The sequence below is a fragment of the Mycobacterium intracellulare ATCC 13950 genome, from assembly GCF_000277125.1.
GTDB classification, from domain to species: Bacteria; Actinomycetota; Actinomycetes; order Mycobacteriales; family Mycobacteriaceae; genus Mycobacterium; species Mycobacterium intracellulare.
In genome coordinates this window covers 5301398-5357991 of record NC_016946.1, presented here as the reverse complement: position 1 = coordinate 5357991, position 56594 = coordinate 5301398, and the positions used below count along the sequence as shown (strand labels likewise).

The 56594-nt window shown below is 68.8% G+C and carries 57 protein-coding genes (2 of these 57 running past the window's edge); 25 read left to right on the top strand and 32 right to left on the bottom strand.

The window, feature by feature from the left end; all coding sequences use genetic code 11:
• The 3 genes from OCU_RS49775 to OCU_RS49765 all read right to left on the bottom strand — a co-directional run.
• Positions 1-1702, bottom strand: partial view of an N-acyl-D-amino-acid deacylase family protein gene (locus OCU_RS49775; RefSeq protein WP_009953130.1) — the 5' portion only. The gene continues 59 nt to the left of window position 1, outside the view; only the first 1702 of its 1761 coding nucleotides appear in the window; its start codon is at positions 1700-1702; its stop codon lies beyond the left edge, outside the window.
• 126 nt (positions 1703-1828) lie between these two features.
• Positions 1829-2965 (bottom strand): phosphotransferase, encoded by a 1137-nt coding sequence (locus OCU_RS49770; protein ID WP_029384297.1) that lies wholly within the window; start codon positions 2963-2965, stop codon positions 1829-1831.
• A 102-nt stretch (positions 2966-3067) separates the two neighbouring features.
• Positions 3068-3688 carry a TetR/AcrR family transcriptional regulator gene (locus tag OCU_RS49765; protein WP_008262421.1) on the bottom strand — a complete coding sequence of 207 codons (621 nt, stop codon included), beginning with the start codon at positions 3686-3688 and terminating at the stop codon, positions 3068-3070.
• 121 nt (positions 3689-3809) lie between these two features.
• Here OCU_RS49765 and OCU_RS49760 point away from each other — a divergent pair, with 121 nt between their 5' ends.
• The gene (locus OCU_RS49760; RefSeq protein WP_029384299.1) at positions 3810-4946 is read left to right on the top strand and encodes a DUF7064 domain-containing protein; all 1137 of its coding nucleotides are present in this window, start codon (positions 3810-3812) and stop codon (positions 4944-4946) included.
• Positions 4943-6022, top strand: a complete 1080-nt coding sequence (locus tag OCU_RS49755) for a phosphotransferase family protein (protein ID WP_009953133.1) — start codon at positions 4943-4945, stop codon at positions 6020-6022. Before OCU_RS49760 ends, OCU_RS49755 begins: the two co-directional genes overlap by 4 nt.
• A gap of 4 nt (positions 6023-6026) precedes the next feature.
• On the opposite strand, the gene OCU_RS49750 is transcribed toward OCU_RS49755, so the two are convergent.
• Together OCU_RS49750 and OCU_RS49745 are read right to left on the bottom strand one after the other, a co-directional pair.
• A complete protein-coding gene (locus tag OCU_RS49750; protein WP_009953135.1) occupies positions 6027-6470 on the bottom strand; it encodes an ATP-binding protein in 444 nt (147 codons plus the stop codon).
• A gap of 60 nt (positions 6471-6530) precedes the next feature.
• A complete protein-coding gene (locus tag OCU_RS49745) occupies positions 6531-6908 on the bottom strand; it encodes an STAS domain-containing protein (protein WP_009953136.1) in 378 nt (125 codons plus the stop codon).
• Positions 6909-7258: 350 nt separating this feature from the next.
• Between OCU_RS49745 and OCU_RS49740 the strand changes: the two genes are divergently transcribed.
• Positions 7259-8152 (top strand): fructose bisphosphate aldolase, encoded by an 894-nt coding sequence (locus OCU_RS49740; RefSeq protein ID WP_009953137.1) that lies wholly within the window; start codon positions 7259-7261, stop codon positions 8150-8152.
• 27 nt (positions 8153-8179) lie between these two features.
• On the opposite strand, the gene OCU_RS49735 is transcribed toward OCU_RS49740, so the two are convergent.
• The 3 genes from OCU_RS49735 to OCU_RS49725 form a co-directional block, all read right to left on the bottom strand.
• Positions 8180-9259 (bottom strand): DUF190 domain-containing protein, encoded by a 1080-nt coding sequence (locus OCU_RS49735; protein WP_026071101.1) that lies wholly within the window; start codon positions 9257-9259, stop codon positions 8180-8182.
• A gap of 81 nt (positions 9260-9340) precedes the next feature.
• Positions 9341-10513 (bottom strand): sulfotransferase family protein, encoded by a 1173-nt coding sequence (locus OCU_RS49730; protein ID WP_026071102.1) that lies wholly within the window; start codon positions 10511-10513, stop codon positions 9341-9343.
• Complete coding sequence (locus tag OCU_RS49725; RefSeq protein WP_014381533.1) at positions 10513-11607, bottom strand: DUF1214 domain-containing protein; 1095 nt, start codon at positions 11605-11607, stop codon at positions 10513-10515. Before OCU_RS49725 ends, OCU_RS49730 begins: the two co-directional genes overlap by 1 nt.
• A 62-nt stretch (positions 11608-11669) precedes the next feature.
• On the opposite strand from OCU_RS49725, the gene OCU_RS49720 reads away from it, so the two are divergent.
• The gene (locus OCU_RS49720) at positions 11670-12308 is read left to right on the top strand and encodes a TetR family transcriptional regulator (protein ID WP_020188385.1); all 639 of its coding nucleotides are present in this window, start codon (positions 11670-11672) and stop codon (positions 12306-12308) included.
• Here OCU_RS49720 and OCU_RS49715 read toward each other — a convergent pair.
• Positions 12295-12891, bottom strand: a complete 597-nt coding sequence (locus OCU_RS49715; RefSeq protein ID WP_009953146.1) for a TetR/AcrR family transcriptional regulator — start codon at positions 12889-12891, stop codon at positions 12295-12297. The genes OCU_RS49720 and OCU_RS49715 overlap by 14 nt on opposite strands.
• A 157-nt stretch (positions 12892-13048) precedes the next feature.
• Here OCU_RS49715 and OCU_RS49710 point away from each other — a divergent pair, with 157 nt between their 5' ends.
• From OCU_RS49710 to OCU_RS49700, 3 genes are read left to right on the top strand one after another with little or no spacing between them, the layout of a single operon-like run.
• Positions 13049-15274 (top strand): acyl-CoA dehydrogenase, encoded by a 2226-nt coding sequence (locus OCU_RS49710; protein ID WP_014381531.1) that lies wholly within the window; start codon positions 13049-13051, stop codon positions 15272-15274.
• A gap of 8 nt (positions 15275-15282) precedes the next feature.
• The gene (locus OCU_RS49705; RefSeq protein WP_009953148.1) at positions 15283-16491 is read left to right on the top strand and encodes a thiolase family protein; all 1209 of its coding nucleotides are present in this window, start codon (positions 15283-15285) and stop codon (positions 16489-16491) included.
• A 6-nt stretch (positions 16492-16497) separates the two neighbouring features.
• Positions 16498-16911 (top strand): Zn-ribbon domain-containing OB-fold protein, encoded by a 414-nt coding sequence (locus OCU_RS49700; protein WP_009953149.1) that lies wholly within the window; start codon positions 16498-16500, stop codon positions 16909-16911.
• 3 nt (positions 16912-16914) lie between these two features.
• On the opposite strand, the gene OCU_RS49695 is transcribed toward OCU_RS49700, so the two are convergent.
• Positions 16915-17892: a LacI family DNA-binding transcriptional regulator gene (locus OCU_RS49695; RefSeq protein WP_020188386.1), complete on the bottom strand. Its 978-nt coding sequence runs from the start codon at positions 17890-17892 to the stop codon at positions 16915-16917.
• Between the two features lie 291 nt (positions 17893-18183).
• Between OCU_RS49695 and OCU_RS49690 the strand changes: the two genes are divergently transcribed.
• From OCU_RS49690 to OCU_RS49665, 6 genes are read left to right on the top strand one after another with little or no spacing between them, the layout of a single operon-like run.
• A complete protein-coding gene (locus OCU_RS49690; protein ID WP_009953152.1) occupies positions 18184-19533 on the top strand; it encodes an amidohydrolase family protein in 1350 nt (449 codons plus the stop codon).
• A gap of 2 nt (positions 19534-19535) precedes the next feature.
• Complete coding sequence (locus tag OCU_RS49685) at positions 19536-21872, top strand: CaiB/BaiF CoA-transferase family protein (RefSeq protein ID WP_009953153.1); 2337 nt, start codon at positions 19536-19538, stop codon at positions 21870-21872.
• Between the two features lies 1 nt (position 21873).
• Positions 21874-22206 (top strand): hypothetical protein, encoded by a 333-nt coding sequence (locus OCU_RS49680; RefSeq protein ID WP_009953154.1) that lies wholly within the window; start codon positions 21874-21876, stop codon positions 22204-22206.
• Positions 22207-22232: 26 nt separating this feature from the next.
• Positions 22233-23393: a thiolase family protein gene (locus OCU_RS49675; RefSeq protein WP_009953155.1), complete on the top strand. Its 1161-nt coding sequence runs from the start codon at positions 22233-22235 to the stop codon at positions 23391-23393.
• The gene (locus OCU_RS49670; protein ID WP_026071103.1) at positions 23390-23824 is read left to right on the top strand and encodes a Zn-ribbon domain-containing OB-fold protein; all 435 of its coding nucleotides are present in this window, start codon (positions 23390-23392) and stop codon (positions 23822-23824) included. Before OCU_RS49675 ends, OCU_RS49670 begins: the two co-directional genes overlap by 4 nt.
• A complete protein-coding gene (locus tag OCU_RS49665; RefSeq protein ID WP_009953158.1) occupies positions 23821-24468 on the top strand; it encodes a PadR family transcriptional regulator in 648 nt (215 codons plus the stop codon). Before OCU_RS49670 ends, OCU_RS49665 begins: the two co-directional genes overlap by 4 nt.
• Here OCU_RS49665 and fadD1 read toward each other — a convergent pair.
• From fadD1 to OCU_RS49650, 3 genes are all read right to left on the bottom strand, one after another.
• A complete protein-coding gene (gene fadD1, locus OCU_RS49660; RefSeq protein ID WP_009953160.1) occupies positions 24410-26041 on the bottom strand; it encodes a fatty-acid--CoA ligase FadD1 in 1632 nt (543 codons plus the stop codon). The two genes, OCU_RS49665 and fadD1, sit on opposite strands and share 59 nt — an antisense overlap.
• Before the next feature lie 85 nt (positions 26042-26126).
• Positions 26127-26888 (bottom strand): SDR family NAD(P)-dependent oxidoreductase, encoded by a 762-nt coding sequence (locus tag OCU_RS49655; protein ID WP_009953161.1) that lies wholly within the window; start codon positions 26886-26888, stop codon positions 26127-26129.
• A 75-nt stretch (positions 26889-26963) separates the two neighbouring features.
• Entirely contained in the window at positions 26964-27794 is an 831-nt protein-coding gene (locus tag OCU_RS49650; RefSeq protein ID WP_009953162.1) for an alpha/beta fold hydrolase, read from the bottom strand.
• A 68-nt stretch (positions 27795-27862) separates the two neighbouring features.
• Between OCU_RS49650 and OCU_RS49645 the strand changes: the two genes are divergently transcribed.
• Positions 27863-28471, top strand: coding sequence for a TetR/AcrR family transcriptional regulator (locus OCU_RS49645; protein WP_009953163.1), 609 nt, complete (start codon positions 27863-27865; stop codon positions 28469-28471).
• A gap of 8 nt (positions 28472-28479) precedes the next feature.
• Here OCU_RS49645 and OCU_RS49640 read toward each other — a convergent pair whose 3' ends face one another.
• The 11 genes from OCU_RS49640 to OCU_RS49590 all read right to left on the bottom strand — a co-directional run bounded on the left by OCU_RS49640 (position 28480) and on the right by OCU_RS49590 (position 40526).
• The gene (locus tag OCU_RS49640; protein WP_009953164.1) at positions 28480-29040 is read right to left on the bottom strand and encodes a TetR/AcrR family transcriptional regulator; all 561 of its coding nucleotides are present in this window, start codon (positions 29038-29040) and stop codon (positions 28480-28482) included.
• Between the two features lie 102 nt (positions 29041-29142).
• Positions 29143-30432: a lipase family protein gene (locus tag OCU_RS49635; protein ID WP_029384307.1), complete on the bottom strand. Its 1290-nt coding sequence runs from the start codon at positions 30430-30432 to the stop codon at positions 29143-29145.
• Between the two features lie 215 nt (positions 30433-30647).
• A complete protein-coding gene (locus OCU_RS49630) occupies positions 30648-31457 on the bottom strand; it encodes a polysaccharide deacetylase family protein (protein ID WP_008262367.1) in 810 nt (269 codons plus the stop codon).
• A gap of 257 nt (positions 31458-31714) precedes the next feature.
• Positions 31715-33103, bottom strand: coding sequence for an alpha/beta hydrolase (locus OCU_RS49625; RefSeq protein WP_009953167.1), 1389 nt, complete (start codon positions 33101-33103; stop codon positions 31715-31717).
• Between the two features lie 145 nt (positions 33104-33248).
• Positions 33249-35519: a heavy metal translocating P-type ATPase gene (locus OCU_RS49620; protein ID WP_014381528.1), complete on the bottom strand. Its 2271-nt coding sequence runs from the start codon at positions 35517-35519 to the stop codon at positions 33249-33251.
• Positions 35516-35728, bottom strand: coding sequence for a heavy-metal-associated domain-containing protein (locus tag OCU_RS49615; RefSeq protein WP_009954488.1), 213 nt, complete (start codon positions 35726-35728; stop codon positions 35516-35518). Before OCU_RS49615 ends, OCU_RS49620 begins: the two co-directional genes overlap by 4 nt.
• 63 nt (positions 35729-35791) lie before the next feature.
• Positions 35792-36562, bottom strand: coding sequence for an SDR family NAD(P)-dependent oxidoreductase (locus tag OCU_RS49610; RefSeq protein ID WP_008262352.1), 771 nt, complete (start codon positions 36560-36562; stop codon positions 35792-35794).
• The gene (locus OCU_RS49605; RefSeq protein WP_008262349.1) at positions 36562-37383 is read right to left on the bottom strand and encodes a mycofactocin-coupled SDR family oxidoreductase; all 822 of its coding nucleotides are present in this window, start codon (positions 37381-37383) and stop codon (positions 36562-36564) included. The genes OCU_RS49610 and OCU_RS49605 overlap by 1 nt, the downstream gene beginning before the upstream one ends.
• An 18-nt stretch (positions 37384-37401) precedes the next feature.
• Entirely contained in the window at positions 37402-38466 is a 1065-nt protein-coding gene (locus tag OCU_RS49600) for a hypothetical protein (protein ID WP_009954485.1), read from the bottom strand.
• The gene (locus OCU_RS49595; protein ID WP_009954484.1) at positions 38456-39616 is read right to left on the bottom strand and encodes a sulfotransferase family protein; all 1161 of its coding nucleotides are present in this window, start codon (positions 39614-39616) and stop codon (positions 38456-38458) included. The genes OCU_RS49600 and OCU_RS49595 overlap by 11 nt, the downstream gene beginning before the upstream one ends.
• A 34-nt stretch (positions 39617-39650) precedes the next feature.
• A complete protein-coding gene (locus tag OCU_RS49590; RefSeq protein ID WP_008262344.1) occupies positions 39651-40526 on the bottom strand; it encodes an SDR family NAD(P)-dependent oxidoreductase in 876 nt (291 codons plus the stop codon).
• Positions 40527-40665: 139 nt separating this feature from the next.
• On the opposite strand from OCU_RS49590, the gene OCU_RS49585 reads away from it, so the two are divergent.
• A complete protein-coding gene (locus OCU_RS49585; protein ID WP_009954483.1) occupies positions 40666-41631 on the top strand; it encodes a LysR family transcriptional regulator in 966 nt (321 codons plus the stop codon).
• A 39-nt stretch (positions 41632-41670) separates the two neighbouring features.
• Entirely contained in the window at positions 41671-42141 is a 471-nt protein-coding gene (locus OCU_RS49580; protein WP_009954482.1) for an SRPBCC family protein, read from the top strand.
• On the opposite strand, the gene OCU_RS49575 is transcribed toward OCU_RS49580, so the two are convergent.
• Positions 42142-42702: a pyridoxamine 5'-phosphate oxidase family protein gene (locus tag OCU_RS49575; protein ID WP_009954481.1), complete on the bottom strand. Its 561-nt coding sequence runs from the start codon at positions 42700-42702 to the stop codon at positions 42142-42144. It abuts the gene before it with no gap.
• Between the two features lie 122 nt (positions 42703-42824).
• Between OCU_RS49575 and OCU_RS49570 the strand changes: the two genes are divergently transcribed.
• The 3 genes from OCU_RS49570 (at position 42825) to OCU_RS49560 (ending at position 45677) form a co-directional block, all read left to right on the top strand.
• Positions 42825-43433: a TetR/AcrR family transcriptional regulator gene (locus OCU_RS49570; protein ID WP_014381523.1), complete on the top strand. Its 609-nt coding sequence runs from the start codon at positions 42825-42827 to the stop codon at positions 43431-43433.
• 61 nt (positions 43434-43494) lie between these two features.
• On the top strand, positions 43495-43971 hold the full coding sequence (locus tag OCU_RS49565) for a YkgB family protein (RefSeq protein ID WP_009954479.1): 477 nt from the start codon (positions 43495-43497) through the stop codon (positions 43969-43971).
• A 119-nt stretch (positions 43972-44090) separates the two neighbouring features.
• Positions 44091-45677 carry a flavin-containing monooxygenase gene (locus OCU_RS49560; protein ID WP_014381522.1) on the top strand — a complete coding sequence of 529 codons (1587 nt, stop codon included), beginning with the start codon at positions 44091-44093 and terminating at the stop codon, positions 45675-45677.
• Here OCU_RS49560 and OCU_RS49555 read toward each other — a convergent pair.
• From OCU_RS49555 to OCU_RS49535, 5 genes are all read right to left on the bottom strand, one after another.
• Positions 45669-46472 carry an SDR family oxidoreductase gene (locus tag OCU_RS49555; RefSeq protein ID WP_009954477.1) on the bottom strand — a complete coding sequence of 268 codons (804 nt, stop codon included), beginning with the start codon at positions 46470-46472 and terminating at the stop codon, positions 45669-45671. The genes OCU_RS49560 and OCU_RS49555 overlap by 9 nt on opposite strands.
• A 73-nt stretch (positions 46473-46545) precedes the next feature.
• The gene (locus OCU_RS49550) at positions 46546-47838 is read right to left on the bottom strand and encodes a sodium/hydrogen exchanger (protein ID WP_009954476.1); all 1293 of its coding nucleotides are present in this window, start codon (positions 47836-47838) and stop codon (positions 46546-46548) included.
• Between the two features lie 244 nt (positions 47839-48082).
• Positions 48083-48901, bottom strand: a complete 819-nt coding sequence (locus OCU_RS49545; RefSeq protein WP_009954475.1) for an SDR family NAD(P)-dependent oxidoreductase — start codon at positions 48899-48901, stop codon at positions 48083-48085.
• Positions 48902-49315 (bottom strand): nuclear transport factor 2 family protein, encoded by a 414-nt coding sequence (locus OCU_RS49540; protein WP_009954474.1) that lies wholly within the window; start codon positions 49313-49315, stop codon positions 48902-48904.
• The gene (locus tag OCU_RS49535) at positions 49312-50355 is read right to left on the bottom strand and encodes a zinc-binding dehydrogenase (RefSeq protein ID WP_009954473.1); all 1044 of its coding nucleotides are present in this window, start codon (positions 50353-50355) and stop codon (positions 49312-49314) included. The genes OCU_RS49540 and OCU_RS49535 overlap by 4 nt, the downstream gene beginning before the upstream one ends.
• 124 nt (positions 50356-50479) lie before the next feature.
• Between OCU_RS49535 and OCU_RS49530 the strand changes: the two genes are divergently transcribed.
• Genes OCU_RS49530 through OCU_RS49520 form a run of 3 tightly spaced genes read left to right on the top strand, consistent with a single transcriptional unit; the run spans position 50480 to position 53569 of the window.
• Positions 50480-51328 (top strand): helix-turn-helix domain-containing protein, encoded by an 849-nt coding sequence (locus tag OCU_RS49530; protein ID WP_009954471.1) that lies wholly within the window; start codon positions 50480-50482, stop codon positions 51326-51328.
• Positions 51329-51369: 41 nt separating this feature from the next.
• Complete coding sequence (locus OCU_RS49525; RefSeq protein ID WP_014381521.1) at positions 51370-52758, top strand: MmgE/PrpD family protein; 1389 nt, start codon at positions 51370-51372, stop codon at positions 52756-52758.
• Positions 52759-52804: 46 nt separating this feature from the next.
• Positions 52805-53569, top strand: coding sequence for a DUF2127 domain-containing protein (locus OCU_RS49520; RefSeq protein ID WP_009954469.1), 765 nt, complete (start codon positions 52805-52807; stop codon positions 53567-53569).
• A 17-nt stretch (positions 53570-53586) separates the two neighbouring features.
• Here the strand turns inward: OCU_RS49520 and OCU_RS49515 are convergent, their stop codons facing one another.
• Positions 53587-54201 (bottom strand): PaaI family thioesterase, encoded by a 615-nt coding sequence (locus OCU_RS49515; RefSeq protein WP_008262317.1) that lies wholly within the window; start codon positions 54199-54201, stop codon positions 53587-53589.
• A 93-nt stretch (positions 54202-54294) separates the two neighbouring features.
• Here OCU_RS49515 and OCU_RS49510 point away from each other — a divergent pair, with 93 nt between their 5' ends.
• The 3 genes from OCU_RS49510 (at position 54295) to OCU_RS49505 (ending at position 56094) form a co-directional block, all read left to right on the top strand.
• A complete protein-coding gene (locus OCU_RS49510) occupies positions 54295-55140 on the top strand; it encodes an SDR family oxidoreductase (RefSeq protein WP_009954467.1) in 846 nt (281 codons plus the stop codon).
• Between the two features lie 152 nt (positions 55141-55292).
• The gene (locus tag OCU_RS51465) at positions 55293-55457 is read left to right on the top strand and encodes a hypothetical protein (protein ID WP_009954465.1); all 165 of its coding nucleotides are present in this window, start codon (positions 55293-55295) and stop codon (positions 55455-55457) included.
• Between the two features lie 25 nt (positions 55458-55482).
• Positions 55483-56094: a class I SAM-dependent methyltransferase gene (locus OCU_RS49505; protein WP_009954464.1), complete on the top strand. Its 612-nt coding sequence runs from the start codon at positions 55483-55485 to the stop codon at positions 56092-56094.
• Here the strand turns inward: OCU_RS49505 and OCU_RS49500 are convergent.
• Positions 56074-56594: the 3' portion of a CGNR zinc finger domain-containing protein gene (locus OCU_RS49500; protein ID WP_009954463.1), read on the bottom strand. It continues 25 nt past the right edge of the window; only the last 521 of its 546 coding nucleotides appear in the window; its start codon lies beyond the right edge, outside the window; the stop codon is at positions 56074-56076. The two genes, OCU_RS49505 and OCU_RS49500, sit on opposite strands and share 21 nt — an antisense overlap.

Sequence of the window (56594 nt, the reverse complement as noted above, 5' to 3'; positions counted from 1 at the left end):
GGGTGACGGTCCCGCTGACGATGGTCGCCGCATAACCGCTGGCGCCCTGCAGGATCCGGTTTCCCCCGGCCGGCAGGTCGAACGCCATCGCCGCCGGGTGCAGCCTCAGCGCGTCCATGTCGATGACGTTGATGTCGGCCTTCTTGCCGGGTTCGATGGTGCCGCGGTCGGTGAGGCCGAACAGATGGGCGGTGTCACGGGACTGTTTGCGGATCACGTATTCCAGCGACAATTTCTCGCCCCGCTTACGGTCCCGCGCCCAGTGCGTCAGCAGGAACGTCGGGTAGGAAGCGTCGCAGATCATCCCGCAGTGCGCGCCGCCGTCGGACAGCCCGAGCACGCCGGCGGGGTGCAGCATCATCTCGCGGATCGCGTCGCAGTTTCCGTCGGCGTAGTTGAACAGCGGCAGCATCAGCATGTTGGTCGCGTCGGACTCGAGCATGAGGTCGTACAGCGTGGACAGCGGGTCCTCACCGCGGGCCTGGGCGATCGCGGCGACGGTGCGGTCCGGGGTGGGCTCGTAGTCGGGCGGGTTACCCAGCGAGTAGAGCCGCCCCAGCGAGTGCTGCACCAAAGCGAACATCCCGTCGAACAACAGGGTCGGGTCCACCGGCAGGTCGTCCTCGGACAGGATCGCCGCCTTCACCGCGGGATCGGCGAGCCGCCGTGCGAGCTCCTCGCGGCTGCACTCGGCCTTCAACCGGCGGTACGTGGGCCGGTGGCTGAAGCCGTGGTGGCCCTGGAAACCGATCATCATGCCGAACGGGCGCGCCGCGATCTGCGGATACAGGCGCGCGCCCGCGGCGTGTGCGTCCGCGGACAGGTCCAGCATCTCGCGCCACAGGTTCGGATCGGCGTCCACCTGGATCAGCGCGAACGACACCGGGCGGTCGATCTCGCCGCTCAGCCGTCGCATCCAATCGAGCTCCTTCTTGGGGCCGATGATGTCTTCACCCGCGGCGCCCTGCGGGGCCAGCTCGAACACCGCCTGGCCGCCGGCGGCCATGGCGCGGCCGAGGCCGAACAGTTCTTCCTCGGCGGCGAACGTGCCGGGTACGGGCTCGCCGTCCATCGCGCGGTGCCCCATCGTGCGTGACGTCGAGAAGCCGAGCGCGCCGGCCTCGATCGCCTCGCGGACCAACCGGCCCATCGCCTCGATGTCGTCGGGGGTCGCGGGCTCGTTGCGCGCACCCCGCTCGCCCATCGCGTAGGCGCGGATCGCGCCGTGCGCGACCTGGCTGCCCACGTCGACGGAGAACTTGTGCTTGTCGATCGCGTCGAGGTACTCGGGGTAGGTTTCCCAACCCCACGTGATGCCCTCGGTCAGCGCGGTGCCGGGGATGTCTTCGACGCCCTCCATCAGTTCGATCAGCCACTGCTCGGTGCCGGGCCGCACAGGGGCGAAACCGACGCCGCAGTTGCCGGTCACGATCGTCGTGACGCCGTGGCCGCTGGACGGCTCCAGCAGGCCGTCCCAGGTCACCTGACCGTCGTAGTGGGTGTGGATGTCGACGAAGCCGGGGGCCACCACATGCCCTGAGGCGTCGATGGTTTCGGCCGCCTCCCCGCCCATCTCGGGGCCGTCGGCGGAGCGGCGGACGACGTCGACGATCTTGCCGTCCTTGATGCCGATATCGGCGCGGTAGCGCTCGGCGCCCGTGCCGTCGACGATGGTTCCACCGGTGATCTTCAGGTCGAACATGAGACTCCTCTTCGCCGCCGCGGGCTGTCTCGGAGGGCTGAGCGGAAGGCGCACAGCATTTCGCTACGGTAGGTAGCGTAACTCGTGGCGTGGCGAAGGCAATAGCTTCGGCCGAATTCGCAAGCCCTACAAAGAACTCTTCAGCGCGGCGACGGTTTCCAGATCGTCGAGCGCGGCGACGCCCCGGCGCAGGCCTTCCATGGCGATGTCTTCGACCTGCATGCCGCCCATCCCGGTGGTGATCAGCGGGGCGACATAGGCGTACAGCGCGCCCTGGCGGAACCGCAGCCACAGGTCGTCGCGGTCCAGCTCGGGGCCTCCCGCCGCCACCAGCGCCCGCCGGTAGTCGTCGAGCAGCTCGCGTTGGCTGGCCCGCCGGTCCTCCGGGGTCAGGCTGGTGATCAGGGTGTAGGCGAGCTCGCGGCTGGGGTGCCCGCGCCGCACCGCCTGCCAGTCCAGCAGCCCGGCCTTGCCGCCGTGGAAGTACATGTTGCCGGGATGGGCGTCGCCGTGCATGACGGTGTGCGGGGGAGTGTCGATGAGCGCGGCCACGTCGCGGTAGTTGTCGGCGATGAACGCCCCCTTCTCGACCGGGATCGTGGTGCGCTCGGCAAGGCGCTTGATCGAGGTGTGCATCAGCGAGCCGGTCAACAGCGACGTCACGTCGCCGGACGGCGTGTACAGCCAGCCCAGCGGCCCACGCCCGTCGCGCGGCAGCCGGTCCCAGAACGTGGCGTGCAGTTCGGCCAGCAGTTCGACGATGAGGCCGGCCTGGTCGGTCGAGAGCGGGTGCAAGGTGTCGGGGAACTCGCACGACTCTGCTGGGAGATCCTCCAGCACCAGCAGGTACCGGCCCGTCCACGGGTCGAAGGCCGCGCCGTAGCAGTAGGGAACGCCGATGACCTGCGGCGCGAGCTGGCGGTAGAAACGCACCTCGGTGTGCCCGAGCCGGCCGAGCTCACCCATCAGGCGGGTGGCGGCGGTCTGCGCCGCGACCTTGACGAACACCGACTCCGGGACGTTCTTGCCGGTCAGCACCAGCCGCGCGCGCGAGGACGTGCCCGCGTCCCTGCTCAGCACGCGCACCGACCGCACGGTGGTTCCCATGACGCGGGACAGGACCGCGGGATCGATCTCGTCGGCCGACCGAGGCAAGCCGAACCGGCCACCCACCACCGCGTCGGTCGCCACCCGGCCCGCGCCCCGGCCCAGGTGCGCGGCCAGGCCTACAAAGGAGAAGGCTTGTCCCACAGGGTTTTTCATGTCCATCCATCCCGGCTCTCAACCCGACGCCGGTGCTGCGCCAGCGACACCGACGCCGTCGGAGAAAACCAATCGAACGTCTGGACATCAGACAATATACGATTATTGTCTGATCTGTGGAACCAGGGCCCTCACCACGAGCTGTTCGACGAATTCGCGTTTGTCGGCCGCGGGGCGGTAGCGCCACGAGGGCGCCAGCAGGAAAAGGGTCGCTGCGTGCAGCCACTGCACGATCGAGCGGAAATCGACGTCCGGGTAGAGCAGCCCGGCCGCCTTCCAACGGTCGAGCAACGGCCCGTAATGCCGCAACAGCAGTTCGACAATCGGTTCGGAACCCTTCTCGAGCGCCGAGGCCACCGCGGTGCTCTCGGCCGCGAACAGCGCTTCGTTCAGCGGGTTGCCGTCCACGGATTCCACCCTTGCCAGCACCATCTCGGGCACCGACCGAACGGGGTCGTCGGGTGCGGGCAGCGAGCGCACCAACTCGCCGAGCGCGGTGTCAATCCGCGCCAGCATCAATCCCAGCAGGACGTCGTCGCGACCGGGAAAGTAGCGGTACACCGTCGAGCGCGACACCCCGGCCTCATCGGCGACTTCGCCCATGCGGAACTGGGTGTTGCCGCGCCGGACGATGCAGCGCCCGGCGGCATCCAGGATCCGTCTACGGGCCTCCTCGTCGTCGAGGATCGCGCGGTCGTCGCCCCACCGCCGGCTCGGTTCCATGGCGGCGATGTTACGGGATGCGTTGTGCTGCTTCGGTATCGGATGCCAATTCGCCCCGGCCGCAGTCCCTCGCCGAAACGCCTTGCAGCGCAACGACAAACCCCGCCAGAAAGGCCGAATGATGGCGTATTCCGCCGCCGACGAGTCGTTCACCCACCAGCTCCCGAGCACGTTCGACCGGGTGCACAACGCCGATCCGACGTGGTCGGATCGCTGCTATTTCTTCGCCGCGTCGCCGGACGGCACCTTGCTGCTGGCCAGCGGCTACGGCAACAACCCGAACACCGGCACCGGGCTGGGCTACGTAAAGGTGAGCCTCGCCGACGGCCGGCACTGGGACCTGCTGTCCGGGCGGCCCGTCACCGGCGACGACCGCGGCGACCTGAGCGCCGGACCGATGCGCTGGACCTGCGTCGAGCCGCTGAAGAAGTGGCGGCTGGACGTCGAGCCCAACAACTCCGGGATCGAGTGGGAGCTCTACTACGAACCCACCGCGCCGATGTGGGAGCTGTTGCCCATGAAGGTGCGTGGCAAAAACGGCGAGTTGCTCGCCGACATGTACCACATGAAAGAACCCGGGCGATGGAGCGGCTGGGTGACGATCGATGGGGAACGCGTCAGCGTCGACGGCTTCCACGGCGGCCGCGACCGCACCTTCGGCGTGCGGGTCTCGGACAAGATCGACTTCTGGTTGTGGCTCGACGCCGGGTTCGACGACCACGCGATCGAAGCGTGGATCATCGAATCCTCCGACGGCACAGTCAATTACGTCGACGGCGGCATCACCTACGCGGATGGGAGGCTGTCGAAACGATTCGTCAAGATCGAGCACTATGTCGAATTCGACGGCGACCGCAAGCGACCCGCCCGCGCGATACTCGTGTTCACCGATGAAGACGGCCAGGCCCACCGCGTGATCGCCGAGGCACCCCACCAGCAGGTCAACGCCTACTACGGCCTGCCGATGGCACACTGCCAATACGAAGACTTGGGTGGGGGCGCCTACTTCATTCATTTCGCCTGGGACAGCAGCGATCCCGACCAGCTGTCCGAGACCGAGAGCAAATCGATGGCGCTCGACCAGCTGATGCGATTCGAGCGGGGCGGCGAGACCGGTTGGGGCATCTTCGAATTGCTGATGGGCGGGCAGGGCTATGCCCGCTACCCCAACTGGACCGCGATGGACATGTCCGCCTTCACCCAGGACAAGACCCCGGTCGATCGCTTGCAGGAGGACAGCGACGGGGTGCGGCGATGACCCTGGACGCCGATCGGGAACGGCGGTTGACCGACTGGGTGCGCACCCAGGTGCCCGACGCCGACGACGTCCGCCTCGAGGGCATCGACCGGGTGAGCTTCGGGCACTCGGCGGAGATGATGACGCTCAGCGTCGTCACCCGGCGCGCCGGCCGCCACGACCGCCGCGACGTGGTGTTGCGGCTGCGGCCCAGACCACCCGCTCTGCTGGAGCCCTACGACCTCGCGCGCCAGTTCGCCATCCTGCGCGCCCTGGCCGGCACGCCGGTCCGCGTCCCGGCGGCGCTGTGGCTCGAACCGACCGGCGAGGTCCTCGGCCGGCCGTTCTTCGTGATGGAACACGTCGCCGGCGACGTGTACGAAATGGAGCCACCCACCGGTGCGGCCGACCACACGGTGGTTCGGATGTGCCAGAGCCTGGTCGAACAACTTGCCGCCATCCATACGGTCGACCTCACCCGGACCGGGCTGGCCACCCTGGACGACGGCGCCGACCACCTGGAGCGCGAACTGGGCCACTGGGCCGCGGAGATGAACCGGGTCAAGCGCGACCGCCTGCCCGCCCTGGAGCGCCTTCATGGGGCCCTGCTCGCCGGCAAGCCGGACCCGTGCCCCACGGTTTCGCTGGTGCACGGCGACGCGAAGCCGGGAAACTTCGCCTTCACCGCCGGCGAGGTGAGTGCCGTCTTCGATTGGGAGATGACGACCGTCGGTGACCCGCTTACCGACATCGGCTGGCTGGAGATGCTGTGGATGCAGCCGGTCGGGGTCAACAGCCACCCCGCGGCCCTGTCCATCGATGCCCTGCTGGCGCATTACGAATCGGCCAGCGGGATCAGCGTTGCCAACCGGCCCTGGTACCGGGCGTTCAACGCCTACAAGATGGCCGTCATCTGCCTCATCGGCGCGATGCTCGTCGAGGACGGCCACAGCGACGATCAAAAACTCGTGCTCGCCGCCTACGGCACCTCGCTGCTGACCAAAGCCGGGCTCACCGACCTCGGAATCGACGAACCCCTCGACGACGGGCCGGTGCTGCCTCGCGAAGACCGCATCGCGCAGGTGCTGGCCGGATAGGCGTTCAGGCGGTGCAGGCCGACCGGGTCAGGCCGGTCCAGATCAAGGTGACGCGGGTGCCCCGCGGTGTGCACTCGATGGCCGCCTCGTCGGCGAGCGCCTCCATCAACGGGATGCCGCGGCCACGCATCTGCGCGTTGCGCTGTGCCGGCACCTGCTGCCGCCAACGGCCGCGGTCGTCGACGGTCACGGCGAGGGTGTCGGAGCCGGCGTCGTAGGCCGCCCGCACATCCATGGTCCCGCGCTGCGTCGCGCCGACGTACGCGAACTCCGCGGCATTGGCGATCGCTTCGTTCACCGCGAGGAGCAGGTCGCTGAAGCGATCGGCGCACGGTGAGAAATACCGGTTCAACCAGGCGCCGAACTCGACGCGGGTCCGGGCGGCGCTGCGTGCGTCGGCCGCCACGCCCGTTCGGACGAAAAGAGTGCGGTCATCGAGGTTCGACACGTTATGTGGCCGATCGAACCGACCCATCGCCCCCAGGTGTGTTCGCACTCGCGTCGAGGCTCATTCCCCGGCGATACCGCTCAGCGCGCCGTCCAGGCTGCTGTACAGCGCGAGCACGCTGTCGATCCCCATCAGCTTGATCGGCCTGCTCGTGGCCGAGCCGTTGGCGACGACCGCGAACTTCGTCGGCGGTTCGACCTCGGCCTGCGCGGTCACCAGCACGGTCATCCCGGCCGAGGCCAAGAAACCGACCTTCGACAGGTCGACGATCAGCGCCGCGGGCTTGGTGGCCAACGCGGTCTGGATGGCGTCGGCCAGCTGCGGCGAGCTCAGCATGTCCACTTCACCCGAGACGGTCAGCACGACCGCCTGATCTACCTGGTGTTTGCCCACTTCAAAAGCGGTTGGGTCGACGACATCGCCGGATTGTTCGCCCATGGTCTATCACTCACATTCGGTCCCGTGCGGGACACCGCTAGCTCTGGTACAGCCACTGCCATATCCGGGGGCTGCTGATTCAACCCCTCGGGGAACACGCTTGCCTACGCGGGGGATCCACCCCGGTCGATCTGCGCCGCTCAGTGCAGATACAGCTACAAGTGTTTGGTCAATGGTAGGACACGCACCAATCCCGCCTCAAAATGCTGCACGATTCCCGCCGCCCGGCGGTCCCGCGACGGCCTGTCTCTTGCGGTCGGGGCTGGCCGAATATGATCGGCACGATTCAGGCTTGAGCGTGCGTGGCCTCCCCGGCCGGGTGCGCCCATTACGAGGGAGTGAAGAGTTCAATGTCGAACCAGCAGCAAGCGGACCGGATGACGTCGGGCAAGGGATTCATCGCTGCGCTCGACCAGAGCGGCGGCTCGACGCCGAAGGCGCTGCGCCTGTACGGCATCGAGGACAGCGCGTACTCCTCCGACAAGGAGATGTTCGACCTCATCCACGAGATGCGTTCGCGGATCATCACCGCCCCGTCGTTCACCGGTGACCGGGTGCTGGCGGCGATCCTGTTCGAACAGACCATGGACCGGGAGATCGAGGGCAAGCCGTCGACCACCTACCTCTGGGAGACCAAGGGTGTGGTGCCGATCCTCAAGATCGACAAGGGGCTGGCGGACGCGTCGAACGACGTCCAGCTGATGAAGCCCATGCCGGGGCTTGACGAGCTGCTGGAGCGGGCCGTGGGCAAGGGCGTGTTCGGCACCAAGGAGCGGTCGGTGATCGGCGGGGCCAACGCCGAGGGCATCGCCGCCGTGGTCGCCCAGCAGTTCGAGGTCGCCCGTCAGGTGCTCGCGCACGGCCTGGTGCCGATCATCGAGCCCGAGGTCACCATCTCGATCTCGGACAAGGCCGAGGCCGAGCGCATCCTGCGCGACGAGATCACCAAGCAGCTCGACAGCGTGCCCGACGGGCAGCGCGTGATGCTCAAGCTGAGCCTGCCCACCGAGGCCAACTACTACCGTCCGCTGATCGAACACCCGAAGGTCATGCGGGTGGTGGCCCTCTCCGGCGGCTACTCGCGCGAGGAGGCCAACGAGCTGCTCGCCAAGAACACCGGCCTGATCGCCAGCTTCAGCCGCGCGCTCACCGAGGGGCTTTCGGTCGACCAGACCGACGAGCAGTTCAACACCACGCTGGACAAGGCGATCCAGTCGATCTACGACGCCTCGGTCGCCGGCTGACCTGTTGCGCCGCGCTCGCGATCGCCGCTAATAGCGGTGCCGGGCCATGCGCGGCGGCCCCTGCCCGCTGTCGCCTTCGTCGGACACCAACGCGGGCACCATTTCACTGGTGACCAGTCCCTCCTCGCTCGTCAATTCGTCGATGACAGCGAAGGATTCGGCGACGTTGGCCGGGGTGTCGATCACGATGGTCACCACGGGTACCCGGCGAGTCAGCGAGAGCAGCTTGTCGCCGTGGGGCGGGTGATCGCCGTGAAACCCCCACACGCCACGCAGGACGGTGGCGCCGTCCGCGGTCCCGGCCTGGCGCAGCCGCTGGACGATCGCGCGGTGAATCGGCGCGCCGCCGCGCTGCGCCGACTCGGAGGTAAAGATCGTCAGCTTCTGCCACAGTGGCAAGCCGTGCTCGTCCGTTCCGGGCAGGGCGTGCGGTCTTTCCAAAAACTGTCCGTCGCGCTTGCAGACTCGGACCCGTTCGAGGGTGAACAACGGCGTGCGCAGCAGCCCGGCGAGTTCGGGCAACACGCGGGCGATGCGCTCGCCGGAGCCGACGACGACGATCATCATCGGAACGTCAGCGTTGCGGCCAAAGAAGTTGGCGCGCTGGCGTTCTCCGTGCGCGACACCGTCCACGCCCAACAGCACCGTGGCGCCGGCTAGCCCGCGCCGGTGCATCAAGTCGCAGAGCGCGATGTAGGCCGGCGTCCCGTTGACGCGTTGCTTGCGGCCGACGTAGATCGTCAATTTGACGGCGTCGTGCAGGTCCTCGGGCAGCTGCGGGGATCCGATGTCCTCGTGCAGGAGCCGCGCACGCTCCAGGGTGACCAGGCCGCGTTGTTTGATCGTCAGCACGGGGTCGAGCAGTGCCTCGATCTTCGTTCTGGTGTCGACCGCGACGATCACGACGGGCGGATCTTCGGACAGCGTCAACGACTGATCAGTACGAAAATGGCGCATCGTGCCGAAGCCGCTGATGCCGCGCAGCGCCACGCCGGCAGCGATGCGGTGCCGCTCATAAAGGCCGAGCAGCACATCGGAGACAAAGCCGCCGCCGGACCGCCGGCGCTCCGCCAGATAGGTGGTGAGCTTCAGACAATCTTCATCCACCGCCGCTCCCATCGCCTTGCGGCGAGCCTACCGCTCGGAGAGGCTATGCGCCGCAGGCGCGTTCGATGCCGTCCGGACGCCTCACCGCAGCGGTTCGGCCGGTACCCCGTAGCGGTCCTGATACGCGGTCACCCGCTCGCGGACCTCACCGGCATCGAGCCCCGTGTCCGACCAGGTGTAACGGCCGTGCCCACCGTCGGAGGGATGGGAGGCGAGGAACTCGCGCATCTTCTGCTCGGTGTCGGGCCGCAGCTCGCGGTCCAGCCGCCGGTAGATGTCTTTGATCGTGGTCCACGGGTCGGTCATGAAATCGGCGAACCGCACGTCGATGACGCGCCCCGCGGGCACGGCGCCGCTGTCGCGCAACGCCATCTCCCGGTCCAGGCCGACGACGATCTCCTCGTAGGACTGGGCCGCACACTCGGTGATGCCGGATTCGTCGCTGCACATCCGGCGCAGGTGATGGGTGAGCGCGGCGATCGACGAGATGACGTTGACCGGATCGCGGTGTGTCTGCACGATCAGCGCGTCCGGGTATTCGGCCAGCAACGCGTCCAGCTGCCACAGGTGCGCGGGCGACTTCAGCAACCACTGGCCGGGCACACCGGACTGCAAGTGCTGCAGGAAGATTCGATGGAAGCGATACGCCCCCGCGTGGTCGGCTTCATACAGCAGCCAGCGGTAATAGCCCGGCAGCCGATACTGCACCGAGAAGATCATGCTGACGAACTCGGCCGCGGTGATGCGCACGCATTCCTGCCCGACCAGAGCGCCCATCGGATGAAAAGCCAAGAAGCCCGGCATGATCTGTTCGGACATGTCGATGCTGGCCTGAATCTGGGCGATACGCGGATCGTCGTGATAGGTCTCGGGCTGCGGGACGGGGCAGGGCTCGTCGACCTCCCAGGTCAGTGGGGCGCGCAGCTCGGGATCCTGGGCGAGCAGGTCGTAGAGGATCGTGGTGCCGGTGCGTGGCTGGCCGACGATGAATATCGGCGCGGTGATCTTCTGCTCGGCGACCTCGGGATGTTGCTTGCGCCAAGCGATTACGCCGAGCCGGTTCTTCAGGGCGCGCATGAGGTCGAGGTGAGCGATCTCGACGCCGATATCCGATAGCCGCGCATCGTTGATCAACCCGTCGGTGACGCGGTGCAGCCCGGGACGCCAGCCCTCGGCGCCGAAGTCGTCGCTGCCGACTTCCTCGCAGGCGGCGGCGATCAGCCGTTCGGGGGCGAACCGGTCCTGCAGCGTCATCACCGCTGCCGTCCCTGGTGCACCGACACCGTCACGTCGGGTGGGCTCGGGTTGTCCAGCCAGCGCAGGACGATGAACCCGCGCTGCCGGCCGCCGGTGTCGAGCCAATGACCGAGCCCAAAATCCTCGTCGGAGACCGCGATTCGCACGCGGCCGTCGGCGCCGGGTCGCACACCGCGGTTGGTCACCGAACTGTGCCGGCGGCGCGGCTCCAGGCATTCGTGCCAGATGCTTTCCAGGGTGACGTTCCAGTACCGCGTGTCGGGTGGTGCGATGTCGAGTACGAGGGCCTGGCCGGGCTCGAGCCGGAAGGTTCCCATCATGTAGAGGTTGTCGGGCGTGGTGTCGGCCGCGCCCAGATCGGCGGCCTGGGCCGTCAGCAAGGTGTTCGGGGCTTCCAGGAGTTCGGGCTTGATGGTGCGGTGCAGGGTCGTGAGCTTCATCAGGGACCACGCCATCGCGGTGAACTGATCGGCGAGTTCGTCGTCGGTCAGCGCCGTCAGCGGGCCCGGGTCCAGCGCTTCGATGCGCAGCGCGGCGAGTTTCTCGGCGGTCCGGTCACCGATGTACTCCCGCACGACCACCGACGACGCGTCGGCCGGGATCTTCACCCACTGCGCGCCGGCCAGGTCGGGCGGTTCGTCGGCGGACAGGACGAGCGTGAAGTCGCCCGAGTCCAGCTTCAGGTCGGTGTCGCTGACGTAGCCCGCCATCCGCCGCGGGGTCAGCCCGGTGCCGGCCAGGATCTGAAAGCCGAGGTAGGCGCTGGTGCCGCGGGAGCCGGTGATCCGGTAGCGGCGATCCCCGCGGATCATGGCCAGGTAGTAGTTGCCGTCGGGGTTGGGGCCGCCCACCATCCGGTTGTCCGAACACATATCGAAGAACGACGGCCGTTCCGGGTCGGCCTCGACCGACATTTGCGCGCACAGCGAGGACACCCGCGCCACCACCCGCAACCCTTCGGCGAGTTCGCGTTCGGACTCGGCGTCCTCGGCCACGATCTTGCTGACGTCGGTGAGCATCTGCTGGAAGAACTCCAGCGCGGCGCGGGCCTTCGGGGCGGCCTGGACGGACGGAACACCAGTCTGAGACATCGTCTCATGCTAAGACTATGTCTTAGGCTCTTGGTGGCGATTTGGGAGAACAGGGTGGGGGCATGTCTGCAACGTCCGCCTCGGTGCCGGCTTCGGAGGCCGTGACGTCGCTGGCCGAACGGAAGCGAGCGGCCATGCGTCAGCGCATCGCCACCGCCGCCGCCCGCCTGGTCGCCAGTCGCGGTCTGGCGGGGGCGACCGTGGACCTCATCGCCGACGCCGCCGACATCGGCCGCGCGACCTTCTTCCGGTACTTCAACTCCAAGGAAGACGCCGTGGCCGAGGGCATGAATGGCCACTGGCTCGACCGGATCACCGCCGCCCTCGCGGCCCAGCCTCCGGAGCTCGGCGCGATGGAGGCGGTCATCGGCGCGTTCGGCGAACTCGCCCGCGACTTCGCCGAGATCGAGAACCAGGTCCGCGAATTAGCCACACTGACAAGGTCATCCGAGACGCTGGATGCGTGGACGCTGCACGTCTATGTGCGCTATGAGGTGGCGATCGCCGAGCTCGTCGCGCCGCGGATGGCCGGGCCGGCCGAGCACGATCCGCGGCCGCGCCTGATCGGCGCGCTGGCGATGGCGGCGGTGCGCATCGCCCTCGACGACTGGCTGAGCCACGGCGGCTCGTTGCCCGACCGGGTGAGCCGGGGGCTGGCCGCAATCTCGGTCGACCGCGCGGCGGCGGTCAGCCCCGGGTGAGTGCGTCCACGATGAGCCGGGTGGTCCGTTCCGCCCGCCGTCGGGAGTAGGGCTGCGCGCCGGACAGGATCGGATACACCACGCCGCCGACGATGGCGTCCGCGGCCGATTCGGCGACCGCCTCGTCGATGCCGTCGGCGAGCAACCGGGCCCGCACGCTATCGTGCAGCGGCGCACTGAATCCCGCGCGCAACTTGACGGCGGTGTCCTCGTGTTCCATGCAGGCGACGGTCAGGGTGCGCAGCATGGCCGAACCGCGCGGTGTCGTCAGGCTGGCGAACAGCTTGCCGACCCACCTCACCAGATCGGCAGCCAGATCGCCGCTGTGGTTGACCGACGCCAGCAGCGTGTCGGCGTCTTCCAGCATGACGTCGGCGACCAGCGCGGGACGGGTGGGCCACCACCGGTAGATGGTCTGCTTGCCCACGCCGGCCCGGGCGGCGACGGCCTCGATGGACAGGCCGTCGAACCCGCGCTCGAGGAGCAGTTCGCGCGTCGCCGTGACGATCGCCGTGCGGGACTTCTCGCTGCGACGCCGGGGCGTGTTCGCCGGCGTGCCCACCTCGGTGAGATCGCTTGGCATCTGGTGGTCCTCACTGCGGCGCTGGCCCGCTTTACATATCCTGACTACCCCCGGTAGTCTGCCACAAGACGAGACGGTCCGTCTTGTCAGACTCGCATCCGGAGCCGAAAGGGTAGCAATCAGTGCGGCCATCGTCAGTCACTATGCGGCCGCCCGCATGACCCTGGGGCTGAGCCCGGAACAACAGGAGCTCTGCGACGCCGTCGGGCAGTTCGCTGCCCGCAATGCCCCCATCGCCACGACACGCGGCAGCTTCGACGAGCTCTCGGCAGGCCGCCCACCCGGATGGTGGGATGCGCTGGTCGGCAACGGGTTTCATGCAGTGCACCTGCCGGAGGACCTCGGCGGCCAGGGCGGACGGCTGATCGACGCCGCGTGCGTGCTGGAGGCGGCGGGCAAGTCGCTGTTGCCCGGCCCGCTGCTGCCGACGGTGGCCGCGGGTGCGGTCGCCTTGCTGGCCGATCCGACACCGAGCGCGCAATCACTGGTGCGTGACCTCGCGGCCGGCGTCACCGCTGCCGTCGTGCTTCCGGGCGACGGGGATCTGCACGCCCGGGCCGTGGACGGGCGGTGGTCTCTCAACGGGGCGTCGGAGATAACACCCGGCGTGTGCGCGGCGCGGATCATCCTGGTCGGCGCGCCGACCCGGGAAGGCGACGTCGTCTGGGTGCCGGTCGACACCCAAAAGCGCGCGGTGACAGTCGAACCCGTCCGCGGCACCGACCTCGTCGCCGATGCCGGGATCATGCGTCTGGACGACTACACGGCGACAGACGACGAGGCACTCACCGGGATCGACGCGGAACGCGCGCGCTGTGTGCTGTTGGGTCTCGTCGCCGCTACGACGGCCGGCATCGTCCAGTGGTGCCTGCAGGCCGTCACCGCCCACCTGCGCAGCCGCGAACAATTCGGCAAGGTGATCGGCACGTTCCAGGCGTTGCAACACAGCGCGGCAATGCTGTTGGTCAACAGCGAATTGGCCACCGCGGCGGCCTGGGACGCGGTGCGCGCCGTCGACGAATCACTCGATCAGCACAGGATGGCCGCCGCCGGGGCGGCCGTGATCGCGATCTCGCCCGCCCCGGACCTGGTGCTCGACGCGTTGACGATGCTCGGCGCCATCGGTTTCACCTGGGAGCACGACGTGCACCTGTACTGGCGGCGGGCCATCAGCCTGGCGGGATCCATCGGCCCGGCGAACCGCTGGGCGCGGCGGCTGGGGGAGCTCACCTGCACCCAGACGCGCGACATGTCGGTGAACCTCGGCGACGCCGAGCCCGAATTCCGTTCCTGGGTGGCCGAGACGCTCGATGCGGCCCTGCAGTTGCGCAACGACAAACCCGCGCCGCACGGCGACTATGAGCACCTCGCCACCGGGCCGCAACGCACGCTGATCGCCGACGCCGGCCTCATGGCGCCGCACTGGCCGGCGCCGTGGGGCGTCGATGCGGATCCGTTGAAACAGCTCATCATCGACGAGGAGTTCGCCAAGCGACCCGGCCTGGTTCGGCCCTCGCTGAACATCGCCGAATGGATCCTGCCCTCGGTGTTGGCCGCCGCGCCAAAAGACTTGCAGGAGCGGCTGATCCCGGCGACCCAACGCGGCGACATCCTGTGGTGTCAGCTGTTCAGCGAACCGGGAGCCGGCTCCGACCTCGCGTCGCTGACCACCCGCGCGACCAAGGTCGATGGCGGCTGGCGGATCAACGGCCACAAGATCTGGACGTCGTTGGCCCAATACGCCGACCTGGGTGCGCTCCTTGCGCGCACCGACCCCGAAGCCAGCAAGCACCGCGGCATCGGCTATTTCATCCTCGATATGCGTTCCCCCGGGGTGGAGATCCAGCCGATCAAGACGGCGACCGGGCAGGCGCATTTCAACGAGGTGTTCCTCAACGACGTGTTCATTCCCGACGAGATGCTGCTGGGTGGCCCCACCGATGGTTGGAGCCTGGCGATCGCGACGATGGCCGAAGAGCGTTCGGCCATCAGCGGATACGTCAAGTTCGACCGGGCCGTCGCGCTGCGCCGGCTCGCCGCTCAACCCGGACGGGACCGTGACGACGCGTTGCGTGAGCTCGGCGAGCTCGACGCCTACACCAACGCGATCAGGGCACTCGGGGTGCGCGAAACCATTCGGCTGCTCGACGGTCAGGCGTCCGGCCCGGCGTCCAGCATCGCCAAGGTCGCGATGAATGTGCTGCTGCGGCGCACCTTCCAGGCCACGCTGCAGCTCACCGGGCAGGTCGCGATGGTCGACGACCCCGACACCGCGGTCGTGGAGCCCTATCTGCATCTGCCGGCCGAGCTGATCGGCGGGGGAACCAGGGAGATCCAGCTCAACATCATCGCGCAGATGATCCTCGGACTACCCCGAAAGTAGGACAGCTCATGGGTTTACGTGGCGAGGCCGCGATCGTCGGGTACGTCGAACTGCCACCCGAACGAATGACCAAGGCGTCGCCCGCCCCCTTCGCCATCGAGCAATGGGCCGAACTCGGCGCCGCCGCGCTCGCCGATGCGGGACTGCCCTTCGAGGTTGTCGACGGCATCGTGGCGTCACACCTGGCCGAGTCGGAGATCTTCGTCCCCTCCACCATCGCCGAATACCTCGGAGTGGGGGCGAGGTTCGCCGAACACGTGGACCTGGGTGGCGCCAGCGCCGCGGCCATGGTGTGGCGGGCCGCCGCAGCCGTCGAACTCGGCATCTGCGACGCCGTCTTGTGCGCGCTGCCCGCCCGGTACATCACCCCGATGTCGCCCAAGAAACCCAGATCGCTCGGCGACGCATTGTATTTCGGGTCGTCGAGCAACCAATACGGCTCTCCCCAGGCCGAATTCGAGATCCCCTACGGAAATCTCGGCCAGAACGGACCGTATGGCCAGGTCGCCCAACGCTACGCGGCGATCTACGGCTACGACGAGAGGGCGATGGCCAAGATCGTCGTCGACCAGCGCACCAACGCCAATCACACCGAGGGCGCGATCTGGAAGGACAAGCCACTGACCGTCGATGACGTCCTGGCCAGCCCGGTCATCGCCGACCCGCTGCACATGCTGGAGATCGTGATGCCGTGTGTGGGGGGCGCCGCCGTCGTGGTCGCGAACGCCGACGTCGCCAGGCGCTCCCGCAATCGGCCGGTGTGGGTCAAGGGATTTGGCGAGCACGTGCCGTTCAAGACGCCGACCTACGCCCAGGACCTGCTGCAGACCCCGATCGCCGCCGCCGCCGACACGGCCTTCGCCATGACGGACCTGACCCGGGAGGAGATGGACATGGTTTCGATCTACGACTGCTACACCATCACCGTGCTGCTCTCCCTCGAAGACGCCGGATTCTGCGAGAAGGGCAAGGGGATGGAGTTCGTCGCCGGCCACGACCTCACGTTCCGCGGCGACTTCCCGCTCAACACCGCCGGCGGCCAATTAGGCTTCGGCCAGGCGGGTCTGGCCGGCGGCATGCACCACGTCTGCGACGCCACCCGCCAGATCATGGGCCGCGCCGGGGCGGCGCAGGTCGCCGACTGCCACCGCGCCTTCGTGTCCGGCAACGGCGGGATCCTGTCCGAGCAGACCACGCTCATCCTCGAGGGAGACTGATCACCGATGACCACCTTCGAGCGGCCGATGCCCGTCAAAACCCCTACCAGCGCGCCGTTTTGGGACGCGCTCGCGCAGCACCGCATCGTCATCCAGTATTCGCCGTCACTGCAGGCGTATGTGTTCTATCCGCGGGTGCGCGCGCCGCGCACCCTGGCCGACGACCTGGAATGGCGCGAGATCTCCGGGATGGGCACGCTGTACTCCTACACCGTGGCCCACCGGCCGGTCAGCCCGCACTTCGCCGATGCCGTGCCCCAGCTACTCGCCATCGTCGAATGGGACGAGGGCCCAAGGTTTTCCACCGAAATGGTCAATGTCGACCCGGCCCGCCTGCGGGTGGGGATGCGGGTGAAGCCGGTGTTCTGCGACTACCCGGAACACGACGTCACGCTCCTGCGTTACGAGCCAGCCGACTGACGCTCACGTCGACGCCCGCACCACCAGGTGGGCGATGTCCGTCAGCTCGGGGGAGGGCGGGGCGGGTTGCCCCAGCCGCTCGAAGACGGCGGCGAGGGCGGCGTCGGCGACCGCGCAGGGGTCGAACTGCACGGTGGTCAGCGGTGGGGTGCTGACCATGCCCATGGGACTCGCGTCGACGCCCATCACCGCGAGGTCGCTCGGACAGCGCAGCCGCGCCCGATGGATGCCGTAGAGGACGAGGCAGGCGATCTCGTCGCTTTGGGCGCAGACGGCGGTGACCCCGTCGCCCACCCATCCGCTGACCACGTCGGCGGCGTTGTCCAGGGTGACCTGGTCGACTCGCACGGGTGGCAGGTCGCGCGCCCGAGCGGCCCGCGACACGCCTTCGAACCAGTAGTCGCCCAGCGGCCTCCAGCGGTCAACCCCGGTGTACGCGAAGGCGATTCGCCGATGGCCGCGCTCGACGAGGTGCTCGACTCGCATCTCGCCGACCGAAAGATGCGGGTTGTTGAGTGCGGGCAGCGTCCCGATCTCGATGTGCGGGATGCCGGCCTTGGCCACCGCCTCGCGGGCGGCCGCGCTCAGCGGGAACAGGCTGGTGATCGCGACCGGGTCCAGGTTCTCGATCGCATCGACGACATGATGATCGTCGTCGGTCTCGAAAACCTGGACCTGAAGCAGACCCTGGCGGGCCAGCGCCGTGGTCATGCGGCTGCCCGCCTGCATCGGCATCTCGCCCACGGCCACGTGCGGCACCACGTAGAGCACCACACCGCTTTTGCCGCGCGCGAGGTTGCGGGCGGCGAGGTTGGGCCGATAACCGAGGAGTTTGGCGGCGCGGTAGACGGCGTCGCGGGTTTCGGGGGAGATCCGCCGGCCCTGCGCGTTGTTCAGCACGTAGCTGACCGTGGCGGTCGACACGCTGGCCAACCGGGCCACGTCCGCGGTGGTCGGACGCGCCGCCTTATTGCTGCTCAACTTCCGTCACCTTCCGGGCCCGGTCATGCCCCATGGTGGCATGCGAGACCCACCGGCACCGCAGGATGTCGTGTGGTGGAGCCGCATCACGTGGACTATTAGTCCACATGTGCCGGGAACGTCGTGCCCGAGCCGCCGGGAACAGGACGCGAAGCCCGCCAGCGCCTTGTCTCGTTGCGATGCAGCGGAAGACACAAGGGCGGCGCGCTGTGTCCAACGCACCGCGCGTCGTTGACACTGTGATCGGCGCCATTATCTACTAGTCACTATAAATTGACCGAGGAGCGCGGCATGAACAAGGACGATCTGATCCTGATCAGCGTGGATGATCACATCGCCGAGCCGGCCGACATGTTCGACGCCCACGTTCCCGCCAAGTACAAGGACCGCGCCCCGCGGGTGGTCCTCGAACCCGACGGCGTCCAGCAGTGGTACTACGGCGAGGTCCGCGGCCGAAACATGGGCCTGAACGCCGTGGCCGGCAAGCCCCGCGAGATGTACAACATCGACGCCTCGCGCTACGACGAGATGCGGCCGGGCTGCTTCAACGTCGATGAGCGGGTCCGCGACATGAACGCCGGCGGGCAGCTGGCGGGGTTGAACTTTCCGAACTTCACCGGATTCTCCGGCCAGGTCCTCAACCAGGGCCCCGACCGCGAGGTCAACCTGGTGATGATCAAGGCCTACAACGACTGGCACGTCGACGAATGGTGCGGGGCGTACCCGGGCCGGTTCATCCCGTGCGGCATCCTGCCGCTGTTCGATGTGGCCGAGGCCGCCAAGGAAGTCAAACGCCTGGCCGACAAGGGTTGTCACGCGGTGACGTTCTCGGAGAATCCGGAAGCGTTGCAGATGCCCAGCATTCACACCAAGTACTGGTATCCGCTGTTCGAGGCCGCGTGCGAGAACAAGACGGTGCTGTGCACGCACGTCGGCTCTGCCTCCCGCTCCCCGCAGGTGTCGACCGACGCGCCGCCCAGCGTGCAGATGACGGCGTCGTCGATGATGAGCATGTTCACCTTCACCGAACTGATCTGGGCGGAGTTCTGGGCGGACTTCCCGCAATTGAAGTTCTCGCTCACCGAGGGCGACGTCGGCTGGATACCGTACTTCCTCTGGCGCGCCGAGCATGTGTACAACCGTCACTCGGGGTGGACGCTGGCGACGTTCCCGCCCGGCTACAGTGGTCCCACCGATGTGTTCAAGCGGCATTTCTACACCTGCTTCATCAGTGACAAGGTCGGCGTCCACAACATGGAGTGGTTCAACGAGGACATGCTGTGCTGGGAGTCCGACTTCCCGCACTCCGACAGCAACTGGCCGTTCGCGCCGGAGGACATCATCGCCACCATGGGCCACCTCGACGACCGGGTCATCGACAAGATCACCCACGAAAACGCCATGGCCGCGTACTCATTCGACCCCTTCCAACACATCCCGAAGGAACAGGCGAGGGCCGGCCGGCTGCGCGCGCAGGCCACCGATGTCGACGTCGTCACCCACGTCGGCCGCCGAGCCAGCCAGCGCGACCGGGACGCGTGGACCCGGATGACGCAGTTCGCCCTGCAGGCCGGAGCGGCCGCGCCCGTGACGGCCGAGGCGGCCGGCATCGCCGGACGCGCCACCACCCTGGGTAACTGAACGTGGCGGGTGCGGCGCCGTTCGCGGGTTGGCGCGTGCTGGAGTTGTGCAACGGACTGGCGGTGTCCTACTGCGGCAAGATGTTCGCCGACGCCGGGGCCGAGGTGGTGAAAATCGAATCCCCGCAGGGCGATTCGCTGCGCGCCTGGTCGGCGGCGGGCGGGCCACCGGGGGCGCTGTTCGGATATCTCGCCGCGGGCAAGAAGTCGGTGATCAACCGCGGCCAGGCAGAGGTCGCGTCGCTGCTGGCCGGCGCCGACCTCGTGCTCACCGACCTGACCGACGGATGGACGCTCGACGGCATCACCGCGCTCAGCGCCGCGTCGGCGGTGGTGGTGGCCGTGACACCGTTCGGCACCACCGGCCCCTACGCCGAAAACCAGGTCGCGGCCAACGAATTCATCCTGCAGGCACTGTGCGGATCGATCGCCGGGCGGGGCTGGCCGGACGACGAACCGGTGCAAGCCGGCGGGCGGCTCGGGGAATGGCTGGCGGGCACGTTCGCCGCGGCGGCCGCCGCGGCCACGGCGCGGCACGCCTCCCGAAGCGGCCGCGGCCGGGTCATCGACGTCTCGACGTACGAGGCCATGGTGATCGCCATGGGCGGCCTGTCGGCGATGTCGGCGAGCGTGCTGGGCCCCGATTCGCTGCTACACGAACGCAGTTTGGAGCTGCCGTCGATCGTTCCCACCGCCGACGGCATGGTCGGCTTCTGCACCATCACCGCGCAGCAGTTCCAGGACTTCCTGGTGATGATCGACCGCGCCGATCTCGTCGGCGACGCCGAGCTGGCGTCCTTCGCCGGACGGGTCGCGCGCCGCGACGAGTTCCTGGACATGGTCACCGCCTGGACCAGAAGCCGCACCACCCAGGAGATCGTCGACGTCGCCGTGGCCTTCCGGATCCCGGTCGCCCCCATAGCGTCTCCCGAGATGCTGCCCAAACTGGACCATTTCGTGGAACGCGGCGTGTTCGTCGAATCGCGGGACGGGGTGCTGGCGCCGCGGGTGCCGTATCGCAGCGAGGCGATGGCGACCAGGCCGCCCAGGCAGCCCCCGGCGCTCGGCGCCGACAACGCACGCCTGCACTGGCCGCCGCGACCCGAGCCGCCCCGCACCGACGAGGCCGACGCGCTTCCGCTGTCCGACGTGCGGATCACCGATTTCACCGCGTTCTGGGCCGGCCCGGTCGCCACGCAACTGCTCGGCGCCCTGGGCGCCGACGTGATCAAGGTCGAGGGCGTCCGGCGGCCCGACGGCATGCGGTTCTCCGCGGGCCGCCCTCCCGACTGGGATCAATGGTGGGAGTGGGGCCCGGTCTTCTTATGCAGCAACAACAACAAGCGCGGGGTCAGCGTCGATCTGGGCACCGATGCCGGGCGATCCGTCGCGCTGGAACTCATCGCCGCCAGCGATCTGGTCATCGAGAACTTCTCGCCCCGGGTGATGGCGAACTTCGGCCTGGAATGGGACGCGGTCCGCGCCGCCAACCCACACGCCATCATGGTGCGGATGCCCGCCTTCGGCCTCGATGGCCCGTGGCGCGATCGCGTCGGGTTCGCGCAGACGATGGAGCAGGCGACCGGCATGGCGTGGATGACCGGCCACGCCGACGGTCCGCCCGTGATTCCGCGCGGAGTGTGCGACCCGATCGCCGGCTTGCACGCCGCCTTCGCCGCCGTGGCCGCACTGGCGATCCGCGACCGCGAGGGTGCCGGCATGCAGGTCGAATCGACCATGGTCGAGGCGGCGCTCAACGTGGCCGCCGAAATGCTGGTCGAGTACTCGCGCAACGGAATCGTCCTGCGGCGCAACGGGAACCGCGGCCCCGGCGCGTCCCCCCAGGGCGTGTACCGCTGTCGCGGCGACGACGAATGGGTCGCGCTCGCCGCGCTGGACGCCGCCGCCCGGGGGTCGCTGGCCGGGCTGCTCGACCAGCCGGATCTACACGACACCGCGTGGGACGAACGGGCCGACGACATCGACAAATTGATCTGCGCCTGGGCCGCGACGCGCTCGGTGACCGAAGCGGTCGACGCGCTGCGCGCCGCCGGCGTGGCCGCCGCGCGCGTCACCCCCGCCGCGGCGCTGCTGACCGATCCACACCTGCACGCACGCGGCTTCTGGGAGACGGTCGACCATCCCGTCGCCGGTTCTTTCCTGTGCACCGGAATGCCTTTCGCATTCCTCGACCGGCCGAGACGCTGGATCCGGCGGGTGCCACCGCTCTACGGGCAGCACACCCAAGAGGTACTCACCGACATTCTCGGGCACAGCGAAGCGGACCTGGCCGACCTGCGGCGCTCGGGCACCATCAGCGACCGGCCGGCGGGCCTGTGACATGGCGGTCAGCCTGTGCGTGCCGCCCCGTGCCGGGGAGCTGTGCGCGCCGGTGCGCTTCTTGGTGCGCCGGGATTCGGTGGTGATGGAGCTGACCGCCCGCCACCGCATCACCAGCGTGGAATGGGACGAGGACGAACACGCGGTGGCGATGGTCGTCGAGATCACCGACCCGCAGACGGCGCGACCGGTGGACGTGCGGATCGACGTCGTGGAAGTGGCCGGCACCGATCACAGCCCCGCGCCCGGCACCATCATCGGCACCATCACCCGCGACGGGAGACGATACGAGGTCAGGGGCACCTACCTGGGTGTCGTCGCGGACGAAAACTGAACGGCGGTAACGGGAATGGAACATCGGTGAGCGCGACGAGGCGCACCGCGGCGATCGTCGGGGTGCACAACACCCGGCAGGGACGTCGGTTGGACGGCGAAACGTCGCGCGGCCTGGCGATCAAGGCGATCCTGGGCGCGCTCGACGATGCCGGGCTGACCCTCGACGACGTCGACGGCATCAGCGCGAGCCCGCAGTCGACCTCGTTGATCTACGACCTGCGGATCGGCCCGGCCTGGCAGGGCCTGGCTTTCGGGGTCGGGATGATCACCGAGGCGGTCACCGCGATCGAGCACGGCATGGCGGACGTGGTGGTGCTGGTCGCGGCGCAGGCCGGCGAATACCGCGACCACGAGGCCACCGCGCCGTGGACCCGGCCCGAAAACGAATTCGTCGCGCCCTGGGGCATGTTCACCACCGCCGAATTCGCGCTCATCGCCCGGCGCCACATGCACGTCTACGGCACCACGCGCGAACAACTCTCGCTCGTCGCCGCGACCATCCGCAACAACGGTTCGCGCAACCCCGAAGCCGTCTACTACCAGCGGGGCCCGTTCGCGCCGGAGGACATCACCGCGTCGCGGCCCATCGCGGACCCGTTCCATCTCCTGGACTGCGCGACAACGTCCGAAGGCGGCTGCGCGCTCGTTGTGGCCAACGTCGCAGCCATCGACGTCAAGAGTCAACCCATCTACGTCCTGGGCAGCGGCGCGGACTTTCACGGCCCCTCCTACCAGCACCCACCGGCGTACGACCTGGCCGGGCGGCGCGGCGATCACGTGAACGGTGTGGTGGGAAGGCGCGCGGCCGAGTGCGCATTCAGCCACGCCGGGCTGCGCCGCGAAGACGTCGACGTGCTGGAACTCTACGACCCGTTCTCCTTCGAAATCATCCGCCAGCTCGAGGCATTCGGCTTCTGCGGCGACGGCGAGGGCGGGCCGTTCGTCGCCGATGGCCACATCGCCATCGACGGCAGCCATCCGATCACCACCGACGGGGGGACCATGTCGTTCAGCCACGCGGGCTCCAACCCGCAGATGATGCAGCGCGCCATCCGAGCGGTTCAGCAGTTGCGCGGCCAGGCCGGCGATCTCCAAGTCCCCGATGCGCATATCGCGTTGTGTAGCAACGGGGGAGCGGGGGCGTTGTTCACGACGGTGCTGATCTTGGGAGACGAGCCACGGTGACCTCTGATCCATTGCGACCCCAAACCGGCCCCGTCCCGCACGCGAGCAGCCAGGTCAGCGTGCCGTTCTGGGAGGGCTGCCGGTCGCGGCAGCTGCGTTATCAGCGTTGCGCGGGGTGTGGCGTGGCGAACTTTCCCCCGACCGAGCATTGCCGCCAATGCCTTTCGGAGGTCGTCGACTGGCGGGAGGGCAGCGGTCGCGGCGAGATCTACAGCTGGACGGTGGTTTATCGGCCGGTGACACCCGAGTTCGAACCGCCGTATGCGCCGGCGATCGTCACGCTCGACGAGGGCTATCAGATGCTGACCAACGTCGTCGGTGTGCCCCCGGAGGACATCGAGGTCGGCCTGCGCGTGCGGGTGCGATTCCACGACGTCGGTCCCGGCGTGACGCTTCCGTACTTCACCGCGGAAGGAACCGACAGTTCGTGAGTCCCCGTACCAGCAACGGACTTCCGGTCACCGCCTACCTGGTCCTGGGCGTGCTGGCGGCCAACGACGAGCAACTCACCGCCGGCGAGATCAAGATGCGCGCCGAACTGTCCGTCGGCCACTTCTACTGGTCCCCGTCGGTCAGCCACGTGCGGCGCGAACTGACCAGACTGCTGGCCCGGGGAATGGTCAGCGAGACCGGCGCCCAGTCCGGCAAGCGCGCCATCACCCTGTACGAGACCACCGAGGCCGGGCTCGACGCGCTGCGCCGCTGGGTGCAGCACTTCCCGGGGCAGGACCAAGTGGTCATCAAACACCCCGTCATCCTCAAAACCTGGCTGGCCCGCGGCGAGGACCCCGAACACGTCCTGGACACCCTGGACCGCCATCTCGACGCGACCCGGGCCCGGCTCGACGAGGCGCTGTGGTCGCGGCAGCGTTCCCGCGAGCTCGGCATCACCGACGACCCCGAACAGCGCTACTCCTTCGCCGTTTTGGACTACGCGATCCGCGGGCTGTACGCGGAGATCTCCAACATCTCCCAGCTGCGCGACGAGATCGCCGCCGGCACCACCCGCGATCCGGTCAAACGGGTGCGACGGTCGAAGGGGCAGATCCGCCGGAGGGCGCCCCGGAGCCCGTGACCGCATAGGCTGTCCCGCGGGATTCGCGCTCCCACAACATTTCTCCCTGCCCGATCGCGGTTCCCTGGGCGATCAACTGGCGCTTGAGCACCTTGTGGGTGGCGGTGCTGGGCAGGTCGGCGGCGATGCGGACGTAGCGTGGGCGCGCCTTGGGGGACAGGTCGGGCTGGGTGTCGAGGAACGCCTCGAATTCGTCGGGCGCCAGCGTGTGGCCGTCGTTGAGCACGACGGCCGCCATCACTTGATCGCCGACATGGCCGTCCGCGACGGCGTAGACCGCGACCCGGTTGATCGCGCTGTGGCGCAACAGGATCCGTTCGATGGGCGCGGCGGCCAGGTTCTCGCCGTCGACCCGCATCCAGTCGGCGGTGCGGCCGGCCAGGTAGATCCAGCCGTCGGAGTCGCGGTAGGCCAGGTCTCCGGACCAGTACATGCCGTGGCGCATGCGCTCGGCGTTGGCGTCCGGGTCGTTGTAGTAGCCGGTGAAGAAACCCGAGCCGGCCGTGTTCACCAGCTCGCCCACCGCTTCGTCGGCGTTGACGAGTGCCCCGTCGGCGTCGAACCGGGCGACCGCGCATTCGGTGACGGTATCGCTGTGGTAGATGGCCACCCCGTCGGCGCCCCGTCCGATGGAGCCCTTGGGCGTGCCGGGTTCGCGGATCACGATGACGGCGTTCTCGGTCGACCCGAAGCCGTCCTCGACCTGCACACCGAACCGGCGCGCGAACTCCTCGATGTCCTTATCGTTGGCCTCGTTGCCGAACGCCACCCGCAGCGGATTGTCGGCGTCGTCGTCGCGTTCGGCGGTGGCCAGGATGTAGGCCAGCGGCTTGCCGACGTAGTTCATGTAGGTGGCGCCGTGGCGGCGGATGTCGTCGAGGAAGTTGCTCGCCGAGAATTTCGCCGGCACGATCGCGGCACCCGAGCACACCGCCGGCGCCCATCCCGCGACCACCGCGTTGGAATGAAACAGCGGCATCGACACGTAACAGGTGTCCTGGTCGGTGAGGGTGAATCGCTCGGCCAGGCTGAGCCCGGCGACCGTGGCCATGAAGTGAGATACCTGCACCGCCTTGGGATTTCCGCTCGTTCCCGACGTGAAGATCATCATGAAGGCGTCCATCGCGGTGACCTGCCGATGCGGCGTCAGCTCGCCGGCGGAGTCGATGAGCTCGGCCCACTGCGGCGTCGAGGTGTCGAGGACGCGCGTGTTCGCCAGGTCCAGGCCGTCCAGCAGCGGGCGGTGCTCGGCGTCGGTCACCACGAACTGGCAGTCCGCGCGGCGGATGTCGGCGGCCAGCGCCTCGCCACGGCGGGTGGTGTTCAGGCCGCACAGCACGTAGCCGCCGAGCCCGGCCGCCGCCATCTGGCTCAGCATCTCGGGGGTGTTTCCCAGCAGGGCGCCGACGTGCACCGGCCGGGACGGATCGGCGGCGGCCAGCAGGGCCGCGGCCCGCGCCGTCGAGCCCTCCAGATACTGGCGCCAACTCCATTGCGCATCACCGTATTTCACCGCGATCGATGAATCGGATAGGCGCTTGCGCAGCAGCGCTTGAATCGTGTCGTCAGCCATCGGTCCGATTCACCCTCACTCTGCCTGCCCTACGAGACGAGACGGTCCGTCTTATAGTAGCGGCCGGCGGCGGTCGGCGTGCCGCCTATCCACCCACCATCATCAGGCCGCCGTCCACCGCCAGCAGTTGCCCAGTGATGAAGCCCGAGCCGGGACCGGCCAGAAACACCAGCATCGGCCCGAGGTCGCGGGTGGGGTCCCCCAGCGTCCCGCCCAGCGGGATCATCATCTTCATCTGCTGATCGATCAGGGCGGCGGCGTCGGGGCCGAGGAAGTCGCGCAGCCGGTCGGCACCCGGCGTCTGCACGGCGGGAGCCAGGGCGTTGACGGTGACGTTGTCGGCGGCCCAGGCCTTGGCGGCCGACCGCGTCCACGCCTGCACCGCGCCCTTGGTCGCGGCGTAGACGGCCGAGATCGGGCTGCCCATAACGGCTTCCGACGAGCCGAAGTTGATGATCCGTCCGCCCTTGGGGTCCTGGTCCCTCATGACGGCGTAGGCGGCCTGGTTGGTGAGGATGGTTGCCTTGACGTTGGTGTCCAACAGGAACGAGATGTCGTCGGCGCCGATATAGCCGGGGATGCCGGCCTGCCAGAGCCCCGCGGCGTTCACCAGCACGTCGAGCCCGCCCAGGTGGTGCGCCGCGTCCGTGACCGTCGCCGAGACGCCGTCGGGATCACGCGCGTCGCACTGAAACCACTTGGCGGCGAGGCCCTCCGGTGGCGGCGTCCGGTGATAGGTCGCGGCCACCTCGGCGCCCGCCTCGATCAGGACCCCTACCGCGGCGGCGCCGATGCCGGTGGCGGCGCCGGTCACCAGGATCCGCCGGCCCTGCAGGACATGTTCCATGCCCGCGAGCGTAACGCCACGGCGAAATCCCGCTCGGATCTCCGCCGTGGCGTTACGACCGCGAAGCAGAATGCGTTACGCGCGCACCGCGACCGTCGACAGCAGATCGGCCAGGCGGTCCGGCTGGTCGACCATGGAGAACGTCCGCGCCCCGGCGATCACCTCGAGGCGGGCGTTGGGGATGGTCGCCGCCAGCCGGGCGCCGTCCTCCTGCTCGAAGAACAGGTCGTCGGCCGACCACGCGACGAGCGTCGGCTTGTCGAAGTCGTACAGCCTGGCCGCCACCGTCGTCGTCACCTCGGGGCGCATGGAAAGGGTGAACTGGCGCAGGTCCTCGGCGACCGCCGGCAGCGACTGCGCCGGGCGCACCCAGAGCTCGGTGAGGTCGTCGATGTTGCGGTGCGTCAGGCCGTCGAACGCGCGCTTGCGCACCGTGGGCACCCGCATGGCCTGGGCGACGGCCCGGAACGTCGTCTTCGACTTGGCCGCCAGGATCACCGGTTTGAGGATCGGCGGTGGAAAGTGTTCGAACGCATCGCAACTCGTGAGCACCAGCGCGCCCAGCCGCTCGCGGTGGTGCACGGCGACCAACTGGGTGATGACGCCGCCGGTGTCGTTGCCGACCAGCACCACGTCCTCGAGGTTGAGCGCGGCGAGCGCCTCGGCGACCATGGCCGCCACGCCGGTGATGGTGCGATCGGCGCCGCGGCGCAGCGGCTCGGGGTGCGCGCCCAGCGGCCAGGTCGGGGCGATGCACCGCAATCCGCGGGCGGCCAGCCGTTCGCTGACCTGGCGCCACAGTTGGCCGCCCATCATGTAACCGTGCACGAAGACCACGGGCCTGCCGTTCTCGGGTCCGGTTGCTTCGTAATGGATGGTTCCGGCACTAATGTCGATCGTCGACATATGAGGACTCCTACGTCAGAGATACACTTACAAACAGGCTGTCTGTTCGTAAGTTACCAACAGGTTGTATGGAAAGCAAGAGACGCACCCAGGAGGAGCGCTCCGCGGCCACCCGCGAGGCGCTGATCGCGGCTGCCCGCAAACTCTGGGGCCTGCGGGGATACGCCGACGTGGGGACGCCCGAAATCGCCTCGGCCGCCGGGGTCACCCGCGGCGCGATGTATCACCAATTCGCCGACAAGGCGGCGCTGTTCCGTGAGGTCGTCGAGGTCGTCGAGCATGATGTGATGGCGCGGATGGCCGTGGTGGTCGCCGAGTCGGGGGCGGCGACGCCGACGGCCGCGGTCCGGGGCGCGGTCGACGCCTGGCTCGAGGTGTCCGCCGATCCCGAAGTGCGGCAACTGATCCTGCTGGACGCGCCGAGCGTGCTCGGCTGGGCGGGATTCCGCGACGTCGCACAGCGGTACAGCCTGGGCATGACCGAGCAGATGCTCACCGAGGCGATCCGGGCCGGCGAGTTGGCCGAGCAGCCGGTGCGGCCGCTGGCGCACGTGCTCATCGGCGCGCTCGACGAGGCCGCGATGGTCATCGCCACCGCCGATGACCCGGACCGCACGCGCGACGAGACCCGGGAAGTGCTGCACCGGCTCATCGACGGGATGTTCGACGCGCGCTGACGAGGCGGTCAGTCACCGCGCACGTGCGCGACGCCGGCGATGACGCCCTGGATGAGCCGGTCGAGGTGCTCGGGGTCGTCGACGGCCGGCTGGCCCGCGACGAAGGTCAGCATGATCCCGTTGATGAAGGCCAGGGTGGCGGTCGCCTGGTCGTCGACCAATGCCGGATCCGGCGCGCTGCCCTCGGGGTGCCACTGGGTGACGACGTCGCGGGCCAGGGCGTAGAGCCGGTCCGCCGACTCACTAAGGGCCGCGGCCAGTTCCGGGTCCCGGCCGGCCAGCAGCGCCAGCTCGTAGCGGGCCTTGGCGCGGGTGAGCCAGGGTTCGCTGTTGACGTACATGACGATGCGGGCCAGGCCGGCGGTGCCGGTGAACTGGGTGGCGTGATCCTCGGCCAGTTCGGCCATCATCGAAAAGTCGGCGACGTCGAGTTCGGCCAGCCGGGTGGCGATGGCGTGCACCAGCGCCCGGCGGGTCCGGAAATAAAACGATGTGGTGCCGGCCGGCACGCCCGCGTGGTCGTCGACTTTCGGGTGACTGACCCCGTGCACCCCGTTGCTGCCCAGCAATTCGATCGCGGCGTCGGCGAGTTGGCGGCGCCGCTCGGGCGCGTTGTGCTTTCTGCGTGCAGCGATGCGCCCCAGTTTATCGGCGCCGACTTAGCCCGCGCTTTAGAACTGGCCGCAGTTCGGCGTGGTGGGCTCGCCGTTGAAGCGGGCGGCGATCCATTGCATCGCCGGTTCGCCGTCGACCAGCATCGGCAGCGCGTGGTTGATGACGAGCTTGTTGAGGAACGGCGGCTCTTCGTTGGTGCGGAATTCGACGTCGGCGTCCTGGGCACACCAGTCGCGCCCGAGCTGGTTGGCCGCGGTCCACGGCACCAGCGGGTCGTAGCGATTGCTGTCGATCATCACCGGCGCGTTCGGTTTGAAGCGGCCGAGCCGTTGCGCCTCGAACAGGCTGTTGAACGGCTCCTCGTTCACCAGCTGATTGATGTCCTCGGTGAAGTAGGGCTGTATGTGACGAAACATGAAGTCCAGCAACGTCTGTCCGACGCATTGGCGTGACACCGATTCCAGCATCGCCAACCCGCGCGGCGTCATCTTGGAGCGAATGATGTCGGCGAACTCGGGATAGGCGGCCATGACGCTGTTGAGCGCGTACCCGACGACGCCGACCAGCGCGCTGCCGTCGGCGTAGGGCAACAGCTCCTTGAGGTCGGCGGGTGGCGCCCCGGCGTAGGTGCCCACGATGTGAAGGTCGGGGGCGTATTGCGAGGCGAGCTCGGCCGCCGACGCGGTCGCGCCGCCGCCCTGCGAATAGCCCCAAAACGCCACGGGCCCATGCGGATCCAGCGACGTGCCGGGTAGGCGCATGGCGGCGCGGGCGGCATCGAGCACCGCCTGTCCCTCGGCCACCCGCCCCACATACGTGTGCATCGGCGCGGTGCCCAGGCCCTCGTAGTCGGTCATCACAATGGCGAAGCCGCGCGCGACCATGGTGGCGACGAACAGTTCCTCGTAGTTGAACATGATGTCCCAGCCACCCGAATAGTGAATGCCCTGGTTGAACATTCGCGACGGCGCACACTGATTGCCCTGCCCCTGGGTACCCGGCGCGTAACTGATCAACGGGCGCGGCCCGGCGCCCGGCCAGTCGTTGTAGGGCTCGAAATAGGTGCCCGTCACCGCGATCGGGTTGCCCCGGGTGTCGGTGCTGCGGTACATGATTCGCGTGCCGGTCGCCATGATCGCGCCCAGCTGGCCGGAGGGCTCCAGCACCAGCCGCGACGGTTCGGTGCGGATCAGGTCGCCGGGTTTACCGGGCGGCAGCGGATCCGGCGCGGCATAAAAGTCCGCATACTGCGGCTCGTCCCCGCCGTCGGCGCGCGCAATTCCGGTGCCCACCAGAGCCGAAGCAATTATCAGCAGTACTGTGAATACTCCCCCGGCCCGATGCATTACGGAACGGTAACAATGGACCGCCCGCCAGCGGAAGAGCAATCTCTAATTTTTTAGAGATCTCGCGGTTAACGGAATTCCGGCCGCCTCTTCCGCCCAGGGGCTCGGCTCACCGGAGCGCGGCTTCTGCGCGAGCGCCGACTGGGGGATCCACGCGAGACGTCGAAGACGTTGTCGGCCAACGAGTCCGCGCCCGGCGCCGGCGGTAGCCGCCGTCAGGGTGTCTTGAGGAACACGTCGTTGAGCGTGACGGTGCGCAGGTTGCGGTCGCGGATGATGTCGACGAGCTGCGGATAGACGTGCGTCACCGGCAGATGATTGAGGTGCCCGATCACGATGGCCTGCGGCGTGAAGTACTGGTCGGCCATCTGCACGATGTAGTCCTCGGTGATCAACGTCGAATCCGACAGCGAACCCGACCACAAGGTGGGCACCTTGTAACCGAGGTCGGCGGCCACGGCATCCACGGCGGCGTTGCGCTTGGCGTAGGGCGGGCGCCAATAGGGTTTCGCGCCGATGCCGTACGTCTTCTTCAAGAACGTGTCGTTTCGTGTGAGCTGTTCGGCGACTTGCTCTTTGGTCAGTGTGGTCAGGTCCGGGTGTGACCAGGTGTGGTTGCCGAGTTGGATCTGCCCGCTGTCGACCAACGGCCGGAGCAGCTCGGAGTTTTCGGTCCACGAGTCGTAGATCCCGTTCACGAAGTACGTCAGCCGCACGCCGGTGTCCCTGGCGAACTGCGTGTAGGCACGGACCACTTCGCTGTTCACGCCGTCGTCGACGGTCAGCGCGAGCAGGTCGCCTTCGCCCGGGAGCTTCATCAATGCGCCGCCGCCGGGCAGGGGGATGCGGGCGCTGAGCGGCGGGGGCGGCAGCAGGGCCTGCGGGGCGGTCGGGCCCGAAGTCGGTATGTCGACGCCGGGCGTCTGGGCGAACGTGCGCGGCTGCGGGTCGACGATGAGCCGCGCCGTCCCGACGCCGGCAACCACCGACGCGGCGAGCGATCCAAGAAACTGGCGGCGGTTCATGGCTGCGAAGGGGCGACGTCGATCAAAAGGGATGGGCGCAGAAAAGGAGAATTCAGCCCGGTCATTCGGAAACGGATGGCGGCGCGTTGCGTACCGGGCGGGTCCCCGCAGGGACCGCCGTTCGCGCAAAACACCGAGGCCACAGCAGCGAACCGTACCATTCAAAGGCCCAAATAGTCGGCTGCGTTACGGGAGGGTCAGCTGTGAATTCTCTCGGCGGACATCGCGGCCGCTGACGGCGACCCGACCAGCGAGGATCAATGCGGTTCGCCGGCGCCGCGTTGCGGCAATTGCACGGGTTCGGCGGCGGGAGTTCCAAGCGTAAAAGCCAGCCACGGCAGGGCGGTGGCAAACGCCTGGGCGGCAAACGGCCAGTCGTGCTTGCCCTCCTGGGTGACCACCGCACAGGCGATGCCGTGCGCGGTGCCGACCGCACACAGCGACCTCGCGGCGGCGTCCTGGCCCTCGGGGTTGGCGGCGGGATCGCTGGACGCGACGAGGGTCGGACTGGCCTGTTCGGCGACGTTGCCGGGCCCCGAGGAGACGGGCACGTCGAACCATCCGGACAGGCCGGCGTAGTGACCGTGCTTGGTCATCACGGTGACCGGGTCGAAGGCGGCCCACGCGGCCTGATCCCCGCCGAACAGCCGCGCGACGGACTGGTCCTTGGAGCCGACGTTGGGACCGCGGTCGCCCGCGATGTCCACGAACGCGCTGAACAGCTCCGGGTGCATGACGGCCAGGTCGACGGCGCAGGTACCGCCCATCGACCAGCCGGCGACGCCCCAGTTGGCCCGATCGGCGCTGACGCCGAAGTTCGACACCGTGAACGGGATGACGTCTTTGGAAAGGTGGTCGGCGGCGTTGCCGCGGGGGCCGTTGACGCACTCGGTGTCGTTGTCGAACGACCCGGTCGGATCGACGAACACCAGCACCGGCGAGAAACCGTGATGCGCGGCGGCGAAGTTGTCGATGGCGGTGAAGGCGCCGCCCGGACCCAGCCAATCCGCCGGGGTGTTGAAGGCCGAGCTGATCATCATGACGGCCGGCAGCCGGGGCGGGGGATTGCTGTTGAACCATGCCGGTGGCAGATAGACCAATTCCCGCCGGTGGGCGAAATGGGAGGCCGAGGAGTCGATGTCGACCGGCACCACGACGCCCTTGGTGGGCCTCGTTCCCGCGATCTGCATCTCGGTGACGCGCAGGCGGTCGACCTGGTCGGGCAACGGCACCGAGGTCAGCTGGTTCCACGCGGCCAGCGCCGTGGGGAAGTAGCCCACCCAGCCGTTGAGCGCCATGCCCGCGCACAGGACGCACAGCGGTATCGACAGCACGGCCACCCCGCGGCGCCACCAGCGCGCGCCCCGCCAGCCCACCAGGAACACCGCGGCGGCCAGGCCGCTCATCGCGATCCACAACCACAGCGTCGTCGGCGCGGGATCCCCGGCCACCCCGAGCGAGGTGATGTACCAGCGCGACAGCGCGGTCACCGCGACGGCCGCGATCAGCGCCACGGGCAGCACTCGCTTGAGCCAACTTCGCGCGCGCCATTGGATCGCGACGATCAGCACGAGCAACGCGAGGCCCTGAACGGCGGGCGGAAACCAGCCATGCAGCAGGGACAGTTGCCCGAAGAACTGCTCCAACGGTCGTGACCTTTGCTAGATCGATCGCTGCGCGAGGGTGCGGTGATTGTCGTGATCGTCAAGGGGCCGGGCGGCGTCTCGGCGGCCGGTGGCCGGACTCACTATCCCATACGATCGCGGCCCGCCGGCCTACGCTTCGCCGGGTTCACGTGTCCGTGACGACGCTGGTGAATGAGCGCAGCCGCAGGCTGTTGCCGACGACGAGAACGCTGGAGAGCGCCATGGCGGCGCCGGCCAGCATCGGGTTGAGCATGCCGAGCGCGGCGAGGGGGATCGCGGCGAGGTTGTAGCCGAACGCCCACACCAGGTTGGTCTTGATGGTGGCCAGCGTCCGGCGGGAGAGCCGGATCGCGTCCACGGCCGCCCGCAGGTCGTCGCGGATCACGGTGAGGTCGGCCGCCTCGATCGCGACATCGGTGCCCGCGCCCATGGCCAGACCCAGATCGGCGGCGGCCAGCGCGGCGGCGTCGTTGACGCCGTCGCCGACCATGGCGACCACCTTGCCCTCGGCTTGCAGACGCTTGACGGCCGCGACCTTGTCGTCGGGCATCGCCTCGGCGATCACCTCGGCGATGCCGAGTTCGGCGGCGATGCGGGCGGCGACGGTGTGGTTGTCGCCGGTGAGCAGCACCGGGGTCAGGCCGAGTCGCTGCAACTGGCGCACGGCGTCGCCGCTGGACGGCTTGACGGTGTCGGCGAGCACCAGGAGCCCCCGCGCCGCGCCGTCCCAGCCGACGACGACGGCCGTCTTGCCGTCGCCCTCCGCGCGGGATTTGGCCGCGGCGAGCGCGGCGTCGAGGCGCGCACCGCGCTCGTCCATCAGGCTCGCGCGCCCGACGACGACGGCGTGGCCGTCGACCGTGCCGTGCACGCCCATGCCGTGGACACCCGCGAAATCGGCGGGCGTGGGGAGCGCGCCGAGCTGCGCCGCAGCGGCCCGGGCGATGGCCTGCGCGACCGGATGTTCGGAGGCGGCCTCCAGGGCACCGGCGTAGCGCAACAGCGTGGCGCGATCGGTTCCCGCCCCGGCGACCACGTCGACCAGGGCCATTCGGCCGGTGGTGACGGTGCCGGTCTTGTCGAGCACGATCGTGTCGATCCTGCGGGTGGACTCCAGCACTTCGGGCCCCTGGATGAGGACGCCGAGCTGGGCCGCGCGGCCGGTGCCGACCAGTAGGGCGGTCGGAGTCGCGAGGCCCATCGCGCACGGGCAGGCGATGATGAGCACCGCGACGGCGGCCGTCAGCGCGGTGGTGGCCGAGAAGCCCGCCGCGAGCCAGCCGCCCAGGGTCGCCACCGCGAGCGCCAGGACGACGGGAACGAACACGCCGGAGACCCGGTCCGCGAGGCGCTGCACCCGTGCCTTGCCCGATTGGGCCCGTTCGACGAGCTTGGCCATCTGCGCCAGCTGGGTGTCGTCGCCAATCCCGGTGGCCCGGACGACAAGCCGGCCCCCGGCGTTGACGGTGCCGCCGGTGACGGCGTCGCCCGCTCCGACCTCGACGGGCACCGACTCGCCGGTCAGCATCGATGCGTCGACCGCCGAGGAACCCGTGACGACGACCCCGTCGGTCGCGATCCGTTCCCCGGGACGCACCACGAACTGGTCACCCACCGCGAGCCGCTCGATCGGGAGCCGGGTCTCGGTGCCGTCACGCAAGACCCCGACGTCCTTGGCGCCCAGCGCCACCAGCGCGCGCAGCGCGTCGCCGGCGGACCGCTTGGCCCGCTTCTCGAAATAACGGCCGGCCAGGACGAACAGCGTGACGCCGGCGGCCACCTCGAAGTAGACGTGGCACGGGGCGTCATCGCGCCCGACCGTGAGCTCGAAGTCGTGCTGCATGCCCGGCTGGGCGGCTGTCCCGAGGAACAGCGCGTAGAGCGACCACAGGAACGCGGCCAGGGTCCCGATCGAGACCAGGGTGTCCATGGTGGCGACGCCGTGTTTGAGGTTGGCCCAGGCGGCCGCGTGGAAGGGCAGCCCGCACCACAGGACGACCGGCGCCGTCAGCGCCAGCGACGCCCAGTGCCAGTGGTGAAACTGCCACGCGGGAACCATGGCCATGGCGATCACCGGGCCGGCCAGCACGGCGGCGGCGATCAGCCGCCGGCGCAGCGAAGTCAGCTCGGCGTCGCGCACCGGCGAACGTCGCGGCAGGGCGGCCGCGTAACCGGCCTTTTCGACCTCGGCGATCAGGATCCGTGGGTCGTACCCGGCGGGGGCGCTGACGGCGGCCGTCTCGGTCGCATAGTTGACGGTGGCCGAGACGCCGGCGAGCTTGTTGAGCTTTCTTTCGATCCGGGCGGCGCAGGAGGCGCAGGTCATCCCGGTGATCTCGAGCTCGATGGGGGGTGCGGCGGCCGGCGTGTCCTTGGGCAGGGTGCCCTCGTCGATGTTTCGCGGGGGCGTGCTCATGCGACCAGGACGGCCTGGAAGCCCGCCTCGTCGACCGCGGCGAGGACGGCTTCCGCGTCGATGGGCACCGCGCTGGTGACGACGAGCCGGCCGGTGTCGGCGCTGACCGTCACGCCGTCGACGCCGGGAATCCCGGCGACCTCGCCCTGGACGGCGGCCTCGCAGTGCGCGCAGCTCATCCCGCTCACCCGATATTCGCTGGTGGGCATGCCGCTCCTTCTCGATCCCGCCGCGGACTTGACCCCACCATTCTGCCTGCCGGGGGGTTCGGGCTACTGCCGCAGGTGCGACCCGCCGCCGATGTACCACACCTGGCCGGTGATCCACTCGGCCTCGTCGGACAGCAGGAACGCGGTGATCGCCGCGAGGTCGTCCGGCTTGCCCAGCCGGCTGGTCTTGCCGAACGTCAGGAAGGCCTGCTGGAGCGCGACGTCGTTTTGGCGCTCCTGGGTCTCGCCCATCACCAGGCCCGGCATGACCCCGTTGCTGCGGATGTTGTGTTTGCCCCAGTTGACGGCCACGTGCCGGGTCAGGTGGTTCACCGCCGCCTTCGAGGCGCCGTAGGCGACGTGCATGGGGTCGCTGCCCAGCGCGGCGCCCGACGAGGTGTTCACGATGCTGCCCCCACCCCGGGCGAGCAGGTGCGGCAGGACCGCGCGGATCGTGCGGACGTACCCGAGCAGGTTGACGTCGAGCGTGCGCTGCCAGACGTCCATGTCGGTGTCGAGAATCGTGGTGTCGCGTCCCAGGTTTCCCTCGGACAGATCGGCGCCCACGTTGTGCAGGCCGTCGATGGCCCCGAACTCGTCGAGCGTCGTCTCGACGAGGCGCCGCACCGACTGCTCGTCGGCGAGGTCGAACTCGACGGCGATCGCGCGGCCGCCGGCCGACACGATGCGCTGCGCGGTGGCGGCGGCGCCCGCAATGTTGTTGTCGCCGATGGCAACACGGGCGCCTTCGGTGGCGAGGCGTTCGGCGGTGGCCGCGCCGATCCCGGTGGCGCCCCCGGCGACCACAAATGTCTTGCCGGTCAGGCCGCGCATCACACGTACCCGACGCCGATGTCGACCGACACCTGGGTCGCGGTCACCAATCTGGATTGGTCGGAGGCCAGCCAGGCCACGGCGTCGGCGATGTCCTCGGGCTGCGCGATGCCCTCGGGCAGCAGCGGTTTGTGCATGCCCCGCAGGTGTGGGTAGTCGTCGGCGGCGGCCTGTAACGCTTCCCGCATCCGGCCGGTGCCCATCGGGGTGGCGACGGCGCCGGGGTTGAGGCTGTTGACGCGGATGTTGTACCGGCCGAGCTCGGCGGCGAACGCCCGCGCCATCCCCACGACCGCGTGTTTGCTTGCGGTGTAATGGATCATGAACGACTGCATCTTGATGCCGGCCGCCGAACCGATGAGGATGATCGAGCCGCCGCGGCCGCCGTCAATGATGTGCCGCACCCCCGCCATCACGGTGTTCCAGGTGCCGATCACGTTGGTGTCGATGGTGTCTCGGAACGCCTGCGCGGTGATCTGATCCCAGGGCGCGGGGCTGCAGATCCCGGCGTTGGCGACGATGACGTCGAGCCGGCCCAGCTCGCCGACCCCCTTGTCCACGGCGGCGGACAGCGCGTCAAGATCGCGGATGTCGGCCTCGGCGGTGACGACCCGCCGGCCGCCTTCGCTCACCAGCCGTGCGGTTTCGGCCAGATCGTCGGACGTCGGCGAGTCGTAGGGGACGCTCGGCGGCAGCGGCCCGGCGAGATCGACCGCGATGATGTCGGCGCCCTCGGCCGCAAGACGCACGGCGTGTGCCCGGCCCTGCCCGCGCGCGGCGCCGGTGATCAGCGCGACCTTTCCCGAGAGTGACTGGCTCATGTGTGGTCTGGGTTCCTTTCAGTCGCGCGCGAGCTTGTCGAGCGGGTTGGAGCGTTCCAGCATGCCGTACGCTTCTTCGCCGTCCCATCGGTAGCGCACGCCGGCCTGCTGGACGGCGGGGAACTCGGCCATCTCCTCTTTGAGGGCGTGCATGGAGTACATGTCGTCGTCGTGGTGCACGTCGTGCGTGGAAAACACTGTCTCGCCGGCGATTTCGACTAGCCCGTCGGCGGTCTCCAGCACCAGCGAGGCATCCTCGCCGAGTGGCCGCAGGCGTGTCAGCCACGGCGCCCGCACCGCCCGCGCCGGGACCAGGCCGCCGTCGCCGGTGAAGACGAATCCCTCGTTGAAGGTGGGCTGGCCGTCGGGGCGCGGCGGATAGGCGATGTAGCCGAAGGCGCGGCCGCTGCCGAACACGGCCGACTGCCAGCAGTGTCCCCAGAAGCCGGCGAGCTTGCGCACCCCGGTGCGACGGATCCGCAGGCCGCTCCCGGTGAAGGTGTGGCGTTCATCCCCAAATCGGAATTCCCCTGTGGCGGTGAACAATTGCTCGTAGCGGGGCCCGCCCATGATGGCCCCGACAGACGTCGTTTGGAGCTGCGTGCCCGCGTCGGCCTGTAGCGCGCCCTGGACCCACGGGGGCACGGCCATCCTCGTCTCGACGTGGAAGCCGATGTTGGTCGTCGGGCCGTCCTTCCTGCCCGCCACCAGGTCGACCGACGAGGTCTGCACGGCCGGCCCGTCGTAGGACATCGTCCAGGTGTCGAAGGGTTCGAGGCACTGGAATGCCAGGCCGCCGGCGCCGAGCACGGTGGGCCGCCCGTCGGCGCCGCGAGCCGGCAGCGACGGCCCGTTGGTGCGCAGCCGGTAGACGCGCCCGTCGGGAAACGCGGCATTGACCTGAATGTCGTGGGAGTCCCAATTGGCGCCCACCGCCTCGATTCCCACGCGGGGCAGGCCGATCTCGCCGCGGTCGTCGACCACCCAGAAACTGACCGAGTCCCGCATCTCCGGATCCTCGGGGCGCTGCGCCAGCACGTACTCGCGCGACGGGTCGATGCCGCCGGTGAGATCAACCGCCATTGCTTTCCTCGCTCCTTACCTTTGGATGCCGCGTCCACCGCCGCGCGCTGTCCACATAGCGCGCGAACCGGGGCCGAACCTCGTCGAGATCGATGCCGAACTCCACCGGGTCGGCGTGCGAGCTCGGCTCGCGCTGCGCGGCGGCGTGCTCCCACCAACTGTGCATCCGCGCTTCGAACTCGTCGGACACCGGGGCCCCGAGCCAGGCGTACAGCCCGGCGACCTCGCCGACCGGGTCGGCCTGCATGGCCCGAAAGTCGATGTCGTAGAACCGATCGTCGGCACCGGCCGCGCGGAACCGCAGCGCCCGCTCCATGCCCAGCGACCAATGCTCGACGTTGAGCCGGCCGATGTAGCGGCGGTCGATCCGGGTGTTGAACGACCCGATGATGTCGGCGTACAGGTCGGCCACCGACAACAGGACGTCGGTGGGATCGCGATGGGTCATCACGAATCGGGCGTCCGGGAACACCGCGTCCAGCGCGTCGAGCCACAACACATGGGACGGGCACTTCAGCCGCCACGGCCGCTCAGGCTCGCCCCACTGCAGCAGCTGCATCACCCGCCGCTGATAGCGAAACGTCGGGGTGAGGTCGGCGTGGTGCACGAGCCACGTTGAGTACGAGGGGATTTCGGCGAACGACTGAAAGATGTGCGACTTGAAGTCGAGCGCCATCAGCTCGTGGCACTCCATGGGCCCGTGGGTGTCGCCGGGAACGTGGCGGCGGGTGCCGACCATCTCGCCCCGGTCGGCCGGGACGCGGGGATCGACGCCGTGCACCGTCGAGGGCGGGGGGCACGGTTGCGTCGACTCCCACCGGCGCAGGTAGCGCACCTCGGGATCCTGGGCCAGCAGCATGGACAGGGCGGTGGATCCGGTCCGGGGCAATCCCAGGCCGACCAGCGGTTCGCGGATGGGCACGTCGCCGATCTCCGGGTGCCGCCGAAACCAGTCCTCGACCTGCAGCCGTTGCGAGAGATAGCCCGCGATGCGTTGGCGCAGAAAGGCTTCCCCGCGCTCGTTCAGGTGGGCCTCGTCGCGCAACGCCGACAACAGGACGTTCAGGCCCTCGGTGAAGGAGTCGTCGCCGAAGTCGGTGAGCCCGGTCTGCGCCGCGGCCTCCTCCATCAGCTCACCGGATGTCAGCACGGCGTCTCCTCGATCAAAGTCCTTGCGGCGGCGCTCAACCCATCCACTGCCCGCCGGCGACGTCGATGGTCTGACCGCACAGGTAGTCGGCGGCCTCGGAGGCCAGGAATGCGACCATGTTGGCGGCCTCCTCGGGCAACGACGCGCGACCCAGCTGGACCTGGTGGGTGATCGCTTCCTGGATGGCGCCGCGGCCGGCGCGCTGCTTGTCGTCCTGAGGATCGAGCAGGTACTGCCGCATCTCCGGTTTGATCATGATGCCCGGCGCCACGCCCAACACGTTGACACCGCGCAGCGCGACCTCGTGGGCGAGGTTGCGCGTGAACCCGATGACGCCGGCCTTGCACGCGTTGTAGACGACCAGGCCGCGCTGCTGAATGCGGCCGCCGACCGACCCGATGTTGATGATCTTCCCCGAACCCTGGTCGAGCATGTACGCCAGCGCGGCGTGCGCCCCGTACATCATCATCGTCAGGCTGCCCAGCACCGTGTAGTCGATGTCCTCTTTCGTCTGCTTCTCGAACGGACCCGCGGCCACCATCACCGGGTTGTTCACCATGATGTCGAGGCCGCCGAGCTCGTGGTGAGCCTGCCGCACCGCGCCGTGCACCTGGTCCCAGTCGGACATGTCGGCCTTGACCGGGATGGCCCGCACGCCCCAGCGCCGCTCGACTTCCTCGGCCCGGCGTTCGACCTTCTCGAAGGTGCGGCCGATGAGCGCGACCTCGGCGCCGCAGCCGGCCAGCCGGTTGGCGATCGCCTGCCCCAGGCCGTCGCCGCCGGCTCCGGTGACGAAGGCCTTCTTGCCGGACAGGTCCATCAGCTCGGTCACGCGCTTGCCGACGATGTGCTCCGGTAGGCGGTCCAACCCGAGCAGCTGCACCCAGTCCTGGTCGTCCTGAACCGTCATCGTCGACCCCTCCTCAGCCAGACCGGGACGGCATCGCCGCCCCACCTCGCTGACGATATGACGGCCTCACGGCCAGCAGGTAATACCAATTCGGGAAACCAGTCATGCCGCATTTATATGGCTGGTAGATGTGGAGGCGATGGACACCCACCGGCTCAAGTACTTCCTGCGGATCGCGGAGGAAGGCTCGATCACCCGCGCGGCCGCGGTGTTGGGCATCGCCCAGCCGGCGCTGAGTCGCCAGATCCGGCTGCTGGAGGAGGACCTCGGCATCACGCTGTTCGAGCGGACCCGCCGGGGCGTGCACCTCACCGAGGAGGGCGAACGGCTGCGCTCCTCGACCGCCGCGCCGCTGCGTCAGCTCGAGCTCGCGGTCCGGTATGCGGGATCGCCGTTGGCGCGCATCGAGCGCGGGCTGCTGTTCGGGATCGTGCCGACCGCCGCCGGCGTCCTGGCCGCGCCGCTGGCGGCAAGCGTGGGCGCCGCGTTCCCGAATGTCCATTTCCACGTCGCCGTGGCCGAGACCGACGACCTGGTGGAGCGCCTCCTCAAGGGCGCGATCGACCTCGCGGTGATCAACCCGGTCTCCGATGACCGGCTCTTCCACCGGCACCTGGTGACCGAGGACCTCGTGCTGGTCGGGGGGCCCGCGTCGGAGCTCTCGCCCGCCAGCCCGATCCGCTTCACCGATCTCGCCAAGCTCCCGCTGGTCATGCCCAGCGGGCTGACCGGCATTCGAAACACCCTGGAGAACACCGCGCTGCGGCTCAAAGTTGCGATCACGGCCCGCTTTTCGACCGATTCGGTGGAGGTGGCCAAGCATCTGGTCGCCGCGGGGCTCAGCTATGCGGTGCTGCCGATGGCGGCGTGCGGCGCCGATGTGGAGGCGGGGCGGCTGCGGTGGACGTCGATCCACGAACCCCCGATCGACCAACAACTCGGCGTGGCCGCCACCGCGGCGCTGGAACTGCCCCGCGAATTCGCGGCGAAGATCGGCATCGTGTTGCGCGAAGAGGTGGCGCGGTTGACCAAATCCGGCTTCTGGCCGGCGCGTTTCGAGCCGTCACCGGTATGGGACCCCAACATCCCCGAGCCGCGGAACTGAACGGGATTACGCTGCCGGTTAGCGGAAAGGAGATTCGCAATGACCGTCACCGTTGTCGACCGGGGGCCCCGCCAGGTGAGCCGCAGAGTCGAAGTGGCCGCGCCGGCGGCCGAGCTGTACGCCATCGTCGCCGATCCGCGGCGTCACCACGAACTCGACGGGTCGGGCACGGTGCGCGACAACATCACCATGCCGCCGCAACTCCTTGAGGGCTCGAAGTTTTCGACGAGCATGAAGATGTTCGGCGTGCCCTACCGCATCACCAGCACGATCACCGCGCTGACGCCGAACGAAGTGGTCGAATGGCGCCACCCGCTGGGTCATCGCTGGCGGTGGGAATTCGAGGCGCTGTCACCGAACCTGACGCAGGTCACCGAGACGTTCGACTACCGCGACGCCGGTGCGCTGAAGAACAAACTGAAGTACTACGAGCGGATGGGCTTCGCCAAGGCGAACGCCTCGGGCATCGAGGCGACGCTGACCAAACTGCGGGATCGCTACGCTGGGTGATCAGTTCGCCACCGGATCGGCTGCGTCCCAGGGCATCACGCCGGACACCCAGTGGCTCAGTTCCGAGGCCTGGTCGTTGCGGTGCAGATGGCGTGGAGGCGTCGCGTAGGTGGAGTAGGGCCGGCACCGAATGACGACGCGGTTCTCGCGTTCGCACATCGCCTCGATGTGCGGGCGCGCGTCGTCACCGAGTGGCTGGCCGGACATTCGGCCGGCAACCGCCGTCATCACGTCGATCGCCAGATCCCGGTCGTCCTCGACGGCGGCGTCGGCGTAGACCTGCAGGTAGGCGAAGGGCCATCGCTCGTCAAGGACGCACAGGCTCACCTTGCCGTCGCGCTGAACGATCCGGGCTTTGCCCCTGCCGGCCATCGTGGAGACGAGCAAGTCGTCGGTGTCGGTGGGGATGTAGTACACGACCGACATGGCGGGGCCGTCGTGGCGGCGACGGTAGCCGAACACGCACGTGCGATGCGTGCGCACGAATTCCCGTCGTTCGGAGGGAAGCATGTCGCGGTCGGCCGGAGCGGTGAAGGGCTCTGCCGCCAGGGGGAGGAGCATGACGAATTTTCCTTGCTGTCAACGGGGTTGATCCGCGCGATAATTACGGATACAGTGTCTCCGTAATGCGTGACGATGTCAACCGGGGGCCGCGGCGGTCCCGCGGCCGCCCGGCCCTGCCGATGGACCGCATCCTGGGCGCGGCCGTCGAACTCCTCGACGCGGAGGGGGCGGACGCGTTGTCGATGCGGTCGCTTGCCCAGCGCCTGGGATCGGGCACCGCCACGCTGTACCGCCACTTCTCCAATCGATCCGAACTGGTGTCGCAGGTGATCGACCACATACTGGGCGAAGTCGACCTCGATGCGCGGGCGCTGGCGGACCTACCGTGGCAGCAGGCGTGTATCACGTTCGCGCAACACATGTTTGACGCGCTGCGCCGGCATGGCAATGTCGCGCCGCTGTTGATCGAATACACGCCGACGGGGCCGAGCGCGTTGGCCAATCGCGAGCGCTGCCTGGTGATCCTGCTGGACAACGGCTTTGCGCCCGCGGTCGCGGCCCACGCCTACGCCACGCTGGCCCGTTACGTCTTGGGTTTCGCGCTACAACTGCCCGGAGCGACGGATGGGGGCGGTGAAGCGGAACTGTCGGCGGCGTTTCACCGGCTCGATCCGTCGCGCTATCCCGCGACCGTCACCGTCACCGACGAGCTTCCCGTTCCGCTGGCCGACGAGTTCGCTTTTGGGTTGCGGCTCATCGTCTCCGGGCTCGAACGACTGCGCGAGTGAACGTTTTCGCGGCGCCAACCGTGGCTTGGGTGGATGACCGCGCCCGAAAGGACACCGCTCGATGATCGCAAACACGCTGAGCCGCTGGGGTCAACTCGTGGGCCGCTATGGCCTGGTGGTGGTGCTGGTGTGGATCGGAGTGGGCAAGTACGTGAAGATGGAATCGCGCGTGCTCATCGAGCACAGCCCCCTGATGAGCTGGCTCTACGACGTCTTCAGCGTCACCTTCGTCGCACGGGCGCTCGGAACGATGGAAATCGTTGCGGCCCTGCTCATCGCGCTGCGGCCATGGTGGCCGCGGGTCTCGGCGGCGGGCAGCGCGCTGGCGGTGGTGCTGTTCCTGGGCACGGTGAGTTTCCTGGTCACCACCCCCGGCGTCATCGCAACCCATGCCCACGGCGTGCCGGTGCTCTCGGCGCTGCCCGGCCAGTTTCTGCTCAAGGACCTGGTATTGCTCGGGGTCGCCGTGTGGACGCTGGGCGACTCGCTGTCCGCGGGCGGCGTCACCGCACGGCCGTATCCCGCCCGCAGCGAGTGACTATATAGTCGTGGCCACGGAGAGGAAGCCGAGGCCGTGACCGAGACCGTTGGCCAGGAGATAGGCGTCGACGCGCGACGACGCGGGCACGCCGAAGAACGCCGCGCGCAGGGCGGCCCGTGACCAGCCGAAAAGCCCGCTGGCTCTATGCCGTTGGGCGGCTGCGCGCGACGACGCGGCGCGGGCGATCGCCGCGGGTGGCGATCATCGGCGCGGGCTTCGGCGGTCTCGGTGCCGCCGTCGCGCTGCGCCGCGCCGGCATCGACGACCTGGTGATCATCGAGGGCGCCGACGGCGTCGGCGGCACCTGGCGCCGCAACACCTATCCCGGCGCCGCCTGCGACATCCAGAGCCATCTGTACTCATTTTCCTTTGCGCCCAACGCATCCTGGACCCGCACGTACGCCCGGCAGCCCGAGATCCTGGCCTACCTCGAATCGGTCGCCGACGATTTCGATCTGCGACGCCACCTCATGCTCGACACGACCGTGCGGTCCCTGCACTGGAACCCGGGCGCCGGGACGTGGGAGTGCCGAGTGGACCGCAACGGCGAGTCCGCCACGTTGGTCGCCGACGTCGTCGTGTGCACGGTCGGGCTGTTCGGTTCGGCCAAGCTGCCCGACATCGACGGGCTGACGGGGTTCGCCGGACCGGTGCTGCATACCGCGCAGTGGGATCACCAGCTCGACCTGGCGGGGCGCGACGTGGCGGTGATCGGGACCGGCGCCAGCGGGGTGCAGTTGGTGCCGGAGCTGGCGAAGACCGCCGGACACGTCACGGTCTTCCAGCGGACCCCGCCGTGGATGGTGCCCAAGGACGACCGCCCGTACAGCGCAAGCGAATTGGCGCGGTTCAGGCGCAGCCCGGTCGCGCTGCGCCGCACCCGGTGGAAGATCTGGAAATTCCAGCACGACAACACCGCGACGTTCGCCGACGATCCCGTGGTGGCCGCGCGCACGCAGATCGCGACGTCGTTCCTGGACCGCACCGTCGACGACGAGCCGTTGCGCCGAGCGCTGACCCCGGACTATCCGTTCCGGTGCAAGCGAGTGTTGCTGGGCGACGACTATTACCGGGCCCTGCAGCGGGACAACGTCGAATTGGTCACCGAGCCCATCGCGCGGGTCGGCGAGACGTCGGTGATCACCGCGTCGGGCCGCGAAATCGCCAGCGACGCGATCGTGCTCGCCACCGGCTTCGAGACGTCCCGCTACCTGTCCGGCATCGACGTCACCGGAACGGGTGGCCGCCGATTACACGAGCACTGGGGTGACGATCCGTGCGCCTACCTGGGTGTAGCGGTCAGCGGATTCCCGAACTTCTTCATGCTGTACGGCCCCAACACCAACCAGGGCGGCAACTCGATCGTCTACATCCTCGAGTCCGCGGCGCGGCTGGTCGCCAGCGCGGTGAGCCGCCTGGCGCGCCGTGGCGGCTACCTCGACGTGCGTCCCGAGGCCGAAAGGCGATACAACGACCAGCTTTCCGCCGACCTGGCGCGGACCATCTGGACGCAGTGCGACAGCTATTTCCGTTCGCCCACCGGCCGCATCGTCACCCAATGGCCCTATACCGAGCTGGACTACGCCCGCCGGACCTGGCGGCTGCGACGCCGAGATTGGATCCACCGCTGCGGCGCGCCACCGCGGGATGACGCGCGCCCGGTCGATGGTGAAACACGGTGTGCGCCAGCACCTTCAGGCTGAGCTGGCGGCGGCCGCCCTCGCCCGCTCGGTCATCGAGGCGATCACCCCGCCGTCGTTGAGGATGTCGGTGCCGGTGAGGTAGCCGGCCTTCTCGCTGGCGCAGAAGGCGAGCAGCTCCGCCATTTCCTCCGGCTTGCCCCACCGCGGGACCGCGGCGTCGGCCACCATCGCGCCCGCCCCCGCCTGCTCCTCCAGCCTGCCCATCTCGGTGTCGATCGAACCGGGGGACACCGAGACGATGCGCAGTCCGCGCGCGTTGAAGCGCTCCGCCTGTGACTGGCTGTACCACTTCACGAAGCTCTTGCTCAGGGCGTACGCGAGACCGGACCGCGCCTCCTCGGGGGCGATGTCGCACGCGGTCATCATGGCGCCCATGAAGGCGTCGGCGTCGTCGAGCGCGAGCGGGAATTGGCCTGTCGGAATGATCTCCGCGGGCAGCATGTGCGCCGCCATCGAGGCCACATTGACGATCACCGCGCCCTCGCCGGCGACCGCGTAGAACTCCTCGTCGACGTTGACGGTGCCGACCGCATTGGTCCGCATGACGTAATCGGCGGGTCCCATGCTCGGGCTCACGCCCGCGGTATGGATGACCGAGACGACCGATCCGAGGTTCGTGGCGGTGCCGAGCAGGTCCGCGACGGCTCGCCGGTCGGTGACGTCGCAGTTCACGACGGTGGGGTTGATCCCGAGCTCTTGCAGCGTGGCGGCGGCGGTCGTCAGCCGGTCCTGCCGGACGTCGCAGAGCACCACCGTGTGGTCGCGCCCGACGATCTTCGCGGTGGCCAGGCCCATGCCACCCGCGCCGCCTGTGATTACGGACACTCGATTCATACCTGGACGGTATACGGCGCGCGATCGCGGGACGTTACGGGTCTGGCACTGGATGTAACGGGTGGCCGGTGTGGCGGACGGCCGTCCCGAAGAACGGCGCCCGGACCGTGGCGGGCAGGTGGCGCCGGTAGCGGATCAGCGCGACGACGGCCACCGCCGCGTAGACGCCGCAGAGCAGCAGGCGGCCGTGCGTCGAGGCGATCGGGAACTGCACGACGAACATTCCCAAGAGCGCCAGCGCCGCGCCCCGGTGGAAGCGCAGCGCCAGGATCAGCGCCACGCCCATCATCGTCTGGGTCGCCGTGAGCAGCATCTCCTCCACCTGGCGGGAGTCGAGGTGCAGGGCGAACCCGCCGCCACCGAGCAGGTGGGAGATGGGCAGCGAGCCGATCAGCAGGGTCCACTGGTTGACCTTGGAAGAGATCAGCGTGGCGATGGCCGCCGTGCCCTTGCCGCGGGTGGCGAAGATGGTCGCGATGATGAACTCCGGGGCCTCCGACGCCAGCGGGGCCAGCCACTGAACCAGCAGGAAGCGGTTGACGCCCAGTTCGGTACCCGCGGCCACCAGGTTGTCGGCAAACGGCTTGGCGCACAGCAGAATCACCGCGCCCGAGGCGGCGAAGAGGCCGACCACGGCGACGCGACGACGGACGTCGGGCAGTTCGCCCAGCGCGGCGGCGGTACCGATCAGGTCGGGCTCCTCGACCTCGCCGTGGCTCAGCTTGTACAGGTAGAACCCGAACCAGGCCAGCAACGCCAGCCCCAGCCCGAAATGAATCTCGCCGGCCACCGGCACCGCGAACGCGATGACGCCGGCGATCAACAGGAATCCCAGTTCGACGCGGTTTGCTGGCTCCAGCGTCAGCCCGGTGGGTTTCCCGGATCCGGACCTGCGCGCCACCACGATGCTGACCAGCACCACGACCGGCCAACCCAGCCCCATCAGCAGCCGGTTGGACCCGGTCATGTTGGCGGCCGCGTACTGCGTGTATTCGGCGTTGTGGCCGGAGACGTACGCGTAGTACAGGTCGACCGCGTATTCGGGCAGGACCGCGATCAAGGCGAGCAGCGCCGTCGCCAGGCCCCCGGACACATCGACCTGGGCGGCCTCGGCGGCCCACGCCAGCAAGAAGCTGGCCGCCACCACCGCTGCGCCGAAGATCAGCAGCGCGGGCACGGCGCCCACGTGCAGCCCGGCAATCCGGATGGCCACGGCCGGCGCGACGAATGCCCCGGTGATCAGCCCGGAACGCGTCAGGGTGCGGCGCCGCCATTGGGCCGTCATCGCGACGTCGGCAGCGGGCCTGTCTATGGCGAGCATCGTCATCCTTCGCGGGAGGCGGCGATCGGGTGGTGGTACTTCGGCTCGGTTGCCGTGACGAACTGATTACCCAAGCTACCCGTCGCCCACACCGTCAGCAACGCGGTGGGTGGGCAAAGTCGGTGACGTGCCCAAGCACATATTTGCTGTACAGGGGCCTACGGAAGCGAAAGTTAGGCAGCCCTGATTTCGAACTTTGGCAAACCTCGCCACGACTGGTTCGACGCGCAGCGAACGGTTCGGGTTCCCACTAGTGGTCCGGCCCCATGGCCGCGGCGGCGGCCTGGGCGAAAAGCTCGACGGCCTGATTGCGGCTCAGCGACGCCAGCAGCTGCGCGGCGGCGCGCATGGTGTCGCCCACCATCAGCGTCGGGCCGTTGCCCAGGTTCTCGAAGGCCTCGGCGATGACCTCGGAGACGGCGGCCGCGTCGGCCGGCGCCTCGTCGGGCGAGCCGATCTGACCGCGGCTGTATTCGAGCGCGCGCAGGGCCGGCGTATCGGTCTTGCCGAGGATGAGGCCCAGGACGTCGACGCCCTTGGGTTGCAGTTCGGACCAGAGCGCCTCGGCGAACACCATGTCGAAAGCCTTGGAGGCGCCGTAGGCGACCATGTTGGGCCCGCCGGCCAACCCGGCACCGGAGCCGAAGAGGACGATGCCGCCGCTGCCTCGCCGGACCATCGCGGGCGCGAAGTGGTGGCACAGCTGCATGGGCACCATGCAGTTGCGCTGCACCATCGCCTCGGCGGCCTCGATCGAATTGGCAAGGAACGGTGTGAAGTTCGGGTCGGCGCCGGCGCAGTAGACCAGCATCCCGATCTCCAGGTCGCCGGTGGCGGCGGCGATCGCCGCCGCGGCGCCGGGCTGCGCGAGATCTATAGCGACAGTGCGGGTTTGCGCCGACGTCTTGTTCTCGATCTCGGCCGCGACGCGGTCGAGAACGCTTTGCCGCCGGGCGAGCAGCACCACGTTGACACCGCGTTCGGCCAGTCCTTCGGCGAACGCCGCCCCCACACCGTCGGACGCGCCGGCCACCAACGCCCACGGCCCGTACTTCGTCGCGAACGTCATCTACGGGGCCCCGAACGTAGCGACGCGCACCTGAGTGAAGCGGCGCCGCGCGATGCGCCATCCCTCGCCGGTCCGCACGATCTCGTCGTCGTAGAAGCCCCACGCGTTGACGCCGGCCTGGTTGTCACCGAACATGATCACCGCGTCGACATAGGTTCGGGCAGTGGCATTGTCGCCTTCGACGGCGATGACCTGGTTGGATAGCCGATGCAGGGTGTGGCCCGCCATCGCGTGCGTCTTGTCCATGAAGTCGGTGACTTCGTCCACACCGCTCCAGCGGCCGATCTCGCCGTAGTCGAGCTCGCAGTCGTCGGTGAACACGCTGCGAAACAGCGGCCAGTCGCGCCTGTCGATGCCGGTGGCGTAACGCACCAGCAGGTCCGAAATGTCTTGCCGGTCTTCTCTTTCGCTCACGGGCGATCTCCATTCGGGCGGACGATGATCCGCGGCGGACCGTCGGACCTGCGGGCCAGCTCGAGGGCGTCGGGTACCTCGTCGAGGCCGATGATCTTGCCGACGCTCGGTAGCGGGTTCAGCCGCCCCGAGGCGATCGCGTCGAGTGTGCCGTACCAGTCCTGCGGGTGCGGGCCGCCGCCGAACTGAATGGTCACGCCCTGGCGGGTGGCGGTGGTGATGTCGAGGGTGTCGCCGGTGTACCAGCCACCCGCACAATAGATTCGGGTGCCCATCTCGGCGGATTCGACCAGCTTCTGGATCAACCCCGGGGCGCCGACGCATTCGAATACGACGGCCGGCCCGGGCAATCCGCGCCGCGCACGGACCTCGTTGAAGGCCCCGAACGGGGACTTCTCGGACGGGTCGACCACGACATGGGCACCGAAGCGGTCGCGGGCCAGCTCGCGCCGGTCGGATTTGTAGTCCGCCACGATGATGGGCTCGACGCCGCGGGCGGCCAGCGCGGCGACGGCCGAAAGCCCGATCGCCCCCGCGCCGATGACGATCGCGACCTCACCCTGTCCCAACCGCGCCGACCGCACGTAGAACTCGCCGACCGCGAACGCGTCGGTCAAGGCGACGGCGTCGCTGGGCACGTCACCCGGGACGCGCTTGGCCGCGACCTCCGAAACCACCAACAGCTCACCGAAACTGCCCTGCGCCTCGGGATGCTGACCGATGATGCGCATTCCGCCCGCGCCGCCGTCGACCAGCCGCACCGGCATGGCGGTCACGCGCGTGCCGGCGGCGAACTGGTCGGTGCAACCGGGACCGTGCCCGATGACCTCACCCACGAATTCGTGACCGAGCACGATGTCGCGCTCGGTGTCATACAGCGAGCGGCCGGTCGGGTCGTCGATGGCGAGTTCCGGGTGGTCCATGAAATGCACGTCGGAAGCGCAGATCGCGGTGCTCAACGTGCGCAGCAACAACTCGCCCCGGCCGGGGATGGGGTCCGCGGTCTCGCGGACCTGCAGCCGACCGTCTCGCAACACCACTGCGCGCAATACGGTAGCTTTCTCGAATAATCGACATAAGATCTCGAATGTTCGTACAACTGTAAAAATCGCGTAGCGGAGGAGTCAAGCGATTCGCGGATCGACGTCAGCGCCGACCGCGCGGGTGCTCGATGTCGTCGAGCTCCTTGCGCGGTCCGGAAGCGCGCGGCTGCGGTTCTCCGACGTGGTGCGCGAGCTCGATCTCACGCAGGCGACGGCGCACGCCATCCTCAAGACCTTGTGCGACCGCGGCTGGGCCAGTCGCGATCCGATCGCGAAGACATTCGCGCTGGGGCCGGCGCTCGCCGTGGTGGCCGCCCGCACGGACACCGCCCGCCCGCTGGCCCACGCGGCGCGCTCGGCCGCGCTGCGCCTGTCCGGTGAAGTCGGCTACGCCTGTTCGGTGGTCGAGAAGTTCGGAGACTCCCTGGTGGTCACCGCATTTGAGGGCGAACCCGCCACCCAGCCGTCGGGCATACCGGGCGACCGCATCCCCTACGCACCACCCTTCGGGGTGGCGATGGCGGCCTGGGACACCGACGAGGAACAACGCGCCTGGATCCGCCGCGGCGCGGGCAGCAATGCCGATCGCACGCAGCGCCTGCAACAGGTCCTCGCACGGACGCGGGAACGGGGATTCGACATCGACTGGACGACACCCGCACTGGCCCAGGCCGTCCAGGTGGTCGGCACCTTGGACAGCAATGAGATGCCGACACCCGTGCGGCACATCATGGACCAACTGCTTGTCGAATTCACCACCATCGGGTTCCTTTCCGACGACAACCCCGGGCGTCGGAAGCAACCCGTGGTGACGATCGCCGCACCGGTCTTCGACGACCGGGGCCGCGTTTCCCTGATGGTGGCCGTGCACCCGTTGTGCCCGCTGAGCGCGCGGCAGATCCGGGACATCGGGGCGCATCTGACGGACGAGACGACGGCACTGAGCGGATTACCAGCATCAGCCGGGTAGCCTCGCCCCGGAGGCGAAAAGTCATGGCAGAGAACTACCTTGTGGACGAGCTGGCCCAATTCGTCGTCGGCGCGCAGGCGTCTGACCTGACCGGGCGGCCCCGTGCGCTGTTGACGCGCAACGTGCTCGACAGCGTCGCGTGCGCCGTCGGTTCGTTGAACGGGGAGCTCATCGCGACGGTCCGTGAACACACCGCCCAATTCAGCGGAGACCCGACGGCAACACTGGTCGGCGGAGGCCGGGCATCGGTGGACCAGGCCGCGTTCTTCAATGCGGTGCTGGTGCGCTACCCCGATCTGCTCGACACCTACCTGACCGTGGGAGGCCTGTGCCATCCCGCCGACAACTTCGGTGCCGTGCTGGCGGTGGCCGAGCACACCGGCGCCGGCGGCGCCGACTTCCTGCTGGCACTGGCGGTCGCCTACGAGGTCCAATGTCGTTTCAGCGCACAGGTTCCCGTGATGGCACGCGGACTCAACCATGCGCTGCAACTGGCGATGTCGGTGGCCGCGGGCACCGCGAAACTGCTCGGGCTCAGTGCCGAACAGACCGCCAACGCCATCGCGGCCGCCGCCGCCGACAATGTGTCGCTGGCGGGCGTGCATGCCGAACCGGTTTCCCACTGGAAGGGCGTCTCCCCGGCCAGCACCGGCATGCGCGCCGTCTACACGACGATGCTGGCGGCGCGCGGAGTCACCGGTCCCAAGTCGCTGTTCGACGGCCCTCACGGACTGGTCCAATTATTCGGTCAGCGAATCGATTTCCACACCGCCGACCGGGCACTGTCCTGCGTCGAGCAGACCTATCTGAAGCAGTACTGTTCGCTCATCCACGGCCAGGTGGTGATCGACGCGGTCCTGGCGCTGGGTGCCGAGAACAGTCTGCGCGGCGAGGACGTCGCGCGGGTCGGCCTCGAGGTCTTTCAGGGCGCATTCGACATCGCCGGCGGCGGTGCGTACGGCAACAAGGAGCACCCGCGCACCAAGGAGCAGGCCGACTACAATCTCAAATACCTGAGCGCGGTCGCCCTGATCGACGGGGGAGTCGGTCCCGAACAGCTTGAGACCGAACGGGTTCTGCGCGCCGACGTTCAGGACCTCTTGTCGCGGGTGGACGTCACGGCGGCCGACGATCTGACCGCGGGCTATCCGCAGCGCACGGAGGCGCGGGTGCACCTCAGGACGCACGACGGACGCGAATTCAGCCGCGAGCAGGACGATTACGAGGGATCACCCACCCGTCCGATGTCCTGGGATCGTGTCGTGGACAAGTTCTGGTGGCTCGCCGGGCCCTTTTGCGAGCGGGCGCTGGGTGACGAGATCATCGCGGCGGTCGCACGGCTCGACGAGATTCCCGTCGCCACGCTCACCGGACTGCTCGGCGCCGTGAGCCCCACCGCCCGGCGTCCGCGCACCGGGCCGCGCTTCTGACGCGCGCCCCCTTGCGCGTCCGGGCACGCGCGGTCGATGATCGGCCATGCCCAAAGAACGTGGCCTCAATCGGTGGGAGCTGGTTACCTGCGCGCTCGCGGGACACGTCACCTATGCGCCCGACGATCACGCGCTCGCGCAGCGGCTGAGCGGCACCACCGGTCTGGGTGAGGTATGGCGCTGTCTGCGGTGCGGTGAATTCACCGTCGGCCCGCCGCACGGACGCGGTCACGCCGAGGACGCGCCGATGATCATGCGCGGCAAGGCCTTACGCCAGGCCATCATCATTCGCGCCCTGGCGGTGGAACGCCTGTTCCGCGCGGTGGTGATCGTCCTGGCGGCCTATGCGGTGTGGAAGTTTCGCGGAGCGCGGGGCGCCATTCAGGCCACCCTCGACCGGGACCTGCCGATCTTCCGCGCCGCCGGTTTCAAGGTCGATCAGATGACCATCGTGCACGAACTGGAAAAGGCGTTGGCCGCCAAGCCGTCCACCCTGGCGTTGCTGACCCTGATGCTGGCGGCCTATGCACTGCTGGAGGTCGTCGAGGGCGTCGGCCTGTGGCTGCTGAAACGCTGGGGCGAATACTTCGCGGTGATCGCCACCTCGGTCTTCCTACCGCTGGAGATCCACGACCTGGCCAAGGGCATCACGATGACGCGGGTGGTGACGTTCACCATCAACGTCGCCGCGGTGATCTATCTGCTGATCTCCAAACGTCTGTTCGGCCTGCGCGGCGGGCGCAAGGCCTACGACGAGGAACGGCGCGGCGAGCAGCTGCTCGACGTCGAGCGGGCCGCGGCCAGGACCTGAATCTGCGGCGCGGTCCGCTATTCCGCCGCCGGTCTGGGATGAATGAAAATACCCTCGGCCTCCACCGTGACGCCGTGCTCGTCGGCCAGGTGACCGACGGCGAACGTCTTGACGCCCTCCACACGCTCGACATGAGCCTGGGCCCGTAGTGGCCGTCCCAGCGCCGTGGGGCGCCGGTACCGCAGCGTGAGCGTGCCGGTGAACGCGGGCTTGTCGGGCTGGTGCGCGGTCGCGCCCAGCACATGATCGAGCACCAGCGCGCACACGCCGCCGTGCACGGTGTCCGGCGGGCCCTCGTAGGCGGCGCCCAGCACGAACTCCGACCACACCAGTCCGTCGGGTTCGTGATGGATGACCAGCGGCGGTGCGATCGGGTTGCGCAGGCCCACCACCGCGTTGCCCCACGCGATGGTCTGGCCATCGGGATTGCGGTGCACGCCGAACGGCCCGGGCTTCAACGCCCCGCTCAATTCAGCTGCCGCACTGTCGATCTTGGACGTGGCCGCCGCCACCGCCGCGGCGCCGGCCTCGGTGCGGATGCTGATATCGATGAGCCGGCGAAGCGATTCGGCCAGCGGCGCGTAGACCGACTCGAGCTCGCCGAAGTCGATGCAGGGCGTTTGGTCATGCATCTTCGCAACTTAACTCAGGTGTCCACCCAGCGGGCGGCGCCCCTCGGAAGCGTCCGGCGGGCCGGGCATACTGCCTGGGGAAGGAGGACCTCGATGGGGACCTACGCGATCACCGGATCGGCGTCCGGGATGGGGCGCGAGACCGCCCAGCGCCTCCGGGACGGCGGGCACACCGTCATCGGAGTCGACATCAAGGACGCCGACGTCGTCGCCGATCTGTCGACGCCACACGGGCGTAGCGAGGCCGTCGAGCGCGTCCTGGCGGCATCGGGCGGCAGGCTCGACGGCGCCGTGCTTGCGGCCGGACTCGGGCCCAGTCCCGGGCCGGATCGCCTTCGCCAGATCGCCCAGGTCAACTATTTCGGGGTCGTCGACTTACTGACCGCCTGGCGGGCGGCGCTGGCGGCCTCCGGGCGCGCCAAAGCCGTTGTCGTCGCGAGTAATTCGACGACGACCGTGCCCGCGGTGCCCCGCCGGGCCGTGAGGTCCCTGCTCGCACACGACGCCGACAAGGCGTTGCGCTCGGTGCGGCTGTTCGGACCGGCCGCGCCGACCATGATGTACGCGGCCTCGAAAATCGCTGTCAGCCGTTGGATGCGGCGGCATGCGGTGCTGCCCGAGTGGGCCGGGTCCGGCGTGCGCCTCAACGCCCTGGCGCCGGGTGCGATCATGACTCCGCTTCTGGCCGAACAGTTGTCGGACCCACGGCAGGCCAAGGCCGTCGAATCGTTTCCGGTCCCGGTCGGTGGTTTCGGCGACCCGGGGCAGATGGCCGAGTGGATGTGCTTCATGTTGTCGGACGCAGCCGACTTCCTGTGCGGCACAGTCATATTCGTCGACGGCGGCACCGATGCCTATTTCCGGTCCGACGACTGGCCGAAGGCCGTGCCGGTAGGCCGATTGTTCGGGTACCTGCGCCGGTTCAGGGCCTTTCCATAAATCCTGCTGTTGCGCGCCTTTCGATACACCGGGAATGTGCGCTATCCCACAGCCTGGCTTTTCGTGACGTTTACCTCGGCGCGGCGTCCCCGCAAAACGGCTGTGGTGCAATTGAATGAATCGGCGCACGGCCGAAAAACAAAGGATCAACTGTGACCACTCTTCCGCCCTGGGTCAGCCAGGGCTCCGCCAACCTCGACGTGGTCGCGCCCCTGAAGGCGCGCGCCTGCGACGCGCTGTACGCGGTCCTCGGCAGCAAGCGGCGCCCGGGGGCCACCGCCCCGCGCATCATGCCCAGGGGCGTCGAACGCTGCTGACGCCCGTCGGTCAGACTGGTCAACGGTGCCTGAATACGCGAAGCACGACGACTACTGGAACCACAATTCCGCCTATCACCCGTGGCTGGTCGGCCTCGCCGCGCGGCGGCACGGCGATGTCCTGGACGTCGGGTGCGGCGAAGGGCTGCTGGCCCAGCGGTTGGCCCCGGTGTCCCGCAGCGTTGTCGGCCTCGATGCCGACCCGGTCTCGGTGTGGCGCGCGGCGCAGCGATTGCAGTCCATCGGCAACGCGTCGGTGGAACATGGGCGGTTCGAGGACCTCGATGAGGCCGAGCGGCGCTACGACCTGATCACCTTTGTGGCCAGTCTGCATCACCTGCCGCTGCGCGATGCCCTGCACAAAGCGCGTCAAATGCTGCGGCCCGCCGGGCAACTGGCCGTCGTCGGGCTGTCCGCCAACAAGAGCATCGCCGACTGGGTGTGGGCCGGCCTGTGCGTGCCGGGGGCGCGCGTCGGCGGGTTACTGCATCGGGAGACCCGCGACATCGGGGTGCCCGTTGCCGATCCCCGGGAGGGCCTCGACGAGATCCGGCGTGTCGCCGCCGACGTCTTACCCGGGGCCGCCATCCGGCGGGGCCTCTATTACCGTTACCGCCTACTGTGGCGAAACCGCTGAGCGCGTTGCCTTTTCGCGTTCGCGCCGGCGCGCCCGGGACGCCCGCAGGTTGACGGCGTTGCCGCACGTCTTGACGTCGTGCCAGACCCCGCTGTTGTTCTTCGAGCGGTCGTAGAACGTCGACCCGCACCGGTGGTTGTGGCAGCGCTTGATCCGCCGCCAGGTGTCGGCGTGCTGGCTCAGCAGGATTTCGCCCCACAACGCCGAGGCCAACCAGCGCCACCCGCTGCCGCTGGGATCAAGCCGCACCTCACCGGCATCGGACAGCCCGAAGGACGCGACGACACCGTGGGCGCCCCGAGACCTCGGCGGTTCGCCGTCCACCATCCGCTCGATGGTGGACCGCACCGCGCGAAGCCTGCCTAAATCCGCCTCACCCAGCTCCGGTGGCGACACGTCCACGCCGCGCGCGGACGACCAGGCCCGCACCGCGGCGTCCGCCCACTCGCGCGCCTGGCCCGGGTCGGCCAGCAGGTCCGGTCCGTACCCGTCGACGCCCC

Coding starts and splice junctions, on each gene's coding strand:
- OCU_RS49545 (WP_009954475.1), bottom strand. CDS start 48,901: ATGACGTTCGCGACGAAGTACGGGCCGTGGGCGTTGGTGGCCGGCGCG.
- OCU_RS49720 (WP_020188385.1), top strand. CDS start 11,670: ATGTCTGCAACGTCCGCCTCGGTGCCGGCTTCGGAGGCCGTGACGTCG.
- OCU_RS49635 (WP_029384307.1), bottom strand. CDS start 30,432: ATGCATCGGGCCGGGGGAGTATTCACAGTACTGCTGATAATTGCTTCG.
- OCU_RS49755 (WP_009953133.1), top strand. CDS start 4,943: ATGACCCTGGACGCCGATCGGGAACGGCGGTTGACCGACTGGGTGCGC.
- OCU_RS49700 (WP_009953149.1), top strand. CDS start 16,498: ATGACCACCTTCGAGCGGCCGATGCCCGTCAAAACCCCTACCAGCGCG.
- OCU_RS49585 (WP_009954483.1), top strand. CDS start 40,666: ATGGACACCCACCGGCTCAAGTACTTCCTGCGGATCGCGGAGGAAGGC.
- OCU_RS49650 (WP_009953162.1), bottom strand. CDS start 27,794: ATGTCGACGATCGACATTAGTGCCGGAACCATCCATTACGAAGCAACC.
- OCU_RS49620 (WP_014381528.1), bottom strand. CDS start 35,519: ATGAGCACGCCCCCGCGAAACATCGACGAGGGCACCCTGCCCAAGGAC.
- OCU_RS49745 (WP_009953136.1), bottom strand. CDS start 6,908: ATGGGCGAACAATCCGGCGATGTCGTCGACCCAACCGCTTTTGAAGTG.
- OCU_RS49705 (WP_009953148.1), top strand. CDS start 15,283: ATGGGTTTACGTGGCGAGGCCGCGATCGTCGGGTACGTCGAACTGCCA.
- OCU_RS49630 (WP_008262367.1), bottom strand. CDS start 31,457: ATGAACCGCCGCCAGTTTCTTGGATCGCTCGCCGCGTCGGTGGTTGCC.
- OCU_RS49615 (WP_009954488.1), bottom strand. CDS start 35,728: ATGCCCACCAGCGAATATCGGGTGAGCGGGATGAGCTGCGCGCACTGC.
- OCU_RS49570 (WP_014381523.1), top strand. CDS start 42,825: ATGGACCGCATCCTGGGCGCGGCCGTCGAACTCCTCGACGCGGAGGGG.
- OCU_RS49600 (WP_009954485.1), bottom strand. CDS start 38,466: ATGGCGGTTGATCTCACCGGCGGCATCGACCCGTCGCGCGAGTACGTG.
- OCU_RS49645 (WP_009953163.1), top strand. CDS start 27,863: ATGGAAAGCAAGAGACGCACCCAGGAGGAGCGCTCCGCGGCCACCCGC.
- OCU_RS49725 (WP_014381533.1), bottom strand. CDS start 11,607: ATGTCTCAGACTGGTGTTCCGTCCGTCCAGGCCGCCCCGAAGGCCCGC.
- OCU_RS49690 (WP_009953152.1), top strand. CDS start 18,184: ATGAACAAGGACGATCTGATCCTGATCAGCGTGGATGATCACATCGCC.
- OCU_RS49550 (WP_009954476.1), bottom strand. CDS start 47,838: ATGACGATGCTCGCCATAGACAGGCCCGCTGCCGACGTCGCGATGACG.
- OCU_RS49740 (WP_009953137.1), top strand. CDS start 7,259: ATGTCGAACCAGCAGCAAGCGGACCGGATGACGTCGGGCAAGGGATTC.
- OCU_RS49680 (WP_009953154.1), top strand. CDS start 21,874: ATGGCGGTCAGCCTGTGCGTGCCGCCCCGTGCCGGGGAGCTGTGCGCG.
- OCU_RS49605 (WP_008262349.1), bottom strand. CDS start 37,383: ATGAGCCAGTCACTCTCGGGAAAGGTCGCGCTGATCACCGGCGCCGCG.
- OCU_RS49590 (WP_008262344.1), bottom strand. CDS start 40,526: ATGACGGTTCAGGACGACCAGGACTGGGTGCAGCTGCTCGGGTTGGAC.
- OCU_RS49730 (WP_026071102.1), bottom strand. CDS start 10,513: ATGACGCTGCAGGACCGGTTCGCCCCCGAACGGCTGATCGCCGCCGCC.
- fadD1 (WP_009953160.1), bottom strand. CDS start 26,041: ATGGCTGACGACACGATTCAAGCGCTGCTGCGCAAGCGCCTATCCGAT.
- OCU_RS49770 (WP_029384297.1), bottom strand. CDS start 2,965: ATGAAAAACCCTGTGGGACAAGCCTTCTCCTTTGTAGGCCTGGCCGCG.
- OCU_RS49575 (WP_009954481.1), bottom strand. CDS start 42,702: ATGCTCCTCCCCCTGGCGGCAGAGCCCTTCACCGCTCCGGCCGACCGC.
- OCU_RS49520 (WP_009954469.1), top strand. CDS start 52,805: ATGCCCAAAGAACGTGGCCTCAATCGGTGGGAGCTGGTTACCTGCGCG.
- OCU_RS49565 (WP_009954479.1), top strand. CDS start 43,495: ATGATCGCAAACACGCTGAGCCGCTGGGGTCAACTCGTGGGCCGCTAT.
- OCU_RS49610 (WP_008262352.1), bottom strand. CDS start 36,562: ATGCGCGGCCTGACCGGCAAGACATTTGTGGTCGCCGGGGGCGCCACC.
- OCU_RS49715 (WP_009953146.1), bottom strand. CDS start 12,891: ATGCCAAGCGATCTCACCGAGGTGGGCACGCCGGCGAACACGCCCCGG.
- OCU_RS49555 (WP_009954477.1), bottom strand. CDS start 46,472: ATGGGCCTGGCCACCGCGAAGATCGTCGGGCGCGACCACACGGTGGTG.
- OCU_RS49760 (WP_029384299.1), top strand. CDS start 3,810: ATGGCGTATTCCGCCGCCGACGAGTCGTTCACCCACCAGCTCCCGAGC.
- OCU_RS49515 (WP_008262317.1), bottom strand. CDS start 54,201: ATGCATGACCAAACGCCCTGCATCGACTTCGGCGAGCTCGAGTCGGTC.
- OCU_RS49655 (WP_009953161.1), bottom strand. CDS start 26,888: ATGGAACATGTCCTGCAGGGCCGGCGGATCCTGGTGACCGGCGCCGCC.
- OCU_RS49765 (WP_008262421.1), bottom strand. CDS start 3,688: ATGGAACCGAGCCGGCGGTGGGGCGACGACCGCGCGATCCTCGACGAC.
- OCU_RS49510 (WP_009954467.1), top strand. CDS start 54,295: ATGGGGACCTACGCGATCACCGGATCGGCGTCCGGGATGGGGCGCGAG.
- OCU_RS49580 (WP_009954482.1), top strand. CDS start 41,671: ATGACCGTCACCGTTGTCGACCGGGGGCCCCGCCAGGTGAGCCGCAGA.
- OCU_RS49710 (WP_014381531.1), top strand. CDS start 13,049: ATGACCCTGGGGCTGAGCCCGGAACAACAGGAGCTCTGCGACGCCGTC.